The 57671-nt window shown below is 30.8% G+C and carries 60 protein-coding genes (2 of these 60 cut by a window edge); 34 read left to right on the top strand and 26 right to left on the bottom strand.

All coding sequences use genetic code 11. The features are described 5' to 3' along the window. Positions 1-1744 carry the 3' portion of an LTA synthase family protein gene (locus ABD766_RS09215; protein ID WP_344816401.1) on the top strand. It extends 350 nt beyond the left edge of the window, so only the last 1744 of its 2094 coding nucleotides appear in the window; its start codon lies off the left edge, out of view; it ends in the stop codon at positions 1742-1744. Positions 1745-1860: 116 nt separating this feature from the next. Here ABD766_RS09215 and ABD766_RS09210 read toward each other — a convergent pair whose 3' ends face one another. Continuing rightward, positions 1861-3897 (bottom strand): hypothetical protein, encoded by a 2037-nt coding sequence (locus tag ABD766_RS09210; protein WP_344816400.1) that lies wholly within the window; start codon positions 3895-3897, stop codon positions 1861-1863. Between the two features lie 19 nt (positions 3898-3916). Continuing rightward, a complete protein-coding gene (fabG, locus tag ABD766_RS09205; RefSeq protein WP_298136317.1) occupies positions 3917-4663 on the bottom strand; it encodes a 3-oxoacyl-[acyl-carrier-protein] reductase in 747 nt (248 codons plus the stop codon). Between the two features lie 128 nt (positions 4664-4791). On the opposite strand from fabG, the gene ABD766_RS09200 reads away from it, so the two are divergent. The 7 genes from ABD766_RS09200 to ABD766_RS09170 are packed head-to-tail and all read left to right on the top strand — an operon-like array spanning position 4792 to position 10407. Continuing rightward, positions 4792-5337 (top strand): RNA polymerase sigma factor, encoded by a 546-nt coding sequence (locus tag ABD766_RS09200; protein WP_344816398.1) that lies wholly within the window; start codon positions 4792-4794, stop codon positions 5335-5337. Positions 5338-5360: 23 nt separating this feature from the next. Then, complete coding sequence (locus ABD766_RS09195) at positions 5361-5627, top strand: hypothetical protein (protein ID WP_344816397.1); 267 nt, start codon at positions 5361-5363, stop codon at positions 5625-5627. A gap of 2 nt (positions 5628-5629) precedes the next feature. Then, on the top strand, positions 5630-6094 hold the full coding sequence (locus ABD766_RS09190; RefSeq protein WP_344816396.1) for a hypothetical protein: 465 nt from the start codon (positions 5630-5632) through the stop codon (positions 6092-6094). Continuing rightward, positions 6087-6776, top strand: coding sequence for an MbnP family protein (locus tag ABD766_RS09185; protein WP_344816395.1), 690 nt, complete (start codon positions 6087-6089; stop codon positions 6774-6776). Before ABD766_RS09190 ends, ABD766_RS09185 begins: the two co-directional genes overlap by 8 nt. Continuing rightward, the gene (locus ABD766_RS09180) at positions 6773-7840 is read left to right on the top strand and encodes a cytochrome-c peroxidase (RefSeq protein WP_344816394.1); all 1068 of its coding nucleotides are present in this window, start codon (positions 6773-6775) and stop codon (positions 7838-7840) included. Before ABD766_RS09185 ends, ABD766_RS09180 begins: the two co-directional genes overlap by 4 nt. A gap of 16 nt (positions 7841-7856) precedes the next feature. Next, complete coding sequence (locus ABD766_RS09175) at positions 7857-9215, top strand: YHYH protein (protein WP_344816393.1); 1359 nt, start codon at positions 7857-7859, stop codon at positions 9213-9215. 10 nt (positions 9216-9225) lie between these two features. Next, positions 9226-10407 carry a cytochrome-c peroxidase gene (locus ABD766_RS09170; protein WP_344816392.1) on the top strand — a complete coding sequence of 394 codons (1182 nt, stop codon included), beginning with the start codon at positions 9226-9228 and terminating at the stop codon, positions 10405-10407. 75 nt (positions 10408-10482) lie between these two features. Here ABD766_RS09170 and sucD read toward each other — a convergent pair whose 3' ends face one another. The 8 genes from sucD to ABD766_RS09130 form a co-directional block, all read right to left on the bottom strand. After that, on the bottom strand, positions 10483-11355 hold the full coding sequence (gene sucD / locus ABD766_RS09165) for a succinate--CoA ligase subunit alpha (RefSeq protein WP_344816391.1): 873 nt from the start codon (positions 11353-11355) through the stop codon (positions 10483-10485). Between the two features lie 119 nt (positions 11356-11474). Next, a complete protein-coding gene (locus ABD766_RS09160; RefSeq protein WP_344816390.1) occupies positions 11475-11837 on the bottom strand; it encodes a nuclear transport factor 2-like protein in 363 nt (120 codons plus the stop codon). After that, a complete protein-coding gene (locus ABD766_RS09155) occupies positions 11837-12766 on the bottom strand; it encodes a UDP-3-O-(3-hydroxymyristoyl)glucosamine N-acyltransferase (protein ID WP_344816389.1) in 930 nt (309 codons plus the stop codon). Before ABD766_RS09155 ends, ABD766_RS09160 begins: the two co-directional genes overlap by 1 nt. A gap of 54 nt (positions 12767-12820) precedes the next feature. Continuing rightward, the gene (efp, locus tag ABD766_RS09150) at positions 12821-13387 is read right to left on the bottom strand and encodes an elongation factor P (RefSeq protein ID WP_344816388.1); all 567 of its coding nucleotides are present in this window, start codon (positions 13385-13387) and stop codon (positions 12821-12823) included. Positions 13388-13415: 28 nt separating this feature from the next. Next, complete coding sequence (lpxA, locus tag ABD766_RS09145; RefSeq protein WP_298304113.1) at positions 13416-14201, bottom strand: acyl-ACP--UDP-N-acetylglucosamine O-acyltransferase; 786 nt, start codon at positions 14199-14201, stop codon at positions 13416-13418. Between the two features lie 11 nt (positions 14202-14212). Beyond that, positions 14213-15601: a bifunctional UDP-3-O-[3-hydroxymyristoyl] N-acetylglucosamine deacetylase/3-hydroxyacyl-ACP dehydratase gene (locus ABD766_RS09140; RefSeq protein ID WP_344816387.1), complete on the bottom strand. Its 1389-nt coding sequence runs from the start codon at positions 15599-15601 to the stop codon at positions 14213-14215. A gap of 24 nt (positions 15602-15625) precedes the next feature. Further along, complete coding sequence (lpxD, locus tag ABD766_RS09135) at positions 15626-16645, bottom strand: UDP-3-O-(3-hydroxymyristoyl)glucosamine N-acyltransferase (RefSeq protein WP_298304117.1); 1020 nt, start codon at positions 16643-16645, stop codon at positions 15626-15628. 119 nt (positions 16646-16764) lie between these two features. Next, entirely contained in the window at positions 16765-18000 is a 1236-nt protein-coding gene (locus tag ABD766_RS09130; RefSeq protein ID WP_344816386.1) for an HD domain-containing protein, read from the bottom strand. Positions 18001-18135: 135 nt separating this feature from the next. On the opposite strand from ABD766_RS09130, the gene ABD766_RS09125 reads away from it, so the two are divergent. After that, positions 18136-18558, top strand: coding sequence for an SRPBCC family protein (locus ABD766_RS09125; protein ID WP_344816385.1), 423 nt, complete (start codon positions 18136-18138; stop codon positions 18556-18558). On the opposite strand, the gene ABD766_RS09120 is transcribed toward ABD766_RS09125, so the two are convergent. Further along, on the bottom strand, positions 18559-18783 hold the full coding sequence (locus ABD766_RS09120; RefSeq protein ID WP_298304122.1) for a hypothetical protein: 225 nt from the start codon (positions 18781-18783) through the stop codon (positions 18559-18561). Positions 18784-18788: 5 nt separating this feature from the next. Next, positions 18789-20765 (bottom strand): alpha-ketoacid dehydrogenase subunit alpha/beta, encoded by a 1977-nt coding sequence (locus ABD766_RS09115; protein ID WP_344816384.1) that lies wholly within the window; start codon positions 20763-20765, stop codon positions 18789-18791. Between the two features lie 322 nt (positions 20766-21087). Here ABD766_RS09115 and ABD766_RS09110 point away from each other — a divergent pair, with 322 nt between their 5' ends. The 12 genes from ABD766_RS09110 (at position 21088) to ABD766_RS09055 (ending at position 28637) form a co-directional block, all read left to right on the top strand. After that, positions 21088-22041 (top strand): isopenicillin N synthase family dioxygenase, encoded by a 954-nt coding sequence (locus ABD766_RS09110; protein WP_344816383.1) that lies wholly within the window; start codon positions 21088-21090, stop codon positions 22039-22041. A 113-nt stretch (positions 22042-22154) separates the two neighbouring features. Next, positions 22155-22487 (top strand): translation initiation factor, encoded by a 333-nt coding sequence (locus ABD766_RS09105; protein ID WP_344816382.1) that lies wholly within the window; start codon positions 22155-22157, stop codon positions 22485-22487. Between the two features lie 61 nt (positions 22488-22548). Next, a complete protein-coding gene (locus tag ABD766_RS09100) occupies positions 22549-23415 on the top strand; it encodes a nucleoside phosphorylase (RefSeq protein ID WP_344816381.1) in 867 nt (288 codons plus the stop codon). Between the two features lie 36 nt (positions 23416-23451). Further along, entirely contained in the window at positions 23452-23685 is a 234-nt protein-coding gene (locus ABD766_RS09095; protein WP_344816380.1) for a hypothetical protein, read from the top strand. Between the two features lie 5 nt (positions 23686-23690). Continuing rightward, on the top strand, positions 23691-24065 hold the full coding sequence (locus ABD766_RS09090; protein ID WP_344816379.1) for a VOC family protein: 375 nt from the start codon (positions 23691-23693) through the stop codon (positions 24063-24065). Between the two features lie 19 nt (positions 24066-24084). After that, positions 24085-24537, top strand: coding sequence for a DinB family protein (locus ABD766_RS09085; protein ID WP_344816378.1), 453 nt, complete (start codon positions 24085-24087; stop codon positions 24535-24537). Then, positions 24528-25061: a GNAT family N-acetyltransferase gene (locus tag ABD766_RS09080; RefSeq protein ID WP_344816377.1), complete on the top strand. Its 534-nt coding sequence runs from the start codon at positions 24528-24530 to the stop codon at positions 25059-25061. The genes ABD766_RS09085 and ABD766_RS09080 overlap by 10 nt, the downstream gene beginning before the upstream one ends. 14 nt (positions 25062-25075) lie before the next feature. Beyond that, on the top strand, positions 25076-25579 hold the full coding sequence (locus tag ABD766_RS09075) for a hypothetical protein (RefSeq protein ID WP_344816376.1): 504 nt from the start codon (positions 25076-25078) through the stop codon (positions 25577-25579). Positions 25580-25609: 30 nt separating this feature from the next. After that, a complete protein-coding gene (locus tag ABD766_RS09070; protein ID WP_344816375.1) occupies positions 25610-26461 on the top strand; it encodes a substrate-binding domain-containing protein in 852 nt (283 codons plus the stop codon). A gap of 19 nt (positions 26462-26480) precedes the next feature. Next, the gene (locus tag ABD766_RS09065; RefSeq protein WP_298304016.1) at positions 26481-27413 is read left to right on the top strand and encodes a transglutaminase-like domain-containing protein; all 933 of its coding nucleotides are present in this window, start codon (positions 26481-26483) and stop codon (positions 27411-27413) included. A 55-nt stretch (positions 27414-27468) separates the two neighbouring features. Further along, on the top strand, positions 27469-28038 hold the full coding sequence (locus ABD766_RS09060) for a DUF3575 domain-containing protein (RefSeq protein ID WP_344816374.1): 570 nt from the start codon (positions 27469-27471) through the stop codon (positions 28036-28038). 11 nt (positions 28039-28049) lie between these two features. Further along, a complete protein-coding gene (locus ABD766_RS09055; protein WP_344816373.1) occupies positions 28050-28637 on the top strand; it encodes a hypothetical protein in 588 nt (195 codons plus the stop codon). Positions 28638-28669: 32 nt separating this feature from the next. Here ABD766_RS09055 and ABD766_RS09050 read toward each other — a convergent pair whose 3' ends face one another. Beyond that, positions 28670-29335 carry a uracil-DNA glycosylase gene (locus ABD766_RS09050; protein ID WP_344816372.1) on the bottom strand — a complete coding sequence of 222 codons (666 nt, stop codon included), beginning with the start codon at positions 29333-29335 and terminating at the stop codon, positions 28670-28672. Between the two features lie 83 nt (positions 29336-29418). On the opposite strand from ABD766_RS09050, the gene ABD766_RS09045 reads away from it, so the two are divergent. The 3 genes from ABD766_RS09045 to ABD766_RS09035 all read left to right on the top strand — a co-directional run bounded on the left by ABD766_RS09045 (position 29419) and on the right by ABD766_RS09035 (position 32207). Next, positions 29419-31587: an endonuclease MutS2 gene (locus ABD766_RS09045; RefSeq protein ID WP_344816496.1), complete on the top strand. Its 2169-nt coding sequence runs from the start codon at positions 29419-29421 to the stop codon at positions 31585-31587. Position 31588: 1 nt separating this feature from the next. After that, on the top strand, positions 31589-32002 hold the full coding sequence (locus tag ABD766_RS09040) for a thiol-disulfide oxidoreductase DCC family protein (protein ID WP_344816371.1): 414 nt from the start codon (positions 31589-31591) through the stop codon (positions 32000-32002). 67 nt (positions 32003-32069) lie between these two features. After that, complete coding sequence (locus tag ABD766_RS09035; RefSeq protein WP_298304004.1) at positions 32070-32207, top strand: hypothetical protein; 138 nt, start codon at positions 32070-32072, stop codon at positions 32205-32207. Between the two features lie 41 nt (positions 32208-32248). Here ABD766_RS09035 and ABD766_RS09030 read toward each other — a convergent pair whose 3' ends face one another. The 3 genes from ABD766_RS09030 to aroC form a co-directional block, all read right to left on the bottom strand. Further along, positions 32249-33328 carry a T9SS type A sorting domain-containing protein gene (locus ABD766_RS09030; protein ID WP_344816370.1) on the bottom strand — a complete coding sequence of 360 codons (1080 nt, stop codon included), beginning with the start codon at positions 33326-33328 and terminating at the stop codon, positions 32249-32251. Positions 33329-33434: 106 nt separating this feature from the next. Then, positions 33435-34694, bottom strand: a complete 1260-nt coding sequence (locus tag ABD766_RS09025; protein ID WP_344816369.1) for a dicarboxylate/amino acid:cation symporter — start codon at positions 34692-34694, stop codon at positions 33435-33437. Further along, positions 34694-35761 carry a chorismate synthase gene (gene aroC / locus ABD766_RS09020; protein ID WP_344816368.1) on the bottom strand — a complete coding sequence of 356 codons (1068 nt, stop codon included), beginning with the start codon at positions 35759-35761 and terminating at the stop codon, positions 34694-34696. The genes ABD766_RS09025 and aroC overlap by 1 nt, the downstream gene beginning before the upstream one ends. 153 nt (positions 35762-35914) lie before the next feature. Here aroC and ABD766_RS09015 point away from each other — a divergent pair, with 153 nt between their 5' ends. Next, the gene (locus ABD766_RS09015; RefSeq protein ID WP_344816367.1) at positions 35915-36730 is read left to right on the top strand and encodes a hypothetical protein; all 816 of its coding nucleotides are present in this window, start codon (positions 35915-35917) and stop codon (positions 36728-36730) included. Between the two features lie 178 nt (positions 36731-36908). Beyond that, the gene (locus tag ABD766_RS09010; RefSeq protein WP_344816366.1) at positions 36909-37412 is read left to right on the top strand and encodes a hypothetical protein; all 504 of its coding nucleotides are present in this window, start codon (positions 36909-36911) and stop codon (positions 37410-37412) included. Positions 37413-37447: 35 nt separating this feature from the next. Here ABD766_RS09010 and ABD766_RS09005 read toward each other — a convergent pair whose 3' ends face one another. The 9 genes from ABD766_RS09005 to ABD766_RS08965 all read right to left on the bottom strand — a co-directional run bounded on the left by ABD766_RS09005 (position 37448) and on the right by ABD766_RS08965 (position 47594). Then, the gene (locus ABD766_RS09005) at positions 37448-37870 is read right to left on the bottom strand and encodes a protease complex subunit PrcB family protein (protein WP_344816364.1); all 423 of its coding nucleotides are present in this window, start codon (positions 37868-37870) and stop codon (positions 37448-37450) included. Beyond that, positions 37867-39015, bottom strand: a complete 1149-nt coding sequence (gene bshA, locus ABD766_RS09000; RefSeq protein WP_344816363.1) for an N-acetyl-alpha-D-glucosaminyl L-malate synthase BshA — start codon at positions 39013-39015, stop codon at positions 37867-37869. The genes ABD766_RS09005 and bshA overlap by 4 nt, the downstream gene beginning before the upstream one ends. A gap of 67 nt (positions 39016-39082) precedes the next feature. Further along, on the bottom strand, positions 39083-42082 hold the full coding sequence (locus ABD766_RS08995; protein ID WP_344816362.1) for a serine hydrolase domain-containing protein: 3000 nt from the start codon (positions 42080-42082) through the stop codon (positions 39083-39085). A 15-nt stretch (positions 42083-42097) separates the two neighbouring features. Further along, positions 42098-42580, bottom strand: a complete 483-nt coding sequence (locus tag ABD766_RS08990; protein WP_344816361.1) for an ABC transporter ATPase — start codon at positions 42578-42580, stop codon at positions 42098-42100. 62 nt (positions 42581-42642) lie between these two features. Further along, positions 42643-43434, bottom strand: a complete 792-nt coding sequence (locus ABD766_RS08985) for a (Fe-S)-binding protein (protein ID WP_344816360.1) — start codon at positions 43432-43434, stop codon at positions 42643-42645. 76 nt (positions 43435-43510) lie between these two features. Next, entirely contained in the window at positions 43511-43957 is a 447-nt protein-coding gene (locus ABD766_RS08980) for an LNS2 domain-containing protein (protein ID WP_298303985.1), read from the bottom strand. Between the two features lie 131 nt (positions 43958-44088). Beyond that, on the bottom strand, positions 44089-45423 hold the full coding sequence (locus ABD766_RS08975; RefSeq protein WP_344816359.1) for a 4Fe-4S dicluster domain-containing protein: 1335 nt from the start codon (positions 45421-45423) through the stop codon (positions 44089-44091). 15 nt (positions 45424-45438) lie between these two features. Continuing rightward, positions 45439-46389: an MlaD family protein gene (locus tag ABD766_RS08970; RefSeq protein WP_344816358.1), complete on the bottom strand. Its 951-nt coding sequence runs from the start codon at positions 46387-46389 to the stop codon at positions 45439-45441. A 35-nt stretch (positions 46390-46424) separates the two neighbouring features. Further along, positions 46425-47594, bottom strand: coding sequence for an N-acetylmuramoyl-L-alanine amidase family protein (locus tag ABD766_RS08965; protein ID WP_344816357.1), 1170 nt, complete (start codon positions 47592-47594; stop codon positions 46425-46427). 83 nt (positions 47595-47677) lie between these two features. On the opposite strand from ABD766_RS08965, the gene ABD766_RS08960 reads away from it, so the two are divergent. From ABD766_RS08960 to ABD766_RS08935, 6 genes are all read left to right on the top strand, one after another. Beyond that, positions 47678-50422: a putative LPS assembly protein LptD gene (locus ABD766_RS08960; protein WP_425556577.1), complete on the top strand. Its 2745-nt coding sequence runs from the start codon at positions 47678-47680 to the stop codon at positions 50420-50422. Between the two features lie 54 nt (positions 50423-50476). Beyond that, positions 50477-50857 (top strand): RidA family protein, encoded by a 381-nt coding sequence (locus ABD766_RS08955; RefSeq protein ID WP_344816355.1) that lies wholly within the window; start codon positions 50477-50479, stop codon positions 50855-50857. Positions 50858-50930: 73 nt separating this feature from the next. Further along, entirely contained in the window at positions 50931-51299 is a 369-nt protein-coding gene (locus ABD766_RS08950) for a hypothetical protein (RefSeq protein ID WP_344816354.1), read from the top strand. 84 nt (positions 51300-51383) lie between these two features. Beyond that, positions 51384-52286: a hypothetical protein gene (locus ABD766_RS08945; RefSeq protein ID WP_344816353.1), complete on the top strand. Its 903-nt coding sequence runs from the start codon at positions 51384-51386 to the stop codon at positions 52284-52286. A gap of 70 nt (positions 52287-52356) precedes the next feature. Then, positions 52357-52908: a hypothetical protein gene (locus ABD766_RS08940; protein WP_344816352.1), complete on the top strand. Its 552-nt coding sequence runs from the start codon at positions 52357-52359 to the stop codon at positions 52906-52908. A gap of 218 nt (positions 52909-53126) precedes the next feature. Continuing rightward, positions 53127-54353 (top strand): PIN-like domain-containing protein, encoded by a 1227-nt coding sequence (locus tag ABD766_RS08935; RefSeq protein WP_344816351.1) that lies wholly within the window; start codon positions 53127-53129, stop codon positions 54351-54353. A 213-nt stretch (positions 54354-54566) separates the two neighbouring features. Here ABD766_RS08935 and ABD766_RS08930 read toward each other — a convergent pair whose 3' ends face one another. Then, positions 54567-56123 carry an IS1182 family transposase gene (locus ABD766_RS08930; protein WP_344816350.1) on the bottom strand — a complete coding sequence of 519 codons (1557 nt, stop codon included), beginning with the start codon at positions 56121-56123 and terminating at the stop codon, positions 54567-54569. A gap of 193 nt (positions 56124-56316) precedes the next feature. On the opposite strand from ABD766_RS08930, the gene ABD766_RS08925 reads away from it, so the two are divergent. Next, positions 56317-56796 (top strand): hypothetical protein, encoded by a 480-nt coding sequence (locus ABD766_RS08925; RefSeq protein WP_344816349.1) that lies wholly within the window; start codon positions 56317-56319, stop codon positions 56794-56796. A 2-nt stretch (positions 56797-56798) separates the two neighbouring features. Next, positions 56799-57671 carry the 5' portion of a DUF6175 family protein gene (locus tag ABD766_RS08920; RefSeq protein ID WP_344816348.1) on the top strand. The gene runs 72 nt beyond the window's last position, so the window shows 873 of its 945 coding nt (coding positions 1-873); its start codon is at positions 56799-56801; the stop codon falls past the right edge of the window.

Below are 57671 nucleotides of genomic sequence, written 5' to 3'. Positions count from 1 at the left end.
CGTCTCTTTGAAGGCCATTTTATTTGGATTGATGCTTTCTTTACCAAGATATAGAAGTAAAATTAGATTGATATTATTCTCTGTTACTATCTTCATTTTTGTTTTGATAATTATACAAAATGCTGTTAGTGAATACTTTTTTTGGAATGAATTTGGCGTTAGATACAACTTTATAGCTGTAGATTATCTAGTTTACACTAATGAAGTAATTAAAAACATCATGGAATCTTATCCTGTGATTCCTTTGTTTACAGGAGTTGGTATATTAACATTACTTATTACCTTGCTTATTGTAAAACGCTCTAAATCATTTTTAAATAAGTTGCCTTCATTCAATGAGAAAGTCAAATCATCTATTCTATATTCTATCATTTTTGTTGGTGCAATATACATTATACCATTTTTAGCAAAACAAGAAACTTCGCATAATGTTTTTACTAACGAATTACAATCTAATGGTATACATCGTTTTTATTTAGCCTTTATGAATAGTGAATTGGATTATAATAAATTTTACAAAACATTACCTGATGATAAAGCTTTTGCGACTATTGAAAAATTAGTACCTGGAATTTCTCAAAATTTTTCAACAAGAACTATATCAAGTATAAATCCTGAAAATAGAAAAAATGTTGTATTAATTACCATTGAAAGTTTGAGCGCTGATTTTTTAAAAGCTTATGGAAATGATCAAAACATTACTCCTTTTCTTGATAGCTTAGCAAGTCAAAGCTTGCAATTTTCAAATCTTTATGCTGTTGGAAATAGGACCATTAGAGGCTTAGAATCAGTTACTTTATGTCTTCCTCCTACTGCTGGAGAAAGTGTTGTAAAACGAAAAGACAATAAAAATAAATTTTCAACTGCATCTATTTTTAAATCGAAAGGATATCAAGTCAACTTTCTTTATGGAGGTGATGCTTACTTTGATAATATGGAAGATTTTTTCGGAGGAAATGGTTATAAAATAACTGACAAAAAAACTTTAAAACCAGAAGAAATTACATTTTCAAATGTTTGGGGAGTTTGTGATGAGGATATGGCTAAAAAGGCAATACAAGTGATGAACGAAGAATCAAAAACTGGAAAACCTTTCTTCAACCACTGGATGACCGTTAGCAATCATCGTCCTTTTACTTATCCTGATGGAAAAATAGATATTGATTCACATTCTAAATCTCGTGAAGGTGGCGTAAAATATACCGATTATGCATTGAAACAATTTTTTGAAATGGCTAAAAAACAGTCTTGGTTTAAAAATACAGTCTTTATAATTGTTGCAGATCATTGCGCATCGAGCTCTGGTAAAACACAATTACCATTAGATAAATATAGAATTCCAGCATTAATTTATTCTCCTGGGTTTATTCAACCTGCTGTTTATAATAAAATGGTCTCACAAATTGACTTAATGCCTACATTATTTGGTTTGCTAAACTTTAATTACAAAACCAAATTTTTTGGACAAGATGTTTTGAAAACGGATTATCAACCTAGAGCACTCATCGCAACATATCAAGATTTAGGATTGCTGAAAGACAATGTTTTAACCATTCTTTCTCCAAAACAAAAAGTAAAACAATTTAATCTAAAATTAGAACCCAAAGATAATGTAGCTGCAGATTTTCAAATTCACTACGAACAAATTCCAATTGCAAAAGAGAATACAAAGTTGGTTAATGAAACTATTTCATACTATCAAACTGCAAGTTCAATATTAAAGAATAAGAAGTACGAAAAATAAAAACTCCACAGTACAGTCAATTGCATTTGTGGAGTTTTAAAAAGAGTTAAAGTCTAACTTAACTATTACAAAGATATAGCTCATTTTTATAATGGCTATACGTAGTTTTACGTGTTTTACAACAATCCGTTATATTTTCTAATAAACCATTCTGCTGCAAGTGAAATCGCAATTAAAACGAGTAGCCAAATCCAATCAATGAAAGGCGTTTTCTTTACAATATCTTTCTGAATGGCTTTATAATCTTCGTTTTCAAGTAATATTTTAATTAAATCATCTACTTGATTTGGAACAAAAACAGCACCTTTTGTTTGTGAAGCCAATTGTTTCAATTTAGCCATATCCGGATTTACGAATTGCTTTTCGATATCAAAATCTAATATTTCGAAAGTACTAGAATAACTTGCATTTGAATTAAGTTCTTTTACAGTAAACGAATATTGTCCTGCTGCCAAACCATCAAGATTTACTTTGAAACTATTATTCGTTTTTAGCAAATCGTAGCGTTTTACTTGTTTTGTTTTAGAATTTGTTACAGCAATTGTCAAACGAGCTTTCTCGTCAAATTCATAATTTTTATTGAAATATTGTGCCGTTATTTCTAAAGCATCACCAGAATTATAAAAACGTTCGTGATTCACAATAAGTGATTTTTTAGAGTCATTTGAAGCTAAAAATTGAATGGTTTTATCTAAAAAAACATCAAACTCTTCAAATGATTTTTTCTCAATAAAACTATGTGCACGCCATTTCCAAATGTTTTCTCCCATCAAAAAAGCACTTCTCCTACCTTGATTATCAGAAAAAGCTAGTAATGGCTGATTTGTTTCTACATTTCTAATTCTTGAAGATAAAAGAACAGTTACATTTTCATTAGGAGTTATAGTTCCATAGGCATTCTCAAGTGGTGGAAAATTTTCAAAACCAATATTTTCAGCAGCAAATAAATTAAAATCAGAACTAAAATTAGCTAGAAAATCTTCTTTTTGGGATGACATTCTAAAGTTCATTTGATTTTGTTGCAAATTTAAAAATCCAAAATCGGTGTTATTACCAGTTACAATCCAAGTATTTATTTTCAAATTTTTGTTGACTTCAAATACTTGCTTAAATTCAGCATTTGGCTGAAATAAAACCAAAACATTATATTTGTTTAAATCATTGATTTTATTAGGTTTAAGAATAGTTACTTTATGTTGTGCATTAGTTTCAATACCTCGTTTTAAAGCGCCTATATCAGGATGATTTATAGAAGAAATTATAGCTATTTCTGTTTTCTGATCGATGATTTCTACAGCAAATTTCTTTGAATTATTGTAAGTGTTTTTTTCAGATTCGTTAGAAGAAATTCTTGCGTTAAAAATTTGCAAACCTGTTTTATCTGCAGGCAATAAAATATTTAAAACTGCCGATTTATTTGATGGAGAAAATGAAATACTTTGCTTATTTAAAACATTATTTCCTTGAGAAATAGCAAAATTAGCTGTTACCGATTTCGTTCCTGCATATTGGAGAAATACTTCCACAGGAAATTTATTCTTATGAAATGCATATTTATTAACGTTTATCTGACTTATTTTTAAATCTAAATAAGTGGTTGTATCTCCAACAACCAAAGGATAAACTTTATTATTTGCATCAAAACTAAAAACAAAATCCGAACCTGAAGTTTGATTTCCATCAGAAATTAAAACCGTTGGAAAAGAAAGATTTTTATTGATGCTTTTTAAGTTTTTTGCAACTTCATCAAGATTAGTTTGTTTTCCTTTAAAATTCAACTCATCTCCAGATTCAATAGGTTGAAATTCAGAATCAAAACTATAGGTTTGAACATCAAATTTATCTTTCAGTTTTGAGTTAGAACTTATTTTTTCATAAAGTTCTTTTGCAACTTGATTCGCTTTTAAATCTACAATTGAACTTGAATTATCCACTACAATTGGTAAAGGAGTTTTTACAGTTTCAAAAGTACTTCTACTCACAATTGGATTAATCAATAAAAGTAATAATCCAAAAATAGAAAGAAAACGTAAAAAAGCTAAGAGTTTAGTCGTATTGGACTTACTCTTAGCTTTATAAAAATATTGAAAATAAGACAAACCACCAGCTACTATAACTGACAAGATTATTAATACTAAAGTGGATTTGTTCATTTTTTAGATTAAAATAATTTTATGTTAACATTCCTCCATCAACATTAAGTACTTGTCCTGAAACATAAGCACTCATGTCAGATGCGAAGAAAAGACAAGCATTAGCTACATCTTCAGGTGTTCCTCCACGTTTTAACGGAATAGAATCTCTCCAACCTTGAACAACATCTTCGTTAAGTTTTGCTGTCATTTCGGTTTCAATGAATCCTGGAGCGATTGCGTTGCAACGAATATTTCTTGAACCCAATTCTAATGCAATAGATTTAGTAAAACCAATCATTCCTGCTTTTGATGCAGCGTAGTTAGCTTGTCCAGCATTTCCTTTCACTCCTACTACACTACTCATGTTTACAATAGAACCTTTTCTATTTTTCAACATTACTTTTTGAACCGCTTTGGTCATGTTAAAAACTGATTTTAAGTTGATCTCGATTACTTTATCAAAATCCTCTTCGCTCATTCTCATTAACAAATTATCTTTTGTGATTCCAGCGTTATTGATTAAAACATCAATATTTCCGAATTCTGCCATAACATCGTCAACTAATTTTTGAGCTTCATTAAAATCGGCAGCATTTGATTTATATCCTTTTGCTTTAATTCCTAAAGCTGATAATTCATTTTCCAAAGCCAAAGCTGATTCAGCAGATGAACTGTATGTAAAAGCTACGTTTGCTCCGTGTTGTGCAAATACTTTTGCAATTCCGCTACCAATTCCACGGCTAGCACCTGTAATAATAGCTACTTTTCCTTCAAGTAATTTCATAATAGTTAGGTATTTTGTTTGTCTATTAAATAAAAGCCAAATATAAGACTAATTTACTATTTCTAAAATATTAGAGTACATTTAAACCTTTTTAACAAGTTTAAGTCTTAAAGTGATACTTTAAAATAATGAAGAGCAACCACAGCGATTTTATTGCCATTTACAACCAATATAAAGTATTGGTTTATAATGTTGCGTTGCATTACCTTCAAAATGTGGAAGATGCAGAAGAAATTACTCAAGATGTATTTGTTCAAGTTCACAATTCATTAGATTCATTTAAAGAAAATTCATCACTCAAAACTTGGATTTACCGAATCACAATTAACAAAAGTTTAGATTTTATAAAACATAAAAATAGTGTAAAGCGCTTTTTTATTTTTGGTAAAAAATCAGAAAATGAAAAGGAACTCGAAATTCTATCCAATTTTGAACATCCCGGAATTGATTTAGTAAACAAAGAAAATGCAGCAATTCTTTTTAAAGTAATCAATGAATTAACTGAAAATCAGAAAACCGCTTTTATTCTATCAAAGTTTGATGGATTGAGTAATCCGGAAATTTCTGAGATAATGAATGTTAGTATTTCATCCGTAGAATCACTTGTTTTTAGAGCAAAAACAACTTTAAAAGAAAAATTGAGTAATAAATTTGAAAATTACCGCAAGAAATAAAAAACAATTTCGTCTAAATAATTATGGAAAGAGAAGATTTTATAAATAAAGTTTTAAATAGCGTCGATGGAATTGCAAAAGTGACTCCAAATGATTCTATTTTCCTAAAAATTGAAAAAAGAATTGAGGAAACTAAAATTTCATTAAAAACGATTTGGCTAGTTGCAGCGTCAATTGTGGTTTTAATTTCATTTAACATAATGCTATTGAATGGTAAATCTAATTCCAATGAATCTGAAATAGCTAGTTTAGAACATTCAATAAATAAAAACAATCAATTATATAAGTAGTTATGAATAAGACTAAAGTATTAGTATTTGCAGTAATTGCATTAGTAGCATTAAATTTTGGAATTCTTGGATTTCTATTTTTATCAAAGAATAATGATGGACCAAGAGGAAGAAAAATGCCCAGAGAAATTGTAATTGAAAAACTTCATTTTGATGAAAATCAAATTGTTGAATATGATAAAACAATCAAATTACATCAGGAAACTATTAGAAGTATTGATGATTCTATTAGAAACACAAGAAATGAATTGTATAAATTATTAAATTCAGAAACTATTGATTCATCAAAAAGAGATAGTTTATATTTGAAATTTGCAGGTTTTCAAAAACAAATTGAAACCACACACTTCAATCATTTTGTAGAAATCAAAAAACTTTGTAAAAAAGAGCAGCTAACCGACTTTAATAATCTTACAGAAGAGTTAAGCAAAATTTTTAATAATAGGAGAAAACCAAAAAATGACTAAAAAAATAGTTCTTTTTATACTTTGTCTCCTTTTTTTTAAAAGCGCTATAGCTCAAAAAGAAAAGGATTCTTTGTCTTTTAGAATTAAACTAAAGTGGAAAACAGAAAATTTAGAATTAAATAAAAACTACTGTTCCAAGAATGATACTTTGCAATTCAGTTTATTGAAATTTTATGTTTCAGGTATTGAAATCAATTATGATGATGGTTCCATTTATAAAGAAAAAAATAGTTATCATTTAATTGATTTTGAAGATGATAATTCCAAAATATTTACCATTTCAAAAAAGGAAAACAAATCAATTTCAAAATTAATTTTTAATGTTGGTGTTGATAGTTTGGCAAGTGTCTCTGGAGCGTTATCTGGCGATTTAGATTTGCAAAACGGAATGTATTGGGCTTGGCAAAGTGGTTACATCAACATGAAAATTGAAGGAAAAAGCAACAGTTGTAAAACAAGAAAAAATGCTTTTCAGTTTCATATTGGTGGTTATTTGAAACCAAATTATGCTTTGAGAAAAATCAATATCAATTGCAATAATAAAAATCAAATTGATTTAGTAATGGATATATCAAAATTATTTGAAGAAATAGATCTTTCAGAAACAAATTCGATAATGATTCCCGGGAAAGAAGCCATGAAAATTGCAGATTTATCAACAAAAATATTCACTATTGAATGAGAAAAACACTTCTTTTATTGGGATTTTCGATTTCAATTTTTGGAATTTTAGCTTTTTCAAAAAGTTACTTTACTCCTATTTATTTTGAAGTTCCAAAAGGATTTCCAAAACCTATTTATAATTTTAAAGATAATCCGCTTACTGAAGAAGGGTTTCAATTAGGTAGAAAATTGTTTTATGATCCGATTTTATCAAAAGATTCGACTATTTCATGTGCAAGTTGCCATTTACAACAAACAGGTTTTACACATGTTGATCATGATTTAAGTCACGGAATTGATGGCAAAATTGGAACTCGAAATTCATTAACCTTACAAAATTTGGCTTGGAGCAAAACTTTTATGTGGGATGGCGGTGTAAATTATCTTGATGTTCAGGCAATTGCTCCAATTACAAGTGAAGTTGAAATGAATGAAACACTTGAAAATGTTGTAAATAAATTAAACAATAGTAAAGAATATCAAGAATTATTTCATAAAGCATTTGGTACAAAAAAAATCTCAGGTCAACTAACTTTAAAAGCTATTTCGCAATTTGTAGTTTCGTTGACAACTTCCAATTCAAAATATGATAAAGTAATTCGAAAAGAAGATAAATTTACAGAAATGGAACAAAAAGGATATGTATTATTCAAACAAAATTGTGCTTCATGCCATACAGAACCTTTGTTTACAAATCATAATTTTAAAAATAATGGATTACCAATTGATACAACTTTGAATGATTTTGGTAGAATGAAAGTAACACAAAATTCCAAGGACTCTTTATTATTTAAAGTTCCAACCCTAAGAAACATTGAATTTACTTTTCCCTACATGCACGACGGAAGATTTAAAACATTAAGTGAAGTTGTCAAACATTATAATTTTGGAATTCAAAAAAGCAAAACTTTATCAAAAGAATTAGAAACACCACTTAATTTATCAGATAATCAAAGAGTTGAATTAGTTTCATTCTTGAAAACATTAACCGATAAAGAGTTTTTATTTAATCCAAGATATAATTTTCAAAAAATAATTAATAAAAATGCAAGAATTAAAAAAAATTATCGTCTAATAAAATAACCATAAACTATAACCAATGAAAAAAATTGTTTTGATTGTGTTCATTACCACAATTTTTACCCATGCCCAAACCAATCCTGCCATTACAAATTGGTTGCAAAACACAACAGGAATAACAGGTCGTCATTATGTTGCTGGTAACTCCACTCCTATTAACGATGCTGTTTTGGCCAATGTTCAAACGGTTCATTATGATGGTACATGGGTTTATGTTTCAGCAACTGGAATTCCTGCTTATATTACAGGACCATTTTTAGATGGAAATCCGTCTTTGGCTACAGCACAAAATAGAATATTTAAAATTCCATTAAGCCCAACTCAAAATACAGGAACTGCCACTGCAACTACTGGTGGAAATATTGGTATTTTTAAAAACGGTGTAGCGTTATTTGATTATAGAGATGGTGTTGCTTGGAGTTCAACAACGAATGCATTATGTGGAGGTCCCGGAAATCCGCCATGTGCAGGCGGACCAGGTACAACCCAAGCTTGGAACAGAGATGCAATTCCAGCAGAAAGAGCAGGTTTTGATTGTTCCAAAGCACATCCAGCTATGGGTAATTACCATCATCATCAAAATCCGAGTGCTTTTAATTTAGATTTAACAGTTTTGTCTAACATTTGTTCTACTTATCCATCTGATGGATTATATACAATAAATCCATTAGTTCATTCACCATTATTAGGTTTTGCTTATGATGGATTTCCAATTTATGGTGCTTATGCTTACACCAATACAAATGGAACAGGAGCAATTACTCGAATGAAATCAAGCTATCAATTAAAATCATATCCAACTGGTTTAAGAACAAATGGTCCATCAATCAATCAAGTGGTTGGAACACAAACTATGTTTAATGGTTATTTTAGAGAAGACTATGAATATGTTGCTCATCCATCAGATCCAACTTATTTAGATGAACACAATGGGCGTTTTTGTATAACACCAGAATATCCTAATGGCATTTATTGCTATTTTGCAACGGTTGATGCAAATCACAATTCAGCTTATCCTTATGTAGTTGGTCCAACATTTTATGGAAACAGAACTGCAACAACGGTTACATCAGTACCTTCAGGTAGTACTCTTTATAATTCAACATTAGATTCAAGTTCATTTCAAAATTCTGAATTTAAAATTGTTATAGCACCAAATCCTTCGCAAGATTTTATTGCTATTCAAACTCAAATGGTAGAAAACGATTTGAATGTTGAATTAATAGATGAATTAGGAAGAGTTGTAAAAACAAGCAAAATTGTTCAAGGAAGTACATTAAGTATAATTGAAACTGATGACATTTATAATGGAATTTATTTTATTAGGATTTCGAGTAAAAATGAAATTAAAAGTTATAAAGTAATTATAAAAAAATAAATATATTAATATGCTAAAAAAAATCACCGCTTTATTGATAATCTCAATGTCATTTTCATGTGGAAATGATAAAGAAGAATATGTTTCCATAGACACTTATCCTAACGTTATAGCAACATTTGGAAATAATATCAATTTATCCAATCTAGCAAATTATGCTAATCAAACTGTTCCTGCCTATATCACAAAAAGCAATGTGGGTTCCAATTTGATAACAAATAAAGGTGCTACTTTAGGAAGAGTTTTATTTTATGATAAAAAGCTTTCTTCAAATAATACCATTTCATGTGCAAGTTGTCACCAACAAGCTAATGCTTTTAGTGATGTTGCAGTTGCGAGTCAAGGTGTAAACGGAACAACAGGAAGACATTCAATGCGATTAATCAATAATCGTTTTGCAAATGAAGCAAAATTCTTTTGGGATGAAAGAGCAATTAATTTAGAAACACAAACTACCATGCCTATAAAAGATCATGGTGAAATGGGTTATAGTGGCGCTAATGGAGACGAAGCTTTTTCAGGATTAATTACAAAATTATCTGCAATTGGTTATTATAAGGAATTGTTCAAATTTGTTTATGGTTCTGAAGAAATTACTGAAAACAAAATGCAATTAGCTTTAGCTCAATTCATTAAAAGCATACAATCATTTGATTCAAAATATGATGTAGGAAGAGCTTTAGCTGCCAATGATGGGCAACCATTCTCAAATTTTACTGCACAAGAAAATCAAGGAAAAAATTTATTTTTATCACCTGCTGTTTTTAATGCAACTGGAAGTAGAACTGGTGGAGGTTTAGGATGTGCTGGTTGTCATGCTGCTCCAGAATTTGATATCGATCCCAATTCAAGAAATAATGGAATAATTGGAACTATAAGTGGTGTTGGAATTGACATTACTAATACTCGTGCGCCATCTTTACGAGATTTAGTTAAAACAGATGGAACCACAAATGGTCCTATGATGCATACTGGAGTTATTACAACTTTACAAGCTGCTATTGGACATTATGGAACTATTAACTTAGCTCCAGGAAATACTAATTTAGATCCAAGATTACGACCAAATGGTTTTGGTCAACAATTAAATTTAACGGCTCCAGAAGTTAATGCAGTCATAGCTTTCTTGAGAACACTTTCTGGAACAAATGTTTATGTTGATAGTAAATGGTCTAATCCTTTTTTGAATTAAATTATTAAACTACTTAAATAAAAAAGAGCTTTCAGTTATTGAAAGCTCTTTTTTTATCTATAAACGAGATTTAAATTATCCCATTACTTCTTTTACTTTTTTACCAATTTCAGCTGGAGAATCTACAACGTGAATTCCGTTTTCTCTCATGATGCGTTTTTTAGCTTCTGCTGTATCATCAGCACCACCTACAATTGCACCTGCGTGACCCATTGTTCTTCCTTTTGGAGCAGTTTCACCTGCAATGAATCCAACAACTGGTTTACGGTTTCCATCAGCTTTAATCCATTTTGCAGCATCAGCTTCAAGTTGACCTCCAATTTCACCAATCATAACGATGCAATGAGTTTCTGGATCATTCATTAATAATTCAACAGCTTCTTTAGTAGTTGTTCCAATAATTGGATCTCCACCAATTCCGATTGCTGTAGTAATTCCCAATCCTTGTTTTACAACTTGGTCAGCAGCTTCGTAAGTTAAAGTTCCTGATTTAGAAACGATTCCAACATTACCTTTTTTGAAAACAAAACCTGGCATAATACCAACTTTAGCTTCTTCTGGAGTAATTACTCCTGGGCAGTTTGGTCCGATTAATCTACAATCTCTGTCTTTTATGTATGAATACGCTTTAATCATATCTGCAACAGGAATTCCTTCTGTGATGCAAATAATTACTTTAATTCCTGCATCAGCAGCTTCCATAATAGCATCAGCAGCAAAAGCTGGCGGAACGAAAATGATTGTTGTGTCTGCTCCTGCTTGTTCAACAGCATCTTTTACAGTGTTGAAAACTGGTCTTTCTAAATGTGTAGAACCACCTTTTCCTGGAGTAACTCCACCAACAACGTTTGTTCCATATTCAATCATTTGAGATGCGTGAAAAGTACCTTCACTTCCTGTAAATCCTTGAACTATTATTTTTGAATTCTTGTTAACTAAAACGCTCATATTATGTTTTTTTATTTAGTTTTATTGTTTGTGTTGCAAAAGTATTAAAAAGTGTTCAGTATTCAGTGTTCAGTATTCAGTTTTTTTTCTACTTATTTGCAAATTTTCTATATATGATTTTATGAGAATTGACTCATTTGATAACCTCTATATAATTTTCCGTCTTTTACTTCCCAAATTACAAAAAAGTGTGCTAAAAGCATTTCTTCTCTAGGATTTTCAATTGTTTTTACAAAATGAGAATAACGTACAGAAACCATATTTCCTTCTTCAACTACATGTGTAATTCTCATTTTAGAACGAACGTAGGCTTTACTCAATTCATCAGATAAATTCAGTACATCTTGCTTTTTCATTTGAACAAAACCCTTACTACTGTTCCATTCGATGATTAAATCTTCGTGCAGAAATTCAGTAACTTCTGATTTATGTAAAAGCAAATCATTTTTATAAAAATCCAATACTAATTGTTTTGCTGTCATTACTTTAGATTTTTTATTATTTCTGGGATACGTTTTATATTGGCTAATTGCTTCAATTTTTCTCGAGATTCTTCAATTGGTGTTCCAAAGTAGGATTTTCCACCTTCTATTGATTTTGTTACACCTGTTTGACCAAGAACTACAGCCTTAGCTCCTATTGTAATTCCACTTGTGGTTCCAACTTGTCCCCAAAGCGTTACTTCATCTTCAATAATTACACAACCAGCAATTCCTGTTTGAGCTGCTATTAGACATTTTTTACCAATTACTGTATCGTGTCCAACATGAACTTGATTGTCTATTTTTGTTCCTTCTCCAATAGTTGTATCACCTGTAACTCCTTTATCAATAGTACAAAGAGCTCCGATTCCTACGTTGTTTTCAATAACAACTCTTCCTCCAGAAAGTAATTGATCAAAACCTTCTGGACGTTTTTTATAATAAAATGCATCTGCTCCAAGAATTGTTCCTGCTTGAATAATTACATTATCACCAATGATACAATTATCGTAAATTGAAACATTAGAATGAATTATACAGTTTTTACCAATTTGAACATTGTGACCAATAAAACAATTGGGCTGAATTACTGTTCCATCACCAACTATTGCAGAATTCGAAATAGAAACATTTGCAAAAGTAAAAGGTCTAAAGTGATTGGTTAATTTATTAAAGTCTCTAAACGGATCATCAGAAATTAATAATGCTTTACCCAAAGGACATTCAACTTCTTTGTTAATTAAAACAATTGTTGCAGCTGATTGTAATGCTTTATCATAATATTTTGGATGATCTACAAATACGATATCGCCTGAAGTTACCACATGAATCTCGTTCATGCCATAAACAGGAAAATCATCGGCACCAACATATTGGCAACCAATGATTTCTGCAATTTCTTTAAGAGTATGTGTTTTTGAAAACTTCATATTTTTAGTGTTCAGTATTCAGTGTTCAGTTTTACCTGATTTTGTTCACTAAAATTATTCTTTTACACGTTCCATATAAGAACCTGTAGCTGTATCAATTTTGATTTTATCACCTTCATTAATAAATAAAGGAACATTTACAGAAGCACCAGTTTCTACTTTTGCAGGTTTAGTAGCATTTGTAGCTGTATTTCCTTTAACTCCTGGTTCAGCATAAGTAACTTCAAGAACAATTGAAGCTGGCATATCTACAGAAAGAGGCATGTCAGTTTCAGTGTTAATTTGAACCATTACATTAGTTCCTTCTTTCAATAAATCTGGAGCATCTAAGATTTTTTTATCTAAAGTAATTTGCTCGTAAGATTCAGTATTCATGAAGTGAAATTGATCACCTTCAGCATATAAATACTGAAATGTTTGAGTTTCAACACGAATATCTTCAATTTTGTGACCTGCAGAAAAAGTATTGTCTAAAACTTTTCCGTTAGTTAAACTTTTTAATTTAGTTCTAACGAAAGCAGGACCTTTTCCAGGTTTAACGTGAAGAAATTCGATAATTTTATAAATATCGTGATTGAATTTAATACATAATCCGTTTCTAATATCTGATGTAGATGCCATTTTTATTGTTTTTAATTTTTATTTTTAATTAATAAGAACCTGAATAACCTTTCATGATTCCGCGTGATGAGTTTCTTATAAAATCTAATATTTCGTCACGCTCTGGAGATGCAGCCATTTCAGCTTCAATGATTCCAACAGCTTGTGAAGTATTGTAATTTTTTTGATATAAAATTCTATAAATATCTTGAATTTCTCTAATTTTTTCAGAAGTAAAACCTCTTCTTCTTAAACCAACTGAGTTGATTCCAACATAAGATAAAGGCTCCTTTGCTGCTTTTGTATAAGGAGGAACATCTTTTCTAACCAATGAACCACCAGAAATCATGGCGTGATCACCAATGTGAATAAACTGATGTATTGCTGCTAAACCTCCAATAATTGCATAATTACCAACAATAACGTGACCTGCCAAAGCAACTCCATTAACAATAATTGCATTATCACCAATGTGACAATCGTGAGCAATGTGAGCTGTTGCCATAATCAAACAATTTTTTCCAATTTTAGTTTGACCAGAAGCTATGGTTCCTCTATTTATAGTAACACATTCTCTTACAGTGGTATTATCACCTATTATTGCAAGCGATTCTTCACCTCCAAATTTTAAATCTTGTGGAACTGCTGAAATCACCGAACCTGGAAAAATATTGCAATTTTTACCAATTCTTGCGCCTTCCATTATGGTAACATTAGATCCAATCCAAGTTCCTTCTCCTATTTCAACATTATTGTGAATAGTTGTGAAAGGATCAATTACAACATTTCTTGCAATTTTTGCTCCTGGATGTACGTATGCTAGTGGTTGATTCATACTTTATATTTTTATTGCTTTTTAGCTATTTGTGCCATTAATTCAGCTTCTGCAACTAACTTTCCATTAGCATAAGCATTGGCTTGCATGTGACAAATTCCTCTTCTAATTGGTGAAATTAAATCACATTTGAATAATAAGGTATCTCCAGGCAACACTTTATGCTTGAATTTTACATTATCAATTTTCATAAAATAAGTAAGGTAATTTTCTGGATCTGGAACAGTACTTAATACTAATATTCCTCCTGATTGAGCCATAGCCTCAACAATTAAAACTCCTGGCATAACTGGTGCATCTGGAAAATGTCCAACAAAGAAATTTTCATTCATTGTAACATTTTTCATACCTACCACATGTGTTTCTGACATTTCAATAATCCTATCGATTAATAAAAATGGTGGTCTGTGTGGTAAAATATTCATAATTTGATGAATATCCATCAATGGTGGCAAATTCAAATCATAACATGGAACATGATTTTTTTGCTCAATCTTAATGATTTTTGATAATTTCTTAGCAAACTGAGTATTTACAAAATGTCCAGGTTTGTTAGCTATAACTTTACCTTTAATTCTAATTCCGACTAAAGCTAAATCACCAATAACATCTAATAGTTTATGACGTGCCGCTTCGTTTGGATAATGCAACGTTAAGTTATCAAGAATTCCATTTTCTTTTACAGAAATAGAGTCTTTTCCGAATGCTTTTTTAAGGTTTTCCATTGTATTTGCAGAAATCTCTTTGTCTACATATACAATAGCGTTATTTAAGTCACCACCTTTAATTAAACCATTATCTAATAAACTTTCTAACTCATGAAGAAAACTAAAAGTTCTACAATTGGCAATTTCAGTTTTAAATTCTGAAAGACTTTTCATTGTAGCATTTTGAGTACCAAGAACTTTGGTTCCAAAATCAACCATTGCGGTTACTTGATAATCATCACTTGGCATTACAAGTATTTCGCTTCCTGTTGCTTCGTCTGCGAAAGAAATAACCTCTTTTACAACATAATACTTACGTTCAGCATCTTGCTCTTCTACGCCTACTTTTTCAATTGCTTCTACAAAATACTTTGATGAACCATCCATAATTGGTGGCTCAGAAGCATCTAATTCTATAATTGCATTGTCAACATCACAACCTACAAAAGCAGCTAAAACGTGCTCTGAAGTTTGAATCTTAACACCCAGTTTCTCTAAGTTGGTACCTCTTTGTGTATTGACTACATAATTAGCATCTGCTTCAATAATTGGACTTCCTTCTAAATCAACTCTTACAAATGTAAAACCGTTGTTTATAGGCGCAGGTTTAAAAGTCATTTTAACTTCTTTTCCTGTGTGTAATCCAACACCTACAAGTGAAATTTCACTTTTGATGGTTTTTTGCTTAACCATAATATTCAATCTAGTTTATGTTTGTTATTTAATTTTCTTTTTTATATCGTCTATATCGGAAACAATTTTAGGTAAATTTCTAAAATGAACATATGACTTACTAAAATCACCATAATTAAATGCCGGTGTTCCTTGCACTACTTCTCCATCTCCAATACTTTTTCCAATTCCAGATTGGGCTTGTATTCTAACATTGTTTCCAATTGTGATGTGCCCAACAATACCTACTTGTCCGCCAATCATGCAATTTTTACCAATTTTTGTTGAACCAGCAATACCTGTTTGAGAGGCAATTACAGTATTCTCTCCGATTTCAACATTATGAGCTATTTGGATTTGATTGTCCAACTTCACTCCTTTTCTAATTATTGTCGAGCCCATTGTTGCTCTATCAATTGTGGTACACGAACCAACTTCTACATCATCTTCAAGGATTACATTCCCAATTTGAGGAATCTTACTGTAAGTTCCATCTTCATGTGGTGCAAAACCAAATCCATCAGAACCAACAATAGTTCCTGAATGAATTACACAATTATTTCCTATTTCTGTTTCTGAATAAACTCTAACTCCAGCAAAAAACACACAATTATCACCAATAACTACATTATCTCCAATAAAAGTATTTGGATAAATCTTTACGTTATTTCCAATTTTCACATTCTTTCCAACATAACAAAAGCTTCCTAAGTACAAATCAGTACCATAAGTAACATTTTCAGAAAGCACTGAAGGTTGTTCAATACCGGACTTCATTAACTTTACCTGATTGTAATATTCCAACAATTTAGAAAAGGCTTGATAAGCGTCTTCAACTTTAATCAATGTTGTTGAAATAGCTTGCTCTGGTTCAAAAGTTTTATTTACAATTGTAACAGATGCTTCTGTGGAATAGATAAAATTTTGATATTTTGGATTGGACAAAAATGTAAGCGAACCAATAGTTCCCTCCTCTATTTTGGACAATTTGAAAACTTCAGCATTAGGATTACCTATTACTTCACCTTCTAGAATACCTGCAATTTGTTCAGCTGTAAATTTCATTTTATAAAAAAATATTTTCCATAGGAATAAAATGGAACTCGCAAATATACTCAAAAATAAAATTTACAAATTTAAAGGCTCGTTTCATCGCTGCAAAAATATTAAAATTTAATGAAATACTATGTATCTAGTAACACTTTTGGAAAACATATAAAATATTTGGTCACTGGTTTTGACAATGCTTTCAAATGCAATTGATCTGAAGCTTCTACAACATCTTCTATTGTTCTGTCTTTTTTCAGAATTCGAATTGGCTCACTTGATTTACTATAAGCCTGATTTTTCAGTTTTCCTTTGAAAATAAAGTAATCTGCTTCTTTTTCAGAAATTGGATGTAATTTCATGAATTTTTGCTTCAAAACCACTAAATTCTCTTTTTCAGGTTTTTCATCAGACATTTGAATTTTCAATAAATCTCTATTGATAATCATCTTACACAACGAACTCAAAACAAAATCATCATTGAATTGCCAAGCTTTTATTGCGCCCATTACATCGTGATCATCTAACAAAGCAAAAGTTTTAATCTTTTCTTTATCAAATGTTTCTAATGAAATTTTATTTTCCATAAAAAACAAAAGTGGTTTACTACATTCCAAATGAATTCCTTTTTGAGTCAGTTCTTTAGCTCTTTTAAGGATTTTCATTAAAATGATTTCTGCAACAACACTTGTTTTATGCAAATAAGCTTGCCAATACATCAATCGCCTTGCTACTAAAAATTTTTCTACCGAATAGATTCCTTTTTCTTCAATCACTAAAAAATCATCTTGAACATTCATCATCTGAATTAAACGCTCACTATTGATATTACCTTCAGCAACGCCACTGTAGAAACTATCTCTACGCAAATAATCCATTCTATCCATATCCAACTGACTTGATATCAATTGATACATAAATTTTCTGTGATATTCACCTTTGAATATTTTAATTGCTAATGACAATTTACCATCAAATTCTTCATTCAATTCATTCATAAAAAGCAATGAAATTTCTTCATGATGCACATCCTCAACAATACTATTTTCCATAGCATGCGAAAATGGGCCATGTCCAATATCGTGTAATAAAATAGCAATTAACAAAGCATTTTCTTCATCCTTTGAAATTGCAACATCTTTAAATTGAAGTGTTTGAATAGCTTTTTGCATTATGTGCATACATCCCAAAGCATGATGAAATCTAGTATGATGTGCACCTGGATAAACCAAATACGACATTCCCATTTGAGAAATACGTCGCAAACGTTGAAAATAGGGATGTTGAATTAAATCGTAAATTAAGGTATTTGGTATGGTTATAAATCCGTAGATTGGATCATTAAATATCTTGAGTTTATTGGTAGGATTCACAAACGAGCAATTTTATTTTAAACAAATATAAGCTAATTGTTAAAAACAAAAAACTATTTTTTTAATGAGACTCTTTATCTTGGTAGTAATTTTTATAAATTTGCTTAAACAATAGTTAATTTTTAGTTTCAACAAATGGGAAGTAAAACAAAAATAACCGTAGAATGTACCATAAAAAGTAGTTTAGATAAAGTATGGAAATACTGGACAACACCTGAGCAAATAATGTTATGGAATCATGCTTCAGACGATTGGCACTGTCCTAAAGCAACCAACAATCTTAAAATTGGTGAACGATTCAACTATACTATGGCTGCTAAAGATGGAAGTTTTAGTTTTGATTTTGAAGGAACTTACACTGAAGTAATCGAAAACAAATCTATTAAATATGTTTTAGACGACGAAAGAGAAGTTAGCGTCGATTTTATTGCTATTGGTGATTTAGTTGAGATTGTAGAGACTTTTGAAGCCGAAACTCAAAACCCAATAGAATTACAACAATTTGGATGGCAAGCTATTCTTACTAATTTTAAAAAGTTGGTTGAAGAAAATAACTAACTATTCTTTTTCTTTTCTACCACGTAAAATATCTTCTAGAGTAGAGCACTTTACGATTTCTTCTTCACCAAAAACTAACATCGGCAAATGGATGTACTCCACTGCCGATAAGTCTTCGTTTAAATAAAATTTCATATCGTCCAAATTGTAAAACCATTCCTTGTCAAATTGAACTTTGTGAACAGTAGCGTCTTCCAACAACAATTTTTCCGTTAAAGGTTTCATATTGATTAATATTTCAATAATTCCAATAATCCTTCTTCAAATCTAACTTTCGGCAAATATTGATCTTCTAATGCTTTTACAAATGGAATAGCACTTTCAATACTTCCAACACGTTTTACAGGTGCATCTAAATATTCAAAACAATTCTCCATAATCATAGAAGAAATATCACTTGAAATTCCACCAAATAGAGTGTCTTCTTGTAAAATAATACATTTTCCTGTTTTCTTAACCGAAGCAAAAATAGTATCAGTATCTAAAGGCTGTAATGTTCTTAAATCAATTAAATCGGCTTTGATTTCAGGATTTTTAGTTAACGTTTCTAAAGCCCAATGAACTCCTGCTCCAAAAGAAATAATAGTAACATCATTACCTTCTTTAAGCAGAGTAGCTTTCCCAAAAGGTAACGTATAATAATCTTTAGGAACATCTTGATACACCGAACGATACAATTGTTTGTGTTCAAAAAACACAACCGGATTCGGATCATTAATCGCTGTATTCAACAAACCTTTAAAATCGTATGGAAATGCAGGATAAACTACTTTCAAACCTGGTGTTTTGGTAAACCAAGCTTCGTTAGTTTGCGAGTGAAATGGTCCAGCTTGAGTACCTCCACCACAAGGCATTCTTACTACAACATCCGATTTTTCATTCCAACGATAATGTTGTTTGGCTAATAAATTAACAATTGGATTAAATCCTGAAGAAACAAAATCAGCAAATTGCATTTCAACAATAGCTTTATGACCATTGATTGACAAACCATTAGCTGCAGAAACTACAGCACTTTCACAAATTGGTGTATTTCTAACTCTTCCTTTTCCAAATTGTTCTACAAAACCTTCAGTAATTTTGAACGCACCACCATATTCCGCAATATCTTGTCCCATAATAACTAAATTATCATGGCGTTCCATAGATTGTCTTAAAGCAGTTGAAATGGCATCAATCACTCTTATGTTTTCTATTTCTTTTGAAGGATTAACTTCTTCATATTTATATGGTTGGTAAACATCATTTAACTCTTCACTTAAATCAGCTTCAACTTCAGGTTCAGCTTGTGTAATTGCCCAATGCTCATCAATTTCAGCTTTTATAGTTGCTTTAAATTCGGCATCTAATTCTTCTGATAAAACACCAACATTAACCAAATACTCTTTATAATTTGAAATTGGATCTTTAATTGCCCACATGTCCATCAACTCTTGCGGAACATATTTTGTACCACTCGCCTCTTCGTGACCACGCATTCTAAACGTTTTAAATTCCAATAAAACTGGTCGCGGATTTACAGCTAAAGATGCTTTCAATTCGGCAATTTTAGTATAAACTTCTAAGATGTTATTTCCATCAATAATGTGGCTTTCCATTCCGTAACCAATGCCTTTGTCAGCAAGATTTTCACAACGATATTGCTCGTTAGTTGGCGTTGAAAGTCCGTAACCATTATTCTCAATTACAAACAAAACCGGCAATTCCCAAACTGCTGCAATGTTTAATGCTTCGTGAAAATCACCTTCACTTGTAGCACCTTCACCAGTGAAAACTGCGGTTACTTTACCATTTTGTTTTAATTTATTAGCCAAAGCAATTCCGTCAGCAACACCCATTTGTGGACCAAGATGCGAAATCATTCCAATAATTTTGAATTCTTGTGTTCCAAAGTGAAAACTTCTGTCACGACCTTTGGTAAAACCAGTTTTCTTTCCTTGCCATTGCGAAAACAATCGATGCAAAGGAATGTCTCTACCAGTAAAAACACCCAAATTTCGATGCATTGGTAAAATGTATTCGTCTTGGTCTAAAGCAGCCGTAATTCCTACAGAAATAGCTTCTTGACCAATACCAGAAAACCATTTTGAAACTTTACCTTGACGAAGAAGAATAAGCATCTTTTCCTCTATTAATCTAGGTTTTAGCAGTTTTTTATATAAATCCAACAATTGAATATTGGACAATTCTTTTCTATCAAAGTTCATGTGATTGTTTATTTATGATTGCAAAAATATAAAAAAAGGATTCTTTTATACTAACCTTTTTGCGGAATTGTTTACGATTTTGATAGTTTTTTGATAATTCTATTTCTTATATAAGAATGATAGAAAGTCAAGTGGTTTTTTGGAACAGAGATTCTAAGAAATTAGAAAAATTTTAAAAATTCATTGATTACCTGAATCTGTGTTAGAAAACACAATAAATATTTGTTAATAACTTCCACACCAATAAAATAAAATTTTCATACATTTGTAGTTATGATTGGTATAAATCCAATTTTAGTTATTAACAAAAAAGTTTTAGTAAATGCAACAAATTCCTAGTGTTGACTTACGTGATTTCCTGTCGGATGATCCGGCACGTAAACAAAAATTTGTAAATGAAATCGGAAAAGCTTACGAAGAAATTGGTTTCGTAGCGTTAAAAGGTCACTTTCTTGATGACCAATTAGTGGAAAATCTTTATGCTGAAGTGCGTAATTTCTTTAATCTTCCTCTTGAAGTAAAAGAAAAATACGAAATTCCAGGCATTGGCGGACAACGTGGCTATATTTCTTTTGGAAAAGAACATGCTAAAGGTCGTTCTGCAGGAGATTTGAAAGAATTTTGGCACTTCGGACAATACGTTTCGGAAGGTTCAAAATATGCTAATGAATATCCAGAAAATGTAACTGTAAATGAATTAGCTAACTTCAATGCCACAGGTAAAGAAGCATATCAAATGCTTGAAAAAACAGGTGTTTATGTATTGCGTGCTTTAGCTATACACATTGGATTAGACGAATTCTATTTTGACAATTACATCAAAGACGGAAACAGTATTTTACGTCCAATTCACTATCCACCAATTACTGACGAACCTAAAGATGGTGCTGTTCGAGCTGCTGCTCATGGTGATATCAACTTGATTACACTTTTAATGGGTGCGCAAGGAAAAGGATTACAAGTTCAAAATCATGATGGAGAATGGATTGATGCTATGGCGCAACCAGACGAATTGATGATTAACGTTGGCGATATGTTGTCAAGACATACTAACAACAAATTGAAATCAACGATTCACCAAGTTGTAAATCCACCAAGAGAATTGTGGAATACTTCAAGATATTCTATTCCTTTCTTCATGCATCCTGTAAGCGATATGAAATTAAATTGCTTACCAGAGTGCATCGACGAAAACAACCCAAAATTATATGAAGACATTACCGCAGGTGACTATTTATATGAAAGATTGGTTGATTTAGGATTGATTAAGAAATAAAGGGAAGAAATTCCAATATTAAAATTCCAAATTCCAATTACTATTTTCTATTGGAATTTGGAATTTGATTTTTATTTGGAATTTGGGTTTTAAATTTTGGAATTTAAAGAAATATGGATTTACAAGAACAACTAAAAAAACTATTTCCAGACCACGAAGTTTCTAATGAACCAGAAATTGTTGAGGAAAAAGAACATGAATTATTCGTTCAAAAAGAACCAATGATTTGTAAATTTGAAAAACGCAAAGGAAAACCCACAACCATCATTTCAGGTTATGAAGGTCAAGATGAGGATTTCAAATTATTAGCAAAAGAATTAAAAAATAAACTTGCTGTTGGTGGAACTTTCAAAGACGGCGAAATCATTATTCAAGGCGATTATCGTGATAAAATAATGAAATTATTACAAGACAAAGGATTTAAAACAAAACGAGTTGGAGGTTAGTTCAGTTGACAGTTATCAGTCGCAGTGAGCAGTAACTTTAAAACTCATAAAAAATAATAAAATGATTGCATCATCAGAATTAATATTAAATCCGGATGGAAGTGTTTATCACTTGAACCTAAAACCGGAACATATTGCAAATGACATCATCTTTGTAGGTGATCAAAATAGAGTGGAGAAAATTACCAAACATTTCTCTAGTATTGAATTTTCACAACAAAAACGTGAATTCAAAACACAAACCGGAATTTACAAAGGAAAACGAATTACAGTAATGTCATCAGGAATTGGTCCAGATAATATTGACATTGTCATGAACGAATTGGATGCTTTAGTAAACATCGATTTAAAAACTCGTGAAATCAAAGAAGAATTGACTTCGTTGAATATTGTCCGAATTGGAACTTCAGGTTCATTACAAGCCGAGATTCCTTGCGATAGTTTTGTTATGAGTCAATACGGATTGGGATTAGACAACATGCTTCGCTCGTATTTGATTGATGAAATTTCAGAAACTGCTATGGAAGACGCTTTTATTGCTCAAACCAATTGGGATATGAAAAAAGGTCGTCCATATGTAATTAAAGGAAGTGAAATTCTTGAAAAACGTTTGGAAAGTGACAAGATTTTCAAAGGATTTACTGGAACAGCAGGCGGATTTTATGGTCCACAAGGAAGAGTTTTGAGATTAGATATTCAAGATCCAGAATTGAACAGTAAAATGGACAAATTTGAATTTGAAGGTATCAAAATGACCAATCTTGAAATGGAAACCGGAGCCATTTATGGTTTAGGAAAATTACTTGGACATCAATGTTTATCGTTAAACGCCATAATTGCCAATCGTGCAACAGGAACTTTTAGCGAAGATCCATACAAAGCTGTTGATGCGTTGATTGAATATGCTTTGGATAAATTAGCGGAGTAGATTAATTACTAATTAAAATTACGAATTTTATAATAAATGATTGGACATTTAATTCAAAAACTATTTTTTGCTTTAGGCGGTTTTGCTCGTTGGATTTATTGCATGTTTATGAATATTGTTTTTGATAAAAATTATGAAAAGAATATTGGATATTATTTATTTGAAGAAGAAGTAATTGATAATAGTGGGATGAATTCCAATAAGAAAAATTTTGTACTTGGAATATTTGTTTTTTGTTTGATGATAATGGCTTTAGAATATTTTGAATAAAATTTATGACTTTCAGATTTGCTAGACATACCAATAATTTAGAACAACTCAAATCCTTTTATATTGATATTTTAGGATTGGAATTGCTTGGTGGTTTTGAAAATCACGACGGTTATGATGGCGTTTTTATTGGTAAATCAAATGAAAATTGGCATTTAGAATTTACCAAATCGGACGAGATTGTTACATTTAATTTTGGTGAGGAAGATATTTTGGTTTTTTATCCAAATACTAAATTAGAATTTGAACTGATTCAAGATAGAATTGAATCAAACTCAATCAAATTTATTGATTCAAAAAATCCCTATTGGAATGAAAATGGTAAGATGATTCTAGATCCTGATGGATATCGCGTAGTAATTTCTCATTTGAAGATATAATAAAACTCAAAACTAAACAATGAAAGAAAAAATAACAAAATTTGAATTCGTTTTGAATGAGTTAACGGCTTCAAATATTTTTATAAAAGCTACGGATTTTGAAATAAAACCATCAGAAAACAAATGGTCTAAAAAGGAAGTCTTAGGTCATTTAATTGATTCGGCGATTAATAATATTCAGCGATTTACTGAAATTCAAACATTTGAAAAACCTTATAAAATTAGAACTTACAATCCTGATGGATTAGTAAAATCTAATGATTATCAAAATAAAAACAATCAAGAATTATTTGATTTATGGATGAATTTAAATCTTCATATTTTGCACATTGTAAAAAATCAAACCAATGAAACACTAACTTATAAATTGATTCTTCCAAATGGTGAGCTGTCTGATTTACAATTCTTAATAGAAGATTACTTCGACCATTTGTATCATCATTTAAATCAAATTAATCCAGAATGGATTTAATATTAGAAACTGAAAGACTACTACTTCGACCATTTGAAAAATCAGATGCTGAAGAATTATTTGAAATGGATAAAAATCCAGAAGTCCATAATTATTTATGGCAAAAGCCTTGTATTGATATTCAAGAAGTTTACGATTATATTGAAATGGTTCAAAAACAATATCTAGAAAGAGGAATTGGTCGTTTTTCTACTATTTTAAAAGAAACAAACGAACTAATAGGTTGGACAGGAATCAAATTTGTAAATGACCATGTTGAAAATGGTAATACAAATTTCTTTGATTATGGTTATCGCTTGAATGAAAAATTTTGGAACAAAGGTTATGCAACAGAAGCATCACTTGCTTGGCTTGATTATGGTTTCAATCAAATGAATATTAAAGAAATGAATGCTTATACGCATGCTGAAAATGGTGCATCTAATCATGTTTTGCAAAAAGTAGGTTTCAATTTCATGGAAGATTATCCAGATAATGATGGAGTTATTTGGAAATGGTGGCAAATTAGTAGGCAGTCGCAGTAAGCAGTTTTCAGTTTATGAACTTTGAAGAAATAATAAAAAAAGTAAAACATGTTCCTTATGGAAGAAATTCTAATAGGTATGATTTTTCGTTAGTACTTTCTGAAAATAAAGGAACTTGTAGCTCAAAACATGCTTTTTTAAAGGATTATGCTGATGAAAATGATATTGAAAACGTAAAATTATATATTGGAATTTTTAAAATGAACGAAGTAAATACACCTAAATTAGGAGATTTACTTTCAAAAAGTGGTATTGACTACATTCCAGAGGCGCATTGTTATTTAAAGATTAATGGTATTCCGTTAGATGTCACAACTTCGGAATCATTTTACGATAAAATAAAAGAAGAAATTCTAGAAGAAATCGAGATAATTCCTAAAAAGGTTAGCGATTTTAAAGTAGATTATCACAAAGCTTTCTTGAAAAAATGGATTGAAGAAACCAATCAAAATTATACCTTTGATGAAATTTGGAGCATTAGAGAAGAATGTATTCAAAAACTCTCTGAACAATCTTAATACTTAATACTCCAATCTTAATACTAATAAATGAAAACTATAAAAATAGCAGGCGTTCCCGAACATTTCAATCTTCCATGGCATTTGTGTATTGAAAATGGCGAATTTGAAGCCGTTGGAATCGATTTACAATGGACTGATGTTCCTCAAGGTACAGGTAAAATGTGTCAAATGCTTCGCGATGGTGAAACTGATATTGCTGTAATTTTATCAGAAGGAATTGTAAAAGATATTAATGCTGGAAATCCTTCTAAAATTGTGCAAGTTTATGTTGAAAGTCCTTTAATTTGGGGAATTCATGTGGCTGCTAACTCCAATTTTAAAACGCTTTCTGATTTAGAAAATAAAAAAGTGGCTATCTCAAGATTAGGTTCAGGTTCACAATTAATGGCTTATGTTAATGCTAATAATCAAGGTTGGAATACTGAAAACCTGCAATTTGAAATCGTAAACACAATTGATGGCGCTGTTGAAAGTTTAACCAAAGGAGAATCCGATTATTTCATGTGGGAACATTTTATGACCAAACCTCTTGTAGATAAAGGAATTTTCAGAAGAATTGACGATTGCCCCACACCTTGGCCTTGTTTTGTAATTGCCGTTCGTGAAGAAATTTTGAAAAAGCATCCTAATGCCATTGAGCAAATTCTTGAAATTATTAATATCACAACGCAAGAGTTCAAAGAAATTCCGAGTATTGATAGAACATTGGCTACAAAATACCATCAAAAAATAGAAGATATTCAAGAATGGTTACGTTTAACAGAATGGTCGCAAAAGCCATTATCTGAAAAAATGTTAAACAAAATTCAAAATCAATTATTTGACCTCAAAATTATTGAGAAAAAAGGTACTTTTGCTGAACTTGTAAAAGCCATCTAGCTTTTTGCAAATTCTTAAAATGATAGAAAAAACAAAACTTTATTATTTGTACTTAAAAGACAAACTTACGGTAAAAAAACCTTGGGATATGGTAATTATTTTTGTTTTGAATGTACTTATAACCATACCAATTTTTATCATTTTACATCAAAATATTATTGAATTAGAATGGTCTTTACACATAGATAGAATACTTCTTTTTATTGTTCTTTTGGTTTTAATACAACTTATATTGAGAGCCATGAGAAAAATTACATTAATAAGTATTTTTCTCTATTTAATAGCATTAGTTTATGGAACTATTTTTGGAGGTTATGGCTTTCAAACCGTTTTTGAAGACTATCAATCAATGCTTTACACAATGAGTTATAATCCATATCCTCAAGATATTATTATTGACAAATTACTTCCTTTTCCAAATAAATCTAAGATACTTAATGCCATAGATTATTCTAATCCTAAAGTTAGAAATTTCTCTTTGATGGCAGTAAACAAACATTTTAAAGACGAAAAAGGATACAATGATTATTTTACCATAATTCAATGTTTTTCTGTGTTTAAAGAAATAAATAGCAATTGGAATTATGTAAGTGACCCAAAAGGTAGAGAATATATTGCTAGCGCTAGTGAATCAGCAAAATACTTGTCTGGTGATTGTGATGATCACTCTATTTTAATGGCGGCTTGTATTCGATCTATTGGTGGAATACCGAGACTTATTCACACTGACGGACATATTTATCCTGAAATCTTAATTGGAAAACAAGCCGATTTAGAAACCATAAATTATTTGGTAAAAAAAGTGCTTTTTCCTGAGGAAAGTAAAGGAAAATCATTGCATTACCATATTGATGAGCGTGGCAATATTTGGCTAAATTTAGATTATACAGCTAAATATCCTGGTGGACCATTTATGAATGAAGAAATTTTGAGTGCACTTACTTTAAATTAATTTTTCAAAACACATCAAATAAAATAGTATATTAGCTATTTAAAATCAGAATTATATGAAAAAAATAATAGGTTTATTCTTGTTGGGAACTTTGTTTGTTTCTGCACAAGAAAGTAGTCCTTTTGACAATAAAAAAAATGAATTTCGTGTCGATGTTCTATCAGCTATAGCTTACGGAAAGTTAAGTTTTAGTTATGAACGTTTTCTTGGAAAGGATTTTTCAGTTGGAGTAAATACTAATTTTTCTAATAGTCAAAAAATAGAAGATGATTTTAATGATGGTTTTAGAAATAACTTACCCAAGTATGAAATCAATCCATATGTGAGATATGCTTTGTCAAAAAGTAAATCACGTTATTATTTCGCTGAAATTTTTGCTTCTGCTAATGGTGGCGATTTTAAAGAAATTATAAGAGATACTGATTCAAATGGAAATGGGTTTTACACCATAAAAAAATCAAAGTATAACGATTTTGGACTTGGTGGTAGTTTAGGATACAAAATGTACTTTAAAGAATCTTGGGCTCTAGAGTTCTTGGTTGGTTTCGGTTCTAACTTGACCAAAAGAGAACAAAGTCCAGATGTAATATCACGAGTTGGAATTAATTTAGGTTATAGATTTTAAAAAAAAATAGTATGAAGACATTAAAAATAATAACACTACTAATTTTATTTGTAACAACATTCAATTCATGTGATACAAATGATGATGATTTTTATAATACAGAATATATATCTGTTCCAAATTTAGTTTCAATTCAAACGCAAGCTAATTATAATGTTGGCGATTATCTTTATGTAAATTCCTATATCAATCGTCTCTTAGCTGAACCAAATCAAACAAATTTATTAGATATTAGAAAAACGACCAACAATGCTCCTTCATTTGCTTTTAGCTATTTATTAGAAAAAAAAGTTGGAGATGAATGGATATTAGTTGATGCAAGCACTCCAAATATTGATTTAAATTTGGGTAAATTTGTAACAGGTGGTTTTTATAATGCCACAGCAGAATTTAATGTTGCTAATGATCGATATGAATTTTTATGTGGAATAAAATTGCCTTCTTCTGGGCAGTATCGTTTAAGTTTTGGTTACAATAGTTCTTCTACAAGTCAAGTTGAGATACGTTCCAACAGTAGTTCTGAAAGTATATCACTAACCATTTTTTCTGATGTAAGTAATTTAGATTCTGAAGGTTATTATAACTTTACAGTAAATTAAAATAGTAAATCCATCCTAAGTGATGGATTTTTTTACCATTCAATTTCTTTAAAGTTTTTACTTTTTAAAAATGAATTTGCTGCACTAAAATGTTTATTTCCAAACCAGAAACCTCTATTTGCACTCAACGGAGATGGATGTCCTGTTTCTATAACAAAATGTTTGGTTCTATCAATCTTTGCTCCTTTCTTCTTTGCAAATCCGCCCCATAAAAGAAAAACAACATGCTCTTTTTCATCAGAAATTTTTTTAATTACGGCATCAGTAAACTCTTCCCAACCTTTTTTTTGATGGCTACCTGCTTCACTTTCTCTAACTGTTAAGGTAGCGTTTAACAAAAGTACTCCTTGCCTAGCCCATCTTTCAAGATTTCCTGATATTGGAATTGGTAATTTCAAATCTTGTTTAATTTCTTTAAAAATATTAATTAGTGATGGAGGAAAAGTTACGCCATCGTTTACAGAAAAACATAAACCGTTGGCTTGACCAAATCCGTGATATGGATCTTGTCCTATTATTACAACTTTTACATCATTAAATGGACAATAATCGAAAGCTGAAAATATTTGATTATGATTAGGAAAACATCTGTGAGTTGCATATTCATTTTTAACAAATTCAACTAAATTGACAAAATAGCTCTTATCGAACTCCTCTTTCAATTTTTCCTTCCATGACGAATTAATTTCAATCAACATATCTTAATTTTTTACCAAAAATATAAAAATCTATTGCAATATGCTTGTCAACATTCGTAACTTTGAATTCACAAAATATTAGAATGATTTCTATCACCAATAAAACGCTTCAGGATTTAGAATTTGACACAATATTAAATACTATTTCAGAGCGATGTAATACCGAATTAGGCAAAATAAAAGCCCTTGAAATTACTCCATTTAAAGAGAAAAATCTTTTGATGGATAATTTGCTGCAAACCTCTGAGTACGTTTCCTCCTACTCAAATAATAATGCTATTCCAAATCACGGTTTTGATTCTATAAATAACGAGTTAAAATTTTTAGCCATTGATGGAAGTCAATTAGAAGTTTCTGGATTTAGAAAAATAGCAACGGTTTCAGAAACTGCAAATACTTTGATTTTATTTTTCAAGAAGTTTCTAGAGTATTATCCTAAACTGAATGAGAAAGCTAGTCAAATACAAGTTACCAAAGAAATTGTAAAATACATTGATGAAGTTATTGATAAACACGGAGAAGTAAGAGATAATGCTTCGCCAGATTTATTGAATATTCGTCGTGACATGAATGTTGTTCGTGGAAAAGTCAATCAAAGTTTTGGTATGGCAATGAGCCAATATAATTCTTTGGGATATTTGGATGACATCAAAGAAAGTTTTGTCGAAAACAGAAGAGTTTTAGCTGTTTTAGCAATGTACAGAAGAAAAGTGAAAGGTTCTATTTTAGGAAGTTCTAAAACAGGAAGTATTGCCTACATTGAGCCAGAAGCTACCTTAAAATATTCTAGAGAGTTGAACAACTTAGAATATGAAGAGAAAGAAGAAGTTACACGAATTTTGAAACAACTTGCCAATGACATTCGTCCGTTTCATGAATTAATTGTTAGTTATCAAGAGTTTTTGAGTGATGTTGATGTTATTGCTGCAAAAGCTAAGTATGCCAATAAAATCAATGGAATTCTACCAAATATTTCGGATAAAAAACGTTTGTATTTTAGAGATGCTTTGCATCCTATTCTTTATTTGAATAACAAATTAAAAAATGAGATAACACATCCGCAAACAATCGAATTGAATCCTGAAAGTACCATTATAGTTATTTCTGGACCAAATGCAGGTGGAAAAACAATTTCACTTAAAACGGTGGGATTACTTCAATTAATGCTACAAAGTGGTATCTTAATTCCTGTTCATGAACGTAGCGAAACCTTTCTTTTTGATAGAATTTTGACCGATATTGGAGATAATCAATCTATTGAAAATCATTTAAGTACCTACAGTTATCGTTTAAAAAACATGAACTACTTTTTGAAAAAATGTAATTCTAAAACGTTATTTTTAATTGACGAATTTGGTACTGGTTCTGACCCTGATTTAGGTGGCGCTTTGGCAGAAGTTTTCTTGGAAGAATTTTATCATAGAGAAGCTTTTGGTATTATTACAACGCATTATACTAATTTAAAAATATTAGCAAATGAATTACCAAATGCCACAAATGCCAACATGTTATTTGATGAAAGAACATTAGAACCAATGTATAAGTTGCACTTAGGACAAGCAGGAAGTTCTTTTACTTTTGAAGTTGCACAGAAAAATGGAATTCCATTTGGATTGATAAATAGAGCCAAAAAGAAAATTGAAGGTGGCAAAGTTAGATTTGACAAGACTATTGCAACTTTGCAAAAAGAGCGTTCTAAAATGGAAAAAACTTCTTTAAATTTGAAAGAAGAAGAATCTAAAGCTCGTGAAGAAAGCAAAAAAATGGAATCTATTAACGCTAAGATAAAAGATAAATTAGAACGTTACCAAGAATTGTATGATGCCAATCAGCGATTGATTTATATGGGACAAAAGATTGATGAAATTTCTTCAAATTATTTTAACAATAAAGATAAAAAAACACTTATTGGTGAATTTTTAAAAGTAGTAGAAATTGAAAATTCAAAACGAAAAAAAGCATCTGCTAAAGAATTAAAGGAAAAAGAAGTTATTCAAAAAAAGGTTGCCGAAGAGGTTAGAGTAAAAGTTGAGGAGATTCGACAAGAAAAGAAAGAGAAAAAATTAAAACTAAAAGAAGTTCCAGAAAAACCAAAAGTTGTACTTAAAATTGGTGATCGAGTTAGAATGTTTGATGGCAAAGCAGTTGGAACACTTGATGGTATTGAAAAAAACAAAGCAACTGTAAATTATGGAGTATTTACATCAAAAGTTAGTTTGGATGCTTTAGAATTTGTAGAAAGACCAAAATAATATGGAAGAATTACCAAAAGATAAAAAAATCATTCTTTTTGATGGAGTTTGCAATTTGTGTGATGCCACAGTTCAGTATGTAATAAAAAAAGATGTCAATGATACTTTTAGATTTGTTGCTATTCAATCTGAACTTGGACAAAAAATTATTGATTACATTAAAGTTGATACTTCTCAAACAGATAGTATTATTCTTTATATTCCAGGAAAGGCCTATTTTGTTAAGGCTGATGCGGCTTTTAATATTGCAAAAGATTTAGGAGGATTGATTAGTTTAACAAGTTACCTCTCTATACTTCCAAATTTTTTAAAAAATTTCGGATATGATTTTGTTGCCAAAAATAGATACAAATGGTATGGCAAAAAAGATAGCTGCATGATGCCAACTCCAGAGTTAAAATCTAAATTTCTCTAGTATGATATTTGTCATATTTCAATAAGTTTATTTGAAATACTTTTGAGTATCCTAAACAATTGAAATCATGAACAACTTATTGTTACCTCTTTATTCTCATGATAATGGAACTTTCATTATGATTGGAGTCTTTGCTTTAGTTATAATAGGATTAGTTGGAGCCGTTTTCCTTATGATGGGAAGTGATAAAAAGAAAAAAGACTAAGCAAATGCTTAGTCTTTTTTTTATTTAATAAAGAATACTAATTATTCTTTTATTACTTTTTTAGTAACCGTACCATCTGAGGTAACAACTTTCAATAAATAAACTCCTGAAGCTAAGTCAGCTATATTAATTTGAGCTTCTGTTCCGTTTAAAGAAGTATTCCTAACTACTCTTCCATTGATGTCAGATATACTAATATTGTTTAAAGTATATTTGCTATTTATATTCAATATATCATTAACTGGATTAGGATATAAATTTATAGTAACCAAAGAATCTTCAGCAAAAGTTACATTATTTAATAAGGTATCTGTATTTGATGCTCTAGTTAAATAATTATCAAAAACTATAGTTGAAGTAGCCGTATTAGCAGGTACTGGAGGATTTGCTGTAGCATTTGCTGCTACCACAACTTGAACAAAATCAACTTCATTAGGTACTAAATTTGGAACCCAAAAAGTATTAGCTAAACCTGTGCTAGGAGATGTTGGGCTTGTTTTCCATAAGGTTTGACCGGTTACAGTATTGTATGAACATCCTATAGTATACCATGTATTAGCATCTAGAATAAGACCACCTGTTGCTAAGTTTACTAAAAAAGTTCCAAATGTACCACCGTTATTTAAGTAACAAACACCTGAAAGAACTCTAGTATTTGTTGTGTAAACAAAACCAACTAATGATCTAGTATTTGCGCCATCTGCTCCAAAAACCCTCATGCCTATTTGGGTTCTACTATCTGTAATTGGACCAGTAAAAAAATCATATTCAAGTTCAACTATGTTGTTTCCAGTAGTTCTTGCATTCCATAAAAGATCAAATCCATCTTTCCACATAAATCTATTTCCTTTATCCCCATTTGGGCTTATAATTTGGAAACCATTACTAGAATTATTCCCATTAGCAACAACTTGAAAATTAGAATTACCAGCATTTGTAGATGTAGTAGGTGCTGTTCCGTTTGATGCAGCAGTTAAATAACCTGATAATCCTGGAGTTAGACCAGTAAAATCTGTACCAATATTACCAATTGGCAATGTGTTAAAATTTTCAGATTCAAGAACTTGAGCAAATAAAGATGCAGAAGAACTTAATAATAATAATAGTAGTAGTTTTTTCATATTTTTAAATTTAGATAAAGCCAAATATAAAGAAAATTTGTAGAAATTTATAATAAATAAAATGCTTTTAAACGTTTTTTTTAAACATTTTAACGTCATTTTTAAATTAATTTTTATCTATTTCCCATTTTCCTACAACTGAAGTAGCCAAAGCATTACCTAAAACATTAGTTGCACTTCTAAACATATCACAGAAATGATCAATCGGAAGAATTAAGGCGATACCTTCAATTGGAATATCAAACATTCCACAAGTAGCAGCTACTACAACTAAACTAGCTCTTGGAACACCAGCAATTCCTTTACTAGTTAGCATTAAAACCAAAAGCATTGTCATTTGTGTCCCTAAATCTAATGGGACACCATAAGCCTGTGCGATGAAAATACTTGCAAAAGTCATGTACATCATACTTCCATCAAGATTAAATGAATAACCTAAAGGCAACATGAATGAAACTATTTTATCTTTTACTCCAAATCGTTCCAATTCCTCTGTCAATTTTGGAAAAACGGCTTCACTACTTGTGGTTCCAAAGGCAATTATTAATGGACTAAGAATTCTTTTAAGTAAAGTTGTCATATGTCCTTTTAAAAATAAGTATCCTACAAGTAGAAGAACTATCCAAAGAGAAGAAATTCCAACTAAAAAAGAGCCGAAAAATTTGGCATAAGTCAACAACAATTCTTGCAAATCTCTAATGGCAAAAACTCCTGCAATGGCTCCAAATACTCCTATTGGAGCAAATTTCATTACATAATTTACCATTTTCAAAATTATATGTGAAATAACATCTAAAACTTTCACAACAGGTTTTGCATGATCACCAATAGATGCAGCAGCTAATCCGAAAAAAATTGAAAAAATTACAATCTGTAATATTTCATTGGTTGCTAGTGCTTCAAAAATACTTTTGGGAATAATATGTTCTATAAAATTTTGCGCAGAAAAACTTTTAGTTTTATCAGTAACTTCAGCAGCAGTAGAAACATCAACATCAGTCAAATTCAAACCAACACCAGGCTCAAGAATATTTACCCAAAACAAACCAATCAATAAGGAAATAAAAGAAGCAGTAAAAAACCATCCCATTGCCTTTCCTCCAATTCTACCTACCGATTTTATATCTCCTAATTTTGCAATTCCAACAACCAAAGTTGTAATTACTAATGGCGCAATAATCATTTGAACTAATCTGATGAAAATGGTTGCCAATATTTTTATTTTATCACTAAAATTTTTTGCAAATTCAGTTTCAAAATTATTATGAATATATATTCCGAGAATGGCTCCAAGGACCATTGCAATTAAAATTTGAACTGTTAGATTACTAAAAAATGATTTTTTTTGTTCTACTTGTGATGTCATTATTTTGTTTGATAAATTTTGTTTAGTAAATAAAAATCGGCCAAAACGATGGCAGCCATTGCTTCCACAATTGGAACCGCTCTTGGCACAACACAAGGATCATGACGACCTTTACCTTGTTGTTCTATGATTTCATTTTGATTAGTTAAAACTTCTTGCTTTTGAATTAAAGTTGCAACTGGTTTGAATGCAACTCTGAAATAGATGTCCATTCCATTAGAAATTCCGCCTTGAATTCCGCCTGACAGATTTGATTTTGTAGTTCCGTCTTCGTTGTACAAATCATTATGTTCACTACCTTTCATTTTGGCTCCGCAAAAACCGCTTCCAAATTCAAATCCTTTTACAGCATTTATGGATAGCATAGCTTTTCCTAATTCTGCGTGAAGCTTATCAAAAACTGGTTCACCTAATCCGATTGGAACATTTTGAATAACACAAGTTATGGTTCCGCCAATAGTATCACCTTGCTTTTTTATTTCTTTTATGTAAGCTTCCATTTTTTCGGCAGAAGCTAAATCTGGGCATCGAACGGCATTGGTTTCGGTTAATGAAAAATCTAAATCCTGATAAGGTTTATCAATAAAAATTTCACCAACTGATGAAACAAATGCATTGATTTTAATATCATTTAAAACTTGTTTAGCAATAGCTCCAGCAACTACTCTACTCGCTGTTTCTCTTGCTGAACTTCTTCCACCGCCACGATAATCACGAATTCCGTATTTTTTTTTGTAAACATAATCAGCATGACTTGGTCGATAAGAATCTTTTATATGTGAATAATCATCCGATTTTTGATTGGTATTTGGAATGATAAAACCAATTGGAGTTCCAGTTGTTTTTCCTTCAAATATTCCGGATAATAATTGAACTTCATCTTCTTCTTTTCGTTGCGTAACGATAGTAGATTGTCCTGGTTTACGACGTTGCATTTCTTTTTGAATAGCTTCAATATCTAATTCAATTCCTGGCGGACATCCATCAATTATTCCTCCGAGCGCATCTCCATGAGATTCTCCAAAAGTTGTAATCCTAAAAAGTGTTCCGTAGCTATTTCCAGCCATTTTTAATAGTTTTGAACAAATATAGTTGAATTGTTTATAGTTTAAAAGTTTAACAATTAAATTTAATTAAGAATTCAATTTGTAAAATGATTATTACATTTGATTAGTGTTAAATTATTTTTATTAATTTAGCCAAAATCAAATAAATTAGATATGAAAACTAAATTTTTAATTACATCATTGTTACTTATTTTATTAACTTCTTGCTCAAGCGATAATGACAATAATACTGATGATGGAAATGAAGTACCAACTGAATTCATGCCTTTAAAAAACAGTAACTTTTGGACCTACAATGTTGATAGTGATATTAGTAGTAGCATAAATCCTTTAACAAGGGATTCGATATATGTTTCTGGTGATACATTAATAAATTCAGTAACTTATAAAAAAATTAAATCCTTAACAATTCCTACAGGTTTTTTCAGTTCAACTTTAAGAAATAATGGAATAAAAATTGACGGTAGTAAATTACTTATGACCGGGAATTTTAGTTTTGATTTCGGTTTGACTTCACCTATTAATCTTGGAGTTACAGATTTTATTTTTTTTAAAGAAAATGCTACTGTTGGTCAAGTCTTAAGTACTGCTTCAGGTACAATTAATCAAACAGTTCAAACTTATCCTTTAACAATTGATTATACTTTAAAATCAGTATATAATGGTAGTCAAGCTACTTACGTTTTTCCAAATGGAGATGATTATAATGATATTAGAAAAACAAAAATTATATTAAACTTAAAGATTACAACTGTTCAAACTTTGTCTGGAGTCACATTTCCTATAACTATAATGAATGCACAAGATGTAATCGTATCTGATCAATTTTATAGTAAAAATGTTGGTATGATCTATGCAAATACTGTTTTAAATTATCAACTAAACAGTATTCCAAATGTAACTTTACCAATTCCTTCAACATTCAGTCAAACTCAGACAGAAAGTATAAATTCTTTTCTAATAAACTAAGTTTTTTTAAATAGCATTATTAAAGTGACAAATTGTGGTATATTCCAATTTGTCACTTTTTTTATCTAAAAATCAATGACTTAACTAGTATAAACTTGCATTTAGTATATTTTAACAACTAATGGCACAATAATTGACCAATAAACGTTGTTATAATATAAACTTAAATAACAATTTTATGAGGAAAGTAATTCTATCAGCGATGATGTTAATTGGATTAGCATTTACTGCACAAGCACAGGACATTTCAAAAAACGCATTAGGTTTGCGACTTGGAGACAACGATGGGTTTGGTGGTGAAATATCCTATCAAAGAGGTTTATCTAAAAACAATCGTTTAGAACTTGATTTGGGTTTTAGAAATAGTAATAATGTAGATGCCTTCAAACTAACTGGAATTTATCAATGGGTTTGGAATATTGATGGTGGTTTTAACTGGTACGCTGGTGTTGGTGGTGGTTTAGGAAGTTGGAGCTATGATTACAGAGCTAATGGAACTCAGTTCAAAGACAACGGAACGTTTGTTTTTGTTGCTGGTGATTTAGGTATTGAATATAACTTTAAAGAAGTGCCTATTCAATTATCTTTAGACATTAGACCTGAACTTTATTTTAACTCTGATAATTATCGAGATGATAATTTTGGTCCAGATTTAGCTTTAGGAATTAGATACAAATTCTAAATAAAAAAATCCCGATTTTTCAATCGGGATTTTTTTTATCTTATTTCTATTGGCTTCTTAGATTTTATTTTAATTACATAACATGGTTTAGTAACTGCCATTGTGGCTACTCCTTTAGGTTCAATTTCTTTTAAAGTGACAATTACTTTGTCAGCTAATTCTTCTACCTTTTGAACTTCTAGAGTATAACCACCTGATTTTTTTTCACCCATGTTGACTAATATAAAATTACAAGTTTCTATATCTTCCTTTTTTACATAGGGTTTTATCATATCATCAGTTAGTAAAATATTAAATTCCTTCTCATCTGATACAATTTCGTAAAATTGAAAAGAGGCTCCACCATATTCACTACCAAAAAGAACATCATACATAGGTTCTGAAATCATTGGAGGTTTTGATGAAGAGCAAGAAAAAAGTGTTATAACTAATAAAATTGCACCGAGTTTTTTTATCATGATAAATTTATTTGCTTAGATTTTTCAATTGCATTATGATAGATTTCTTCATAAATTGGCAATATGTTTTTTATGTCAAATTGTTTTGCTACCGATAATGCATTTTCTTTAAACGTATTTAAAGTGTCAATATTGCTTAAAATTTTTATAGCATTTTCAGCCATCTCCTCTACATCACCTACATTACTTAAATATCCTGACTTTCCATCAAAGTTAACTTCAGGCAAACCTCCAGAATTACTTGAAATAACTGGAACTGACCATGCCATAGCTTCTAAAGCAGCTAAACCAAAACTTTCTGTCTCTGATGGCAATAAAAATAAATCTGAATAAGAAAGAATTTGATCAATTTCATTACTATTTCCAAAGAAAATCACTTTCTCTTGAATTCCAAGTTCTTCGCACATTCTTTCGGCAATCTCTCGTTCTGGACCATCGCCTACCATCATTAATTTGGCAGGAATTTTTTGTTGTATTTTGAAGAAAATCTTAACAACATCAGGAATTCTTTTTACTTTTCTGAAATTACTTATGTGAGTAATTATACTTTCATGCTTTTCTGCCATTACAGAACGTTGGCAAGATATCAAGGGTTCATTGCGATGCTTTTCTAACTCTATAAAGTTTGGAATAACATGAATTTCTTTATTTATATCAAAATGTTTATACGTATCGTCTTTTAAACTCTGCGAAACAGAAGTAACTACATCCGATTTGTTGATGCTAAAACAAACAGCTGTTTTATAAAATGGATGTTTTCCTACTAAGGTAATATCGGTTCCGTGAAGCGTAGTAACCATTGGAATATTAATTCCTTCATCTTTCAACATTTGCTTAGCCATATAACCTGCATAAGCATGTGGAATTGCATAATGTACATGTAATAACTCAATACCATATAATTTTACCATATCTACCAATTTGCTAGATAGTGCCAATTCATAAGGCTGATAATGAAACAAAGCGTATTCAGGAACATTAACTTCGTGATAATGCACATTTGAGTTTAAAAGTGCCAAACGAACAGGTTGTTTGTAGGTAATAAAATGAATTTCGTGTCCGCGATGTGCTAATTCAAGACCGAGTTCAGTAGCGACAACACCACTTCCACCAAAAGTTGGATAACAAACGATTGCTATTTTCATTGCTGATTTTTAGAAGTACGAAGTTACTGAAAATCCTAATGAAATTCGTTAACAAATAATTAAAAATCTATTTATCTAAAATAGCTTCTTGAATAATCTTCTGAATATCTTCTCTAATGTTTTCTTTGGAAAGTTTATTTACCTCTGTATTACCAGGATAAGTTCTGTTTGACAAAAACACATATACTATTTCAGTTTCTGGGTCAGCCCAAGCTATAGTTCCAGTAAAACCTGTATGTCCAAAACTCGACATCGATACACATCCACAAGTTGGACCTTCTTTTCCTAATTGAGGTTTGTCAAAACCTAATCCTCTTCTATTTCCTTCTGAACAGAAATGACACGTATTGAAAGTATCAAATGTTGATGGTGAAAAATATTGTTTATCACCATAGTTACCTTTTTGAAGATACAATTGCATCATTTTGGCAATATCCATAGCATTTGAAAAAATTCCAGCATGTCCAGCAACACCACCTTGCATCGCAGCTGTCATGTCATGAACATAACCTTGAATTATAGTATGACGAAAATAGTTGTCATTTTCTGTTGGTGGAATTACACCATAATCAAATTTTCTAAGTGGATTAAACATGGTATTGTTCATTCCTAAAGTTTTATAGAAATTCTCTGTACTCAATTTATCAAGAGTTTTTCCAGTAGCTTTTTCTAGATATTCTTTTAAAATGATAAAAGTAAAATCGCTATATTTATATTCTTTTTTGTCTAAAAGTTTACTATCAGCAATCTGTTTTAAAATACTATCTTGATAGTCATTTCTGATGTATAGATTCTCAGCAACTTGATAATTAAATCCTTCTTTATTATACAAACTATATATTTTATCAGATGGACATTTGTCAGCATCTAAAGTGTTTTTGTAAAAAGGAATCCAAGCTTGTAGTTTTGCATAATGTGAAAGCAAATCTTTAAACACAATATCTTGCTTATTGGTTCCTTGAAAGATTGGTAACATATCACCCAATTTGGAATCTAAAGTAACTTTTCCATTATCATATTGTTGCATTACATTTGGTAATGTAGCTACCATTTTTGTAATCGAAGCTACATCATAAATATCTGAATTAGATACTTTTGTTTGCTTGTCATAAGTGTGATATCCATACGACTTTTGAAAAATAACTTTACCTCTTCTAGCTACTAAAATTTGCATTCCTGGAGCCATTTTACCATCAATAGCCTTTTTAGCATAAGTATCAATTTTAGATAAAATACTCGGACTCATACCAACATTTTCTGGTGCAGTGAATCCTAATCTATTTAACTTATCAGTTCTTAGTCCGAAACCTTCTTTAAATTCTTCGTTGATTGTTACTGGTAATTTTCCTTGCGGTTCAAAAGCTCCAAAAAGTAATTGAGCACTAACTTCTTGAGCAATGTCACCATTTTGATAAGACATTACCACTCCTTCAATATCATCAAAACTTGATATTGCAGACAAAGAATAAGGTTTAGTAAATGCATCTAAAATAACTACATTATTTTTAGCAATTTCTTGAAGCCAAACCAATTCTGTTTCAGAAAAATCATGCTTTTTCCAAGCTCTATCCGATTTGTGAAAACCTACTATGACAGTGTTATAGTCTTTAAGTCTTACTTTAAGTGAATCAATGTTATCTTCTGAAATTTCAGTTATTTCAGTATATTTTTTTATAGTGCTAACAAAAGAAGAATTTACATCATCTCCTAATTTCACATAAGCAATTTTTTGGTCAAGATTTTTAATGGGAAGAATGTTGTCCTTATTTTTTAAAACCGTGGTAGCATGTTCGAAAAGTTGATATTGTAGCGCATCTTTAAACGTCGTATTCAAATCGGATGCTATATTTTTTATATCAACAGGTTTATAATTGTTTAATCCTATTTTAAATTTATGAGCCAATATTTTTTTTACAGATTTTGCTAAACGCTCTTCTGTAATTAGTCCATTATTATAGGCTTCAGAAATTTTTTGATACGCCAAAGGAACATTTTCTGCAAAAAGTAAAATATCATTTCCAGCCATAAAAGCTTCTAAATCGATATCTCCAGGTTTCATAAACTTACTTGCCGCTTTCATATTCAAGGCATCGGTAAAAATCAAACCATCAAATCCCAATTCCTCTTGAAGTAAATTAGTTACCACATTATACGAAACAGAAGTCGGAAAATTATCTCGTGGCTCAATACTTGGAATGTTCAAATGAGCTACCATAACAGAAACTAATCCTTCATCAAACATTCTCTTGTAAGGATACAATTCAACTTTTTCTAATCGGTCTTTTGTAAAATTCACTAATGGCAAAGCATAATGAGAATCTAAAGCAGTATCTCCATGTCCTGGAAAATGCTTTCCTGTACAAAAGACACCTTCACTTTGAATTCCTTCCATAATTGCAATGGCGTGCTCGGTAACATTTACTTTGTTTTCACCAAAAGAACGGTGTCCAATGATAGGATTTTTTGGATTGGTATTGATGTCTAAAACTGGAACGAAGTTGAAATGAGCTCCAATTCGTTTAGCTTCTTGAGCCATATTTCTACCAACTTTTTCTATAAGTCGTAAATCTTTTATTGCACCAAGTGTTGTATTCCAAGGATATTTGTAAGTGGAATCTAAACGCATACTCAATCCCCATTCAGCGTCAATCCCAATAAACAAAGGCACTTTTGATTTTGATTGAAAACGATTAGTTAATTTGGCTTGACGAACTGGACCTCCTTGAAAAAAGATTAAACCACCAACTTTATTTTGAGTAACTAACTTTTCAACAGCATTGAAATGAACTGTATCCTTATTGGAATAAGCAGCAACCATAAACAATTGTCCAACTTTTTCTTCAAAAGTCATTTGAGTATAAATACTATCAACCCATTTTGTTTCTAATGAAGTTTCTTTGAAATAATTTTTACGTTCTGATTTTGGAACTGGAATATAAAGATCTTCCTCAATTGCCAACTCAGGTTTTTTAATTACACCAACAGAAGATTTGCCCTTTGTAGGTCCGCAGTTGGTTACAAAAGTTATTATTACAAACAATAAAAGTAGCTTACTTATATTTTTCATGAAAGAAGATAAAAATTAAAAGAATCTACTGTGCCAGCTTTCACTTGCAGGGATTTCCCATCCTTCATTGAGTTCTTCTATTGTATTAACGAGATTATTGAAAACTATTGTGTTTTCAGAAACCGATTTATCTTTTGCTAGTTTTTTGAATTCTAAAAGTGTTTTATAAGTAATAAATTCACCTTGTTTAAAAGCAACATTCATTTTATCTAATAAATCTACACTGTATTTTTGTTCTAAATTTTGAATAAATCCAACCGATGAATCTATTGAACATCCAGTTGCAGGATGAAATTCTTGATTAACAGATATAATAATAAAACGATTATATTTTATTGTAAATGAAGCTTCTAATGAAGTTCCGTGTGCTGACCAATTTTCAATAAATTGCTTCAAATCTTTTTCAATTTCAGCAACTTCTTCATCAGAAAATTTTCTACTGGATTGGTAAATCCAAATTCTAGATTCTTGAGGTAAATTTTCAAATGGTATGTACATTGTAATATCAGATTTTTGATATTAGATATTAGATATTTAAAAACTAATATTTAATTTTTATTTTATAAATCTTGAGCGTTTGCTATTAATTCAGCAATATCAAGAACTTTAACTTCAGCTTCTTTTTCTTTGTTTTTAACTCCATCAGTCATCATCGTATTACAAAATGGACAGCCTGCTGCAATAATATCTGGTTTGGTTTCAAGAGCATCTTCAGTTCTTTCGATGTTGATTTCTTTGTTTCCTTTTTCAGCATCTTTAAACATTTGAGCACCACCTGCTCCACAACAAAGTCCGTTGGCTTTAGAACGCTTCATTTCAACCAATTCAGCATCCAATTTTTGAATTAAATCTCTTGGTGCTTCATAGATATTGTTAGCACGTCCTAAATAACATGGATCATGAAAAGTAATTCTTTTACCTTTAAATTGTCCACCTTCAATGGTTAATCTGCCTGAATCCAGTAATGATTTAAGGAATTCTGTATGGTGAATAACTTCATATTTTCCTCCTAATTCTGGATATTCATTTTTCAAAGTATTGAAACAATGCGGACAAGCAGTTACGATTTTCTTAGCTTCATAAGCATTTAGAACTTCAATGTTCATCATGGCTTGCATTTGAAAAAGGAACTCGTTTCCGGCACGTTTTGCAGGATCGCCTGTACAACTTTCCTCTGTTCCAAGAACGGCAAATTCTACATTAGCACGATTTAAAATTCGTACAAATGCTTTGGTAATTCTTTTTGCTCTATCGTCAAAACTTCCTGCGCAACCAACCCAAAATAATACTTCTGGTTGCTTGCCTTGACCTAACATCTCTGCCATTGTTGGCACGTTCAATACTTCTGACATCTTTTAATTTTAGATTTTAGATTTTAGGTATTAGATATATTTTGAAAATCTAATATCTAAAATCATATATTTAATATTACTCATGTTGTCCATCGTCAAAAACCTCGATGGTTACTTCTTTTTCTATTAAATCAGTGAATTTTCCTCTGTAACGAGTCGCTTTCACTAAATGATTATCTATCCAATGGTAATTTCCTCCACGAGGTTTTCCCATTACCATACCATGATATTTGAAACCGTGTTGTTTTAACCAACGCTCAGTATATTCTCTATGCGCTTCTGTTCTAGAAGTAAAGAAAAAGATAATGTGACCTTCATCATACCAACGATTTAATGTTACTAATGCATCTGGATAAACCTCTGCGGTTAACATTCTTTCTGGTTCTTCGTTTGGAATATCATCACAGATGGTTCCGTCAATGTCGATTAAATAATTCTTAACTCCTTCTGGTAAAATTGGACTTAAATGTTGTCCGTTTTCAGTAACTGGTTGTAAGGTTTTGTCAATGTCTTCCGCTTTCATTTTTTTTTAATTTTATTATTTCACATTCATATAGACAAGTTTCCAATCCTCACAACATGGAAAATTATCATTTATTTTTATATATAATTGTGATAAATCACAATCCAAATCAGATGAATTTTATTCATCAATTATTGTTCATCTTTCCAATTCAATCTATCCATTTGATTGTATTGCCATGGTGCACCATTATTTTCAATATTGGTCATCATTGCATTTAATGATTGTGGCGCAGCACTTTGCTCCATAACCAAGAAACGACGCATATCCATTATAATTGACAATGGACTAATATTAACTGGACATTCTTCAACACACGCATTACATGAAGTACACGCCCATAATTCTTCTGCTGTAATGTAATTGTTTAATAACGATACGTTATCTGGAACAAAAACACCTTTATTTTTATCAATATTTCTTCCAACTTCTTCCAGTCTGTCTCTTGTATCCATCATGATTTTACGTGGAGACAATTTTTTTCCTGTTTGATTTGCAGGACAAGCCGAAGTACAACGTCCACATTCGGTACATGTATATGCGTTTAATAATTGTACCCAATTCAAATCCATTACATCGGAAGCCCCAAATTTACTTGGAACTGCATTTTCATCAACTGGTTGCGCTGCGAATGGATCGGCATTCGGATCCATCATTAACTTTACTTCTTTGGTAACACTTTCTAAATTATCAAATTTTCCTTTAGCATTTAAATCTGCAAAATACGTATTTGGGAATGCTAAAAGAATATGTAAATGCTTAGAGAAATATAAATAGTTTAAGAAAATTAAAATTCCGATAATGTGTAACCACCAAAAAGTTCTTTCTAACATGAATACTAATTGTGTACTCATTCCGTCAAAAATTGGAGTTAGAAACTGTGAAATTGGAAACGAACCTGCTTTTTCATAATGACCGAAAACTTCTGGAAGATTTTGAAGATGCAAATCGGCAGCGTTCATTAAAAGGAATAATGACATCAAAACTACTTCAAAATATAAAATATAATTTGCGTCATTTCTTGGTTTTCCATTCAAATCGGAACTTGCAAAACGTTTCAATTTGGTTACATTTCTTCTTATCCAAAAAATAATTACAGCAACAAGTACTAAAAAGGCAAGAATTTCAAATGAACCAATAAGCACATCATACAAACCACCCATAAATTTGAAAACTCTATGCGTACTAAAAAGTCCGTCAATGATGATTTCTAATAATTCAATATTGATAATTACAAAACCAACATATACAATAATATGAAGAAAACCTGAAACAGGTCTTTTTACCATTTTAGATTGACCAAGAGCAATCATTGCCATATTCTTCCATCTTTCAGAAGAATTATCGGAACGGTTTACATCTTGTCCAAGTTTAATGTTTCGGATAAGTTTCTTTACATTGATTGTAAAATATCCAAATCCTATAATTAATAATAGTGCAAAAAATATATTGGCTAAAATTCCCATAATAGTCGTTTTATTCTATTTAATTGTATCGTTTATTGGCGCGACGTAAGGTTTGTTTTTCTTTCCGAAAAGTGAAACGTTAACATAGCGTGTTGGGTTTAATCTTAAGTCTTGTAGCAATAACTCCAATTCTTTAGAAGTTTTGGTAAAGTTATTATACATCGCATCGTCTTTCATCAATTTACCCATTGTTCCTTTACCCGCTTGCATATCGCCCATCATTTTATCAACGTTGGCAAGTGTTTTTTCTAAATTCTTAACCGTTTGACCAATATTTGCTTTAGCCAAAGAATCAGAAACTTTAGAGAAATTTGCAGAAGCTTTTTCAACATTCGACATAGTTCCACTAATTTTAGACTTGTTTTGAGCTAACATTTCGTTTACTTCTTTAGAAGCACCTTTAAATTGAGCTAAAGTCTCGTTTAAATTAGCCAAACTATTTCTAAGATTCTCTTTAGATTTTGCATCCAAAACTTGATTTACATTTTCTAACATTACATTAGCATTATCAAGAAGTTTGGTGATTTTATCTTTTAGTGGTTCTATTTGCTTAGCTAATTCATCTGTCAAGCCAAGTTTACTTGAAGAAACTAGAAAATCGCCATCAACAGCATCTTGACCTTCTTTAGTTGGTATAATAGCAATTTGTTTTCCACCAATTGGACTTGGAGCATAAATTTCTGCTACACTAGTTTTCTTAATTGGAAAATCAGAATTGATTTGCATTTCAACTTTGATTTTTCCTGTTTCATTATTGATAACTATGCTATTTACTTTTCCAACTACCAATCCGTTAATTGTAACTGGCGAAGAAACCGTTAATCCTTCAACATTGACATATTCTACATATAATTTTTTGTAGTTAGTAAATAAGTCTCTTCCTTTTAAAAAGCTATAACCCCAAATAAATAATAAAATAGAGGCAATAACTAAAATAGCGGTTTTAATTTCTCTTGATAATTTCAAAATTGTTGTTTTTTTTAGGTTTCAAAAATAGTATATTATTTGATAACATCTTTCACATCTATGCTTTTCCCATCTTTAAAAGCAATAATAAATGCTGATGCGTAACCTTTGTTTTTGGCATCTTGTAATAATTTTTTAGCTTCATCATAATTAGAAGTTTCACCATACATATACTTATAAATACTATTATAATAAGAACTAGATATATTTTTCAATCCATTGAAGTTACTTGGTGTAGTTTCTAACTTCTTAGAACTAGCCGATATTTGAATTTTAAACACCACTCCTTTTGCAGTTGGTTTTGATTCAACTTTTGGTTCCGTTTTTTTAATAACAGAATCTACTTTCTTTGGCTCTGGAGTAGTTTTTATTGGTTTATCTTCAACTCTTTGTGATGGTTTAATATCTGGTGTTGCATCTGCTTCACCACCATCAAAAAAATCTTTTTTGTAACTTATAATGGCTTTAGCAATAGCTTCAGCAATATCTTGTTGCCCTTCTTCGGAATCTAAAATAGCTCCTTCAACTGGATTTGATAAAAAACCTGTTTCAATAAGAACTCTTGGCATATAAGCTTTGTGTAATACCATAAATGCTGCTTGTTTTACTCCTCCAGCTCTACTTTTCTTTCCCAAATCTTGTACAAATCGATCTTGAATTTTTCCTGCTAAAGCAATACTATTTTCAATAAATTCTTCCTGCATGATTGTCATTCCCAACATAGTTTCTGGCTTATTAGGATCAAATCCTTGGTATTTTTGCTTATAATCCTTTTCATAAGTAATTACCTCATTTTCCCTTTTTGCAGCTTCAAGATTAGAAGCATTTTTAGACATACCCATTACATAAGTCTCAGTTCCATCTGCAGCGGTATTCTTATTTGCATTGCAATGAATAGATACAAAAATATTAGCATCCGCTCTATTGGCAATATTAGCTCTTTCAATTAATCCGATAAAAACATCCGTTTTTCTTGTATAAATGACCTCTATACTAGAATTCTTTTCTAATATCTTACCAACCTTTAAAGCTATGGCTAAGTTAATGTTCTTTTCGATGTGACCATTATATACTGCACCAAAATCATGATCTCCATGTCCGGCATCTAAAGCTACTTTAAATTTATTGGATTGCGAAAAACCAAGTAAGGAACACAACAATAATGTTAAAGAAAAGGTATATTTGATTCTATTTGTGTTAATCATTGTTACAAAAGTTAATTTTAATTAAAACTTCAAGGTTATAAATTTATTATTTATCTATTTTTGACGAAAAATAATATGTAAGTTTGGCTCTTCAAAAATCAAGCCATATTTTTACAAAAATAGCATTTAAACCTTTGCGTACAAACTTATTTTATATCGTTTTATCAGCATATTTCCTAACAATTGGAAGTTCCAATTTATTTGCGCAAGATTTACCTAAAAGCAAGAAATCTTTTCCTGCTAAAAATCAAGCAACTAAGCCTGAAAAACCATTAGAATCAGAAACTGAATTACCTAATCCTACAATTAAAAAAATTGATACTTTAAAGCTCGATACAGTTAAAAAAATGAAATCGGTGCTTGAAGGAAAGGTAAAATATCGTGCGAAAAAATACGCCAAGTTTGACCAAAAGAAAAAAATAATTACACTCTACGATGGTGCCGAATTAAATTACTTAGACTACGAATTAAAATCGGGAATTATTGTTTTTGACTATGAAAAGAACGAAGTTTATGCTGGTAGATTGAAAGATTCTTTAGGTAATTACACTCAACTTCCTTTATTTAAACAAGGCGCTAATGTGGTTGAACCTGATTCCATTCGATTCAACTACAAAACTAAGAAAGCGTTGATTTGGAATTCTAGAACCTCACAACAAGAAATGAACATAAGAACAGATGTCGTTAAAAAGGAAAACGATTCTGTTTATTTTATGAAAGGCGCTCGAATCACTACCGCTAAGGATCTTGATGATCCTGAATACTATTTCTTTGCAAGAAAAGCCAAATTAGTTCCAGGTAAAAAAGTAGTGGTTGGATTAACAAATATGTATATTGCTAATGTACCAACACCAATTGCCTTGCCTTTTGCCTTCTTTCCTATTACAGAAAAAAGTCGCTCTGGAATTATTCCACCAAGTTTTGGTCAAAATAATACTCGTGGTTATGCTTTACAAAACGGAGGATATTATTTTGCTTTAAGCGATAAATACGATTTGACCGTTCTCGGTGATTATTTTACTAATGGAAGTTATGCTTTGCGGTTTGAATCGAGTTATGCCAGTAAGTATAATTTTAATGGAAATGTAAACGTACGTTTTGAAAACCAAATTAATAGCGAAAGAGGTTTTCCAGATTATTCTAAAAGTAGAGTTTACAACATTCAATGGTCGCACATGAAAGACCCTAAATCGAATCCGAATTCTAGATTTTCGGCTTCTGTAAATTTAGGAAGTAGTCAGTATTTTCAACAATCTATAAATATTGCAAATATTGGTTCTTCGTTAAACAATACTTTAAATTCGTCTATTTCCTATCAGAAAACGTTTAATTCTTTGCCACAAGTGAACTTATCGGTTACGGCAAATCATTCACAGAATACCCAAACCAAGCAAATAAGTATGACTTTACCAACGCTTCAGGCAAGTGTTGACAGAATATTTCCGTTTGCTCCAAAAGATGGAGTTAAAAAAGGGTTTATCAAAAACATCAATTTACAATACAACCTTAGAGCTGAAAACCAATTTCAAACAACGGACACCTTATTTTTCAAAAAGGAAATGTTTGACAAAGCTAGAACAGGAATGCAACACACCATTCCGTTAAGTACTAACTTTAAAGTATTCAAACATTTTAGTGTATCAACCTCGGTTAATTATCAAGAAACTTGGTATTTAAAAACTATTAGAAAAGAGTTTCAAGTCACTTCAAATCCACCTGTTCTTCCTGCTGGAAAAGTGGTTACTAGAGATGTAAATGGTTTTGATGCTTTTAGAACTTACTCGTTTTCAAACTCTGTTGGAACTGTAATTTATGGTACTTTCAAATTTAAAGAAACTGCAAAAATTCAATCTATTCGTCATACTATTACACCTTCTATTTCTCATAGTTATTTGCCAAGTTTTGAAAAGTATTACGATACTTATGCTACAGATGCAAGCGGAACAATGGCAAGATATACAAGATTTGAAAACGGTGCTTTTGGTGCACCAAGTGAATCATTTGCTAACAATATTGGATTTAGCATTAACAATAAATTTGAAGCCAAAGTAAGAGATAAAGATTCTACCGCAACTGCACCAAAGAAGATTGTTTTATTGAATAACTTAACCTTCTCAGGTAATTATGATATGGCAGCAGATTCCTTACGTTGGTCGCCAATGCGTATTAGTGGTGGAACTTTATTGTTTAAGCAAAAAATGAATGTGAACTTTGCTGCAACTTTAGATCCTTATGCACTTGGTGATAAAAATCAAAGAATCAATACTTTTAATATTGAAAATGGTGGTGGACTTTTTAGAATGACCAGCGCCAATATGACGATAAATTATTCGTTAACCAGTTCGAAAGACGATAAAAAGAAAAATATTCAAGGTGCCAGAAATGGTGGACGTGAAGATGATTTATTTGGAAATAATGCCGAAATAAATTCACCTCAAGTAACTGATCCAAATGAGGAGGAAGAAGAGGAATTTAGTGGTTTTTACAATGCCGAAATACCCTGGGATGTTAATTTAGCCTATTCGGTCACCTACTCCAATATAACTGGTGAAAAGAAAATCTCCAGTCATTCCTTGATGGTTTCTGCAAATACTAATTTGACACCCAAATGGACTATAGGAGTTTCCTCTGGATATGATTTTACCAATAAAGGTGTAACTTTTACACAAATACGTTTGAATCGTGATTTAATGAGTTGGAATATGAATTTCAACTGGTCGCCATTTGGACAAAATTCATTTTGGGGATTCTTTATTGGAATCAAAGCTGGTGTCTTGAGTGATATTAAGTATGACAAGCAACAGCAGAGAGATCAAACGTTGAGATAGTTTTAGAGATTTGAGATTTGAGATTCGAGATTTGACATTACATTTTAGATTTTTATGAAAAAAATAATTATTACAGATAAGGCTCCTGCTCCTATTGGACCTTACAATCAGGCTGTTTTGGTGGGCAATACACTTTATACTTCTGGACAAATTGCTTTGAATCCTGCAACAATGGAATTGGTTTTAGACGATATCGAAACTGAAACCAAACAAGTAATGGAAAACATGAAAGCTGTTCTAGAAGCTGCTGAAATGACTTTTGAAAACGTAGTAAAAACAACGATTTTTATCATGGACATGAACGATTTCGCTAGAATAAACAACGTTTACGGAAGCTACTTCGACGAAAAAACAGCACCAGCTAGAGAAACCGTTCAAGTAGCTGGTTTGCCTAAAGGTGTTAATGTTGAAATTTCGATGACTGCTGTTAAGTAGAAAACACCAAATACCAAGGTAAATTTTGAAAATTATTTTGTAGCTTTGATTACTACAAACTACTTTTTTAGTAATGAAACGCCTTATAAATTTAGCTTTACTAATTACCTTTCAATTTTGTTATTTAGAATGGCCTCCTAACAATGCTATGTTTATTTTTGAAGGTGAAATAGAAATTTTCTCTAAAACTGAAAATTGGTTTAGCAACTTCACACATCCTATAATTCTTATTGGATTTTTAACTCAAATCGTATTGCTTTTAGGAGCTGTTATTCCCAACTTTAATAAAAAACTCAACACTTTAGCCGTTCTTCTTTTAGGCATTTTAGTGCTTTTCTTTTTCTTTATTGGAATTATGGCTTTGAATTACAAAATTGCTCTATCAACTCTTCCCTATTTAGTATTGATGCTTTTGTATTTTATTAAGTATAGAAAATTGTGATTTTAAAATCAAGTAAAACTACTTAGTGACTTTTTGAAACTATTTATCTATATTTGATTATTACTTTTCATCTAATCTAAAGCTATGAAACAAGCTGGCCTATTGCTTTTACTTCTTTGTATCAACTTTTCTTTTGCTCAAGACAAAGAAACTATTACCATACCAAAAGGAATTGTTTACAATTATTGTGATCCTAAAGTAGTTGAAAAAGCCAAAAAATTAATCACACAAAATTTATTAAATTCTGATAACAATAAATTATTGCAAAATACTTTAATCATTGGTCCTGAGTTATGGAAACGCTACAAATACAATAAAAAAATTCAAGCTATTGAGAAAGGACGAGTTGAATTTCATGTAGATAATTTAATTATCGAAGGAAAAATGAGTCAGGACGTTAAAGATACTAAGATTATTTGGGAAGAGTTTAAAAATGAAGTAGCGCAAGATTTTACAATACGAAAAGCAAATGAGCACGAACTTCGTTATTATTGGTCGGTTATATCGTTTGATATTGATGAGCCGTTGCTGATTGTTGAAACTAAGGAGCATAATTACATTTTAAACATTCTAAAAAAAGATTTAAAATTGATGTGGCTAGACGAAGCTCCAAGAGTGAAAACCGAAAAAACTATAGCTGAAAAAGGAAAAAAAGAAACTAGAATTGAAAAAATTAAGTTGTTGAATACAGATGAAGAACTTAAAGAAAATACAAACTTAGAAGATATTAAATTCATTCTAGATAGAACCAACTTAATTTTTGAAGAGCTATTCAAAACTTCTACTAAATCTGGAAGAATTTTTATTCAATTTGAATTAAAAAAAGACACCAATGAAATGCGATATGCTGTAAAAGACGACATTGATGAGGAACTAATGAAAGAATTTGAGAAAAGAATCAACAACGAGAAGTTTCCCAATTCTAAAAAAGATGCTGTAAAGTTTCAAATAGTTTTTATAGTAAATTCGGTTAGTGATATGGAGTAATTGATTTGTTATTAATTATTTATCAATTTTAAAATAGACTTTCTAAACATTAATTATTTGGAGTTAAAAAATGAAGAAAATTAACTACTATCAAATTATACCTTATTTAATTACTACTCTAGTTGTTTTACTCAATGTTTTAGTTTTAAGACCTTATGTTAATTTATATTATTATGATCGGCAAGTAATTGAATTTAAAAAGTCATCATGGTTTTTTACCATCGTTTTGGCTCTACTTTTACTAATTGCACTAATAATTTATGCCTACAAAAAAAGAAAACTTAATAAACCGTTTTTATTGAATAGTTTATTTGTAGCAGTTTTATTTGCCTTCTTTATAAAAATATGGATTGATAATGCTTTACTTTATATTAATACCAAATTCGATAACGGAACAATTGCAAAATCATATACCATAAGAAAATTTGTTGATTTGGATGCTCCTTTATTTTATGACAACAAAAAAGAAATACCATTTTCTAAAAACCAATTGGAGAAAATAGAAGCTGCTAGAAAAATGAAAAACCTGAAATCAATTTATCTACTAAAAGACAACGACACTATAAACATCAATTACAAAATTGGTTTTTTAAAGATTAACTATTTGAAAATTAGAAACTAAACCCACATTTAAAATACTAAACCACACAAATAGTTAAGATTATAAAAAAGTAATACATTTTTGAAAAACAGGTGTTTTTACGTAGTTTTTATTTGTAGGAATTGGTTATATTTGGGAAGATTTGTCATACAAATCGTTTTTTTTTTTTTGATATTTGTATACATATATGGTTAGACAAAATTATAAAAAAATCTTTTAAAAAATTAATCTTTTAAATTATGAAGAATATCTTTCCTGGTTATTATAAAAAAAGCGAAGAAGAGATTAAAAAGATTTGGGAATTAGGTATTATAGTATTTGATACTAATGTTTTACTTAATCTTTACAGATACTCTGATTCAACTAGAGATACAATTTTAGATTTAGTTAGCAAATTTTCTAAACAGATTTTTTTGCCTCATCAAGCTGGATTAGAGTACAATAGAAATAGATACGAGGTAATTGCAGAGCAAGAAAAAGCATATAAAGAGTTTTTGGAAAAAATTTCACAAATTCAAAAAGATTTGCAGTCTACTAATAAACCACCATTTCTTTCATTGAAAGTAGATTCAGATTTAAATTCAGTTTTTGAACATGTAAGCACAGAAGTTAAAGATAGTATACAAAAATATTGTGACTTTCTAAAAGATGATCCAATATATAATAAAATTTCTGAGCTGTTTAAAAATAAAATTAGCAAATCTTTTACAGATGAAGAATTATCCTTAATCTATAAAGAAGGAGAAGAAAGATATAAAGCTAAAATGCCACCTGGATATGAAGATGAAAAAACAAAGGATGGTAACAGAAAATTCGGAGATTTGGTTTTATGGAAACAAGTAATAGAGTTAGCTAAAGACTTAAAAAAGGATATTATATTGATAACCGACGAAAGAAAATCTGATTGGTGGTGGAAAATTAAAGATGGTAGAAATATGGGGCCAAGACAAGAGTTGATTGAGGAAATTAAATCTCAAGCAAATGTAGATTTTCATATGTATTCATCAGAGAGATTTTTAAGTTATGGTCAATCTTTTTTGAAAGAGAAAATTAATCAAAAAGCACTTGAAGAAATTCAAGCAATGAAGAAAGCTGAAATTGAACACATTAATAGAGTTAAATACAAATTAGCTGAAAGTAATGAATCTATAAATTTAAATGAGTTAAAAATACAAGAACAAATTGAATACTTAAAAAGTAGAATTAATTCTTTAGATAATCAAAAATATAATTTAAGAAAACATATTCATAGCTTAATAAAAGATTCGGATGAAGATTCTGAACTTCAAGAGCATATTCATAACTTAAACATTCGTGAATCAGAACTTACTGAAGAAAAAGAAGAATTAGAAAGTAAAATTAAAAATTTGAAAAATTATCTTTTAAAAAGCAGAAAGAAAGAACACTTTATTGACATTAAAGATCGAATAAGAAAATTTCTAGATGAAAATGGTAATGAATTATAAAATAACTGCGCCTAAAAGATGTTTCAAGAATTGCGAAGCTCTGTATTTATCTGAAATCGGAAAGATTTTTAATTAAAGTTTTGGTTAATTTTTGAAGGCTTAGGCTTGGTTCATCGCCACTTCTTGAAGCCGCAAAACGTCAGGATGTGAAAAAACCCTATTTTCTTCCAAATTACCAATTTCAATAACGCTATACTTTCTATTTAAGCTACGTTAAATTTTGATGTATTTTGAGTGAGTAGTTCTAAAAGTTATTTGAGCTAAAAACAGCTTTAAATAGGTCGTTTTTGCATAAAGCCAAGCCTTTCTCTTGTAAGGCGAGTTCCATGTCTTGAGTTTGGCTATTAAATCGGGAACGCCAAGAATATTGATACTGCGTTTGATGTTGTAAACTAGCATGATTAAACTGTGTTCGCCGTTTACTTTTTCTAATCCCACTAAATCCGTATAACTGTAACCCCATTTTCGTTTGATCGTTCCAAAGATGTGTTCATTAATCTCTTGTCGTTTGCGATACAGTTGGGCGTTTGTTTTGTAACGCTGGTGGTTTTCTTCTACGGCTTCGGCATATTGACTTCTATCTATTTCTCTTCCGCCCTTTCTACTGGTGCAGTGGTCTTTTACAGGGCAAGTTTTACACGCTGAAGTTCGGTATTTTTGGAACCTATAACCACTTTCTTCGGTACGACCCGTTTTCTTGTGCCAACGACCTGTTGTCGTTAGTGTTTGCCCTTGCGGACAAGTATAGGTGTTGCCTTCTTTGTTGTAAGTAAAGTTTGAAACAAAATACTCGGGTTGGGTGCCGTTTTCGTTACTCTTTCCTTGCTCTGGAACTGCTACTATGGTGGTGATGTCGTTTTGTTTACAAGTATCTATTTCGCGTCCGGTATGATAGCCTTTGTCTACTAAAACCGTGAAAGTTTCTAATTCTAAGTTTTCTTTTGTTTCTAAAGCAATGGCAGATAAAGCATTTTTATCATTTCGGTTTATGGTATGCGTGGCGACTACCAAGTTGTGTTTGCTATCTACTGCAGCTTGAATGTTATACGACACTTCAACTACTTGACCCTGAACCAGCAAGGCTCTAGCGTCGGAATCTGTAGTGCTTACTTGTGGTTCGCCGCTTTGTATTAGTTGTTCTTCAAGGAGTTCATACTTGATTTTGTTTTGCTGTAAACGTTCGATTTTTTGTTGGATATTTTTTATGGCAACTGGATTTTCTTGAATATCATTTTGTTCCAATTGATCTAAATATTCTTGCGTTTTGGCTTCAATATATTCTTTATGCTTGTCGATTTTCTTTTGGTTGAAGTTCGATTTCTTGCTGTTGTGGGCTCTGGATTTGGTACCATCAATAGCTATAGTTTCTCCAGCAATTAAATCGGCATCTTTTAAAAACGATACAAACAATTTGAAAAGCTGTTTAAGGGCTTTGGGATTGTTTTTTCTAAAGTCGGCTATGCTATGATAATTCGGGCGAATATCCTCCAAAAGCCATTGCACTTCGATGTTGCGAAAACATTCATTTTCCAATCGTCTAGAGCTGCGAACTCCGTTGAGATAACCGTATAGATATAATTTTAAAAATACATCGGTTATGAAGCTCGGACGACCTTCGGTTTTTAAAACAGTAGGCTGAAAACCAACTTTATCAAAATCAATAACTTTTACAAAAGCCTCAATAAATCGGACAGGATTATCAGCACCAATCTTGTCTTCTAGACTACTAATTTGCAGTTGGTGGCGGGAAATTCCTTCGATGTGTTGCATGATTAAAAATACAAAATAGCTGTTTTTCTTACAAATTTTTTACTATATTTGTTTGAAAGATTGTGAAGTTTTTTCACAGTCTGACGTTGGCAGCAAGAGTGTTGGACGTCAGTACTCCGACAAAAACATGAACAATGAATTGCATACGAAGAATATAAAAACTAAATTTATAAACTTTTAAGTTATGACAGTTATGAACAAAGCCAGACATTTTCTAGTACTTCTATTAACAACTTCCTTTTTGCTAATGGCGTTTAAAGAAAGTTCTAATAGTTATCAAACGGAATGTATATCCTTGGAAACAGACGGATATATTTCATTTAAAATATGGGACACCAAATCAGGAAAGTCTTATAAACCAGAACAAGCAAGAGAGGATGCTATTCATGCTATTTTGTTTGCTGGCATCGCAGGAGGTAATGGTTGTTCAACCCAAACTGCTCTACTCATAAAATCAGAAGACATTGATAAATTCAAAAAAATAGAAAAATACTTTTTCGGTTCAAAAGGAAAATGGGCGCAATTCACTCGAAGTTCCGCAACAGAAACAACATTGCCTGTAAATCTTGGCGAAAAGAACTGGAAAGTATATCAAGTAAGTGTTTCTAAAGACGCTCTTAAAAAATATCTCGTAGAAAAGTCAATTTTAAAATCAATAAACACAGGATTCTAATTATGAAAAAAACACAACTTATATTATTGTGCTTATCTATTATAGCAATAAGCCAAAATATCTTTGGACAAGCAAAGAAACCGACACTAATGGTTTTACCAAGTGATAATTGGTGCGAACAACGTTATTTTATGACCGAGTTTGATAATCAAGGAACAAAACAAAAAGTTCCAAATTACAAACAAGCATTTCAAGAAGATACGGAACTAGGGCAAGTAATTACTAAATTGAATTCATTGCTAATAAGAAAAGCATTTGAGCCAAAAGTTGCTGAACAAGAATTGAAAAGCATTGAGGCAAAAACAGCCGAAGACAACATGACTAAAAGTGTTGCCAGCGGTGCTCAAATTTACGAGAGTCAATTGGATAAACTCAGAAAAAGAGTAAAAATGGACATCATTATTCAATTGTGGTGGAAAGTAAATAAAGATAAATCTGTTTCATTCACTTTGGAAGCATTTGACGCATACACTAATAAAAGTATTGCTGCACAAACATTTAATGCCCCTCCATCCGATGATATTATGCCTGTAAAATTGGAAAAAGCTATATCAAATTCATTTGACCCATTTTTAGGTGACTTGCAGAATCATTTTAATGATATGCATACTAATGGACGAGAAATATTGATTACACTAAAACGTTGGGATAATTGGGACAAAAACTTTGAAACAGAAATTAATGGAGAAGAGTTAAGCGATTATATCAATAAATGGATGAACGAAAATACCATTAATAAAAGATTCAACAGAACAGAAGCAACCGAAAACCTTATCATTTTTGAACAGGTACGAATTCCTATTTACGACAAAAACAACAACCCAATGGATGCTAGAGAATTTGCAAAAGGTTTACAAAAATATTTAAAAGCAAGC

Source organism: Flavobacterium cheonanense (genome assembly GCF_039539185.1).
GTDB lineage: Bacteria > Bacteroidota > Bacteroidia > Flavobacteriales > Flavobacteriaceae > Flavobacterium > Flavobacterium cheonanense.
The sequence above is the reverse complement of the archived record's forward strand: the minus strand, read 5'-3'. Positions and strand labels throughout refer to the sequence as shown.

Coding starts and splice junctions, on each gene's coding strand:
- fabG (WP_298136317.1), bottom strand. CDS start 4,663: ATGAAATTACTTGAAGGAAAAGTAGCTATTATTACAGGTGCTAGCCGT.
- ABD766_RS09030 (WP_344816370.1), bottom strand. CDS start 33,328: ATGAAAAAACTACTACTATTATTATTATTAAGTTCTTCTGCATCTTTA.
- ABD766_RS08955 (WP_344816355.1), top strand. CDS start 50,477: ATGAAAAAAATAATTATTACAGATAAGGCTCCTGCTCCTATTGGACCT.
- ABD766_RS09190 (WP_344816396.1), top strand. CDS start 5,630: ATGAATAAGACTAAAGTATTAGTATTTGCAGTAATTGCATTAGTAGCA.
- ABD766_RS09200 (WP_344816398.1), top strand. CDS start 4,792: ATGAAGAGCAACCACAGCGATTTTATTGCCATTTACAACCAATATAAA.
- ABD766_RS09185 (WP_344816395.1), top strand. CDS start 6,087: ATGACTAAAAAAATAGTTCTTTTTATACTTTGTCTCCTTTTTTTTAAA.
- lpxD (WP_298304117.1), bottom strand. CDS start 16,645: ATGAAATTTACAGCTGAACAAATTGCAGGTATTCTAGAAGGTGAAGTA.
- ABD766_RS09005 (WP_344816364.1), bottom strand. CDS start 37,870: ATGATAAAAAAACTCGGTGCAATTTTATTAGTTATAACACTTTTTTCT.
- ABD766_RS09110 (WP_344816383.1), top strand. CDS start 21,088: ATGCAACAAATTCCTAGTGTTGACTTACGTGATTTCCTGTCGGATGAT.
- ABD766_RS09155 (WP_344816389.1), bottom strand. CDS start 12,766: ATGAAGTTTTCAAAAACACATACTCTTAAAGAAATTGCAGAAATCATT.
- ABD766_RS08980 (WP_298303985.1), bottom strand. CDS start 43,957: ATGAAAGCGGAAGACATTGACAAAACCTTACAACCAGTTACTGAAAAC.
- ABD766_RS09095 (WP_344816380.1), top strand. CDS start 23,452: ATGATTGGACATTTAATTCAAAAACTATTTTTTGCTTTAGGCGGTTTT.
- ABD766_RS09050 (WP_344816372.1), bottom strand. CDS start 29,335: ATGTTGATTGAAATTAATTCGTCATGGAAGGAAAAATTGAAAGAGGAG.
- ABD766_RS09040 (WP_344816371.1), top strand. CDS start 31,589: ATGGAAGAATTACCAAAAGATAAAAAAATCATTCTTTTTGATGGAGTT.
- ABD766_RS08995 (WP_344816362.1), bottom strand. CDS start 42,082: ATGAAAAATATAAGTAAGCTACTTTTATTGTTTGTAATAATAACTTTT.
- ABD766_RS09125 (WP_344816385.1), top strand. CDS start 18,136: ATGGGAAGTAAAACAAAAATAACCGTAGAATGTACCATAAAAAGTAGT.
- ABD766_RS09180 (WP_344816394.1), top strand. CDS start 6,773: ATGAGAAAAACACTTCTTTTATTGGGATTTTCGATTTCAATTTTTGGA.
- ABD766_RS08945 (WP_344816353.1), top strand. CDS start 51,384: ATGAAACAAGCTGGCCTATTGCTTTTACTTCTTTGTATCAACTTTTCT.
- ABD766_RS09075 (WP_344816376.1), top strand. CDS start 25,076: ATGAACTTTGAAGAAATAATAAAAAAAGTAAAACATGTTCCTTATGGA.
- ABD766_RS08935 (WP_344816351.1), top strand. CDS start 53,127: ATGAAGAATATCTTTCCTGGTTATTATAAAAAAAGCGAAGAAGAGATT.
- ABD766_RS09120 (WP_298304122.1), bottom strand. CDS start 18,783: ATGAAACCTTTAACGGAAAAATTGTTGTTGGAAGACGCTACTGTTCAC.
- ABD766_RS08930 (WP_344816350.1), bottom strand. CDS start 56,123: ATGCAACACATCGAAGGAATTTCCCGCCACCAACTGCAAATTAGTAGT.
- ABD766_RS09105 (WP_344816382.1), top strand. CDS start 22,155: ATGGATTTACAAGAACAACTAAAAAAACTATTTCCAGACCACGAAGTT.
- ABD766_RS08965 (WP_344816357.1), bottom strand. CDS start 47,594: ATGATTAACACAAATAGAATCAAATATACCTTTTCTTTAACATTATTG.
- lpxA (WP_298304113.1), bottom strand. CDS start 14,201: ATGAATCAACCACTAGCATACGTACATCCAGGAGCAAAAATTGCAAGA.
- ABD766_RS09195 (WP_344816397.1), top strand. CDS start 5,361: ATGGAAAGAGAAGATTTTATAAATAAAGTTTTAAATAGCGTCGATGGA.
- bshA (WP_344816363.1), bottom strand. CDS start 39,015: ATGAAAATAGCAATCGTTTGTTATCCAACTTTTGGTGGAAGTGGTGTT.
- ABD766_RS09060 (WP_344816374.1), top strand. CDS start 27,469: ATGAAAAAAATAATAGGTTTATTCTTGTTGGGAACTTTGTTTGTTTCT.
- ABD766_RS09210 (WP_344816400.1), bottom strand. CDS start 3,897: ATGAACAAATCCACTTTAGTATTAATAATCTTGTCAGTTATAGTAGCT.
- ABD766_RS09045 (WP_344816496.1), top strand. CDS start 29,419: ATGATTTCTATCACCAATAAAACGCTTCAGGATTTAGAATTTGACACA.
- ABD766_RS09160 (WP_344816390.1), bottom strand. CDS start 11,837: ATGACAGCAAAACAATTAGTATTGGATTTTTATAAAAATGATTTGCTT.
- ABD766_RS09015 (WP_344816367.1), top strand. CDS start 35,915: ATGAAAACTAAATTTTTAATTACATCATTGTTACTTATTTTATTAACT.
- efp (WP_344816388.1), bottom strand. CDS start 13,387: ATGGCATCTACATCAGATATTAGAAACGGATTATGTATTAAATTCAAT.
- ABD766_RS08990 (WP_344816361.1), bottom strand. CDS start 42,580: ATGTACATACCATTTGAAAATTTACCTCAAGAATCTAGAATTTGGATT.
- ABD766_RS08950 (WP_344816354.1), top strand. CDS start 50,931: ATGAAACGCCTTATAAATTTAGCTTTACTAATTACCTTTCAATTTTGT.
- ABD766_RS09065 (WP_298304016.1), top strand. CDS start 26,481: ATGATAGAAAAAACAAAACTTTATTATTTGTACTTAAAAGACAAACTT.
- ABD766_RS09085 (WP_344816378.1), top strand. CDS start 24,085: ATGAAAGAAAAAATAACAAAATTTGAATTCGTTTTGAATGAGTTAACG.
- ABD766_RS09090 (WP_344816379.1), top strand. CDS start 23,691: ATGACTTTCAGATTTGCTAGACATACCAATAATTTAGAACAACTCAAA.
- ABD766_RS09170 (WP_344816392.1), top strand. CDS start 9,226: ATGCTAAAAAAAATCACCGCTTTATTGATAATCTCAATGTCATTTTCA.
- ABD766_RS09025 (WP_344816369.1), bottom strand. CDS start 34,694: ATGACATCACAAGTAGAACAAAAAAAATCATTTTTTAGTAATCTAACA.
- ABD766_RS09175 (WP_344816393.1), top strand. CDS start 7,857: ATGAAAAAAATTGTTTTGATTGTGTTCATTACCACAATTTTTACCCAT.
- ABD766_RS09140 (WP_344816387.1), bottom strand. CDS start 15,601: ATGGTTAAGCAAAAAACCATCAAAAGTGAAATTTCACTTGTAGGTGTT.
- aroC (WP_344816368.1), bottom strand. CDS start 35,761: ATGGCTGGAAATAGCTACGGAACACTTTTTAGGATTACAACTTTTGGA.
- ABD766_RS09070 (WP_344816375.1), top strand. CDS start 25,610: ATGAAAACTATAAAAATAGCAGGCGTTCCCGAACATTTCAATCTTCCA.
- ABD766_RS09080 (WP_344816377.1), top strand. CDS start 24,528: ATGGATTTAATATTAGAAACTGAAAGACTACTACTTCGACCATTTGAA.
- ABD766_RS09035 (WP_298304004.1), top strand. CDS start 32,070: ATGAACAACTTATTGTTACCTCTTTATTCTCATGATAATGGAACTTTC.
- ABD766_RS09100 (WP_344816381.1), top strand. CDS start 22,549: ATGATTGCATCATCAGAATTAATATTAAATCCGGATGGAAGTGTTTAT.
- ABD766_RS08925 (WP_344816349.1), top strand. CDS start 56,317: ATGAACAAAGCCAGACATTTTCTAGTACTTCTATTAACAACTTCCTTT.
- ABD766_RS08975 (WP_344816359.1), bottom strand. CDS start 45,423: ATGGGAATTTTAGCCAATATATTTTTTGCACTATTATTAATTATAGGA.
- ABD766_RS08985 (WP_344816360.1), bottom strand. CDS start 43,434: ATGTCAGAAGTATTGAACGTGCCAACAATGGCAGAGATGTTAGGTCAA.
- sucD (WP_344816391.1), bottom strand. CDS start 11,355: ATGAGCGTTTTAGTTAACAAGAATTCAAAAATAATAGTTCAAGGATTT.
- ABD766_RS09055 (WP_344816373.1), top strand. CDS start 28,050: ATGAAGACATTAAAAATAATAACACTACTAATTTTATTTGTAACAACA.
- ABD766_RS08940 (WP_344816352.1), top strand. CDS start 52,357: ATGAAGAAAATTAACTACTATCAAATTATACCTTATTTAATTACTACT.
- ABD766_RS09010 (WP_344816366.1), top strand. CDS start 36,909: ATGAGGAAAGTAATTCTATCAGCGATGATGTTAATTGGATTAGCATTT.
- ABD766_RS09115 (WP_344816384.1), bottom strand. CDS start 20,765: ATGAACTTTGATAGAAAAGAATTGTCCAATATTCAATTGTTGGATTTA.